Origin of the sequence: Micromonospora sp. NPDC049101 (assembly GCF_040648675.1) — a bacterium.
Taxonomy (GTDB): Bacteria; Actinomycetota; Actinomycetes; order Mycobacteriales; family Micromonosporaceae; genus Micromonospora.
In genome coordinates this window covers 112,276-167,363 of the sequence record NZ_JBEZED010000012.1, presented here as the reverse complement: position 1 = coordinate 167,363, position 55,088 = coordinate 112,276, and the positions used below count along the sequence as shown (strand labels likewise).

Annotated in this window: 55 protein-coding genes and 2 pseudogenes (2 of these 57 only partly in view); 30 read left to right on the top strand and 27 right to left on the bottom strand. The window is 73.0% G+C overall.

All coding sequences use genetic code 11. From position 1 onward, the window contains the following. Together AB0B57_RS18780 and AB0B57_RS18775 are read left to right on the top strand one after the other, a co-directional pair. Window positions 1–1,001: the 3' portion of a DUF418 domain-containing protein gene (locus tag AB0B57_RS18780; RefSeq protein ID WP_357070842.1), read on the top strand. 199 nt of this gene lie to the left of the window's left edge; only the last 1,001 of its 1,200 coding nucleotides appear in the window; the start codon falls outside the window, past its left edge; its stop codon occupies window positions 999–1,001. Between the two features lie 233 nt (window positions 1,002–1,234). After that, window positions 1,235–1,792 carry a hypothetical protein gene (locus AB0B57_RS18775; RefSeq protein WP_357070839.1) on the top strand — a complete coding sequence of 186 codons (558 nt, stop codon included), beginning with the start codon at window positions 1,235–1,237 and terminating at the stop codon, window positions 1,790–1,792. Window positions 1,793–1,796: 4 nt separating this feature from the next. Here the strand turns inward: AB0B57_RS18775 and AB0B57_RS18770 are convergent, their stop codons facing one another. From AB0B57_RS18770 to AB0B57_RS18760, 3 genes are all read right to left on the bottom strand, one after another. Beyond that, complete coding sequence (locus AB0B57_RS18770) at window positions 1,797–2,228, bottom strand: hypothetical protein (protein ID WP_357070836.1); 432 nt, start codon at window positions 2,226–2,228, stop codon at window positions 1,797–1,799. Window positions 2,229–2,289: 61 nt separating this feature from the next. Continuing rightward, a complete protein-coding gene (locus AB0B57_RS18765; protein ID WP_357070833.1) occupies window positions 2,290–2,742 on the bottom strand; it encodes a hypothetical protein in 453 nt (150 codons plus the stop codon). 57 nt (window positions 2,743–2,799) lie between these two features. Continuing rightward, the gene (locus tag AB0B57_RS18760) at window positions 2,800–3,360 is read right to left on the bottom strand and encodes a winged helix-turn-helix domain-containing protein (protein WP_357070830.1); all 561 of its coding nucleotides are present in this window, start codon (window positions 3,358–3,360) and stop codon (window positions 2,800–2,802) included. Between AB0B57_RS18760 and AB0B57_RS18755 the strand changes: the two genes are divergently transcribed. The 4 genes from AB0B57_RS18755 to AB0B57_RS18740 all read left to right on the top strand — a co-directional run bounded on the left by AB0B57_RS18755 (window position 3,336) and on the right by AB0B57_RS18740 (window position 8,180). Further along, window positions 3,336–3,578 (top strand): hypothetical protein, encoded by a 243-nt coding sequence (locus AB0B57_RS18755; protein ID WP_357070827.1) that lies wholly within the window; start codon window positions 3,336–3,338, stop codon window positions 3,576–3,578. The genes AB0B57_RS18760 and AB0B57_RS18755 overlap by 25 nt on opposite strands. 88 nt (window positions 3,579–3,666) lie before the next feature. Then, the gene (locus AB0B57_RS18750; protein WP_357071053.1) at window positions 3,667–6,438 is read left to right on the top strand and encodes a BTAD domain-containing putative transcriptional regulator; all 2,772 of its coding nucleotides are present in this window, start codon (window positions 3,667–3,669) and stop codon (window positions 6,436–6,438) included. Window positions 6,439–6,530: 92 nt separating this feature from the next. Continuing rightward, window positions 6,531–7,250 (top strand): hypothetical protein, encoded by a 720-nt coding sequence (locus tag AB0B57_RS18745; RefSeq protein ID WP_357070824.1) that lies wholly within the window; start codon window positions 6,531–6,533, stop codon window positions 7,248–7,250. A 42-nt stretch (window positions 7,251–7,292) separates the two neighbouring features. Then, the gene (locus AB0B57_RS18740) at window positions 7,293–8,180 is read left to right on the top strand and encodes a hypothetical protein (RefSeq protein ID WP_357070821.1); all 888 of its coding nucleotides are present in this window, start codon (window positions 7,293–7,295) and stop codon (window positions 8,178–8,180) included. Window positions 8,181–8,264: 84 nt separating this feature from the next. Here the strand turns inward: AB0B57_RS18740 and AB0B57_RS18735 are convergent, their stop codons facing one another. Further along, entirely contained in the window at window positions 8,265–9,227 is a 963-nt protein-coding gene (locus tag AB0B57_RS18735; protein ID WP_357070817.1) for an AraC family transcriptional regulator, read from the bottom strand. Between the two features lie 255 nt (window positions 9,228–9,482). On the opposite strand from AB0B57_RS18735, the gene AB0B57_RS18730 reads away from it, so the two are divergent. The 4 genes from AB0B57_RS18730 (at window position 9,483) to AB0B57_RS18715 (ending at window position 12,816) form a co-directional block, all read left to right on the top strand. Then, window positions 9,483–10,307, top strand: coding sequence for a hypothetical protein (locus AB0B57_RS18730; RefSeq protein WP_357070814.1), 825 nt, complete (start codon window positions 9,483–9,485; stop codon window positions 10,305–10,307). After that, the gene (locus AB0B57_RS18725) at window positions 10,304–10,714 is read left to right on the top strand and encodes a lasso peptide biosynthesis B2 protein (RefSeq protein ID WP_357070811.1); all 411 of its coding nucleotides are present in this window, start codon (window positions 10,304–10,306) and stop codon (window positions 10,712–10,714) included. Before AB0B57_RS18730 ends, AB0B57_RS18725 begins: the two co-directional genes overlap by 4 nt. Window positions 10,715–11,216: 502 nt before the next feature. Continuing rightward, a complete protein-coding gene (locus tag AB0B57_RS18720) occupies window positions 11,217–12,227 on the top strand; it encodes an AraC family transcriptional regulator (RefSeq protein ID WP_357070808.1) in 1,011 nt (336 codons plus the stop codon). Between the two features lie 97 nt (window positions 12,228–12,324). Beyond that, on the top strand, window positions 12,325–12,816 hold the full coding sequence (locus AB0B57_RS18715; protein ID WP_357070805.1) for a YcxB family protein: 492 nt from the start codon (window positions 12,325–12,327) through the stop codon (window positions 12,814–12,816). Window positions 12,817–12,962: 146 nt separating this feature from the next. On the opposite strand, the pseudogene AB0B57_RS18710 reads toward AB0B57_RS18715, so the two are convergent. Both AB0B57_RS18710 and AB0B57_RS18705 read right to left on the bottom strand, forming a co-directional pair. Continuing rightward, window positions 12,963–13,151 (bottom strand): annotated as a pseudogene (locus tag AB0B57_RS18710) (cell division protein DivIVA); the annotation flags it as partial. Window positions 13,152–13,455: 304 nt separating this feature from the next. Next, window positions 13,456–14,016 (bottom strand): helix-turn-helix domain-containing protein, encoded by a 561-nt coding sequence (locus AB0B57_RS18705; protein ID WP_357070802.1) that lies wholly within the window; start codon window positions 14,014–14,016, stop codon window positions 13,456–13,458. An 84-nt stretch (window positions 14,017–14,100) separates the two neighbouring features. On the opposite strand from AB0B57_RS18705, the gene AB0B57_RS18700 reads away from it, so the two are divergent. Then, the gene (locus AB0B57_RS18700; RefSeq protein WP_357070799.1) at window positions 14,101–14,994 is read left to right on the top strand and encodes an NmrA family NAD(P)-binding protein; all 894 of its coding nucleotides are present in this window, start codon (window positions 14,101–14,103) and stop codon (window positions 14,992–14,994) included. Window positions 14,995–15,002: 8 nt separating this feature from the next. Here the strand turns inward: AB0B57_RS18700 and AB0B57_RS18695 are convergent, their stop codons facing one another. The 5 genes and pseudogenes from AB0B57_RS18695 to AB0B57_RS18675 form a co-directional block, all read right to left on the bottom strand. Next, window positions 15,003–16,190 (bottom strand): FAD-dependent oxidoreductase, encoded by a 1,188-nt coding sequence (locus AB0B57_RS18695; protein ID WP_357070796.1) that lies wholly within the window; start codon window positions 16,188–16,190, stop codon window positions 15,003–15,005. 82 nt (window positions 16,191–16,272) lie between these two features. After that, on the bottom strand, window positions 16,273–17,217 hold the full coding sequence (locus AB0B57_RS18690; RefSeq protein ID WP_357071050.1) for an RNA polymerase sigma-70 factor: 945 nt from the start codon (window positions 17,215–17,217) through the stop codon (window positions 16,273–16,275). 63 nt (window positions 17,218–17,280) lie between these two features. Beyond that, window positions 17,281–18,405, bottom strand: a pseudogene (locus tag AB0B57_RS18685) (MFS transporter); the annotation flags it as partial. Between the two features lie 75 nt (window positions 18,406–18,480). Further along, window positions 18,481–18,960 carry a hypothetical protein gene (locus tag AB0B57_RS18680; RefSeq protein ID WP_357070793.1) on the bottom strand — a complete coding sequence of 160 codons (480 nt, stop codon included), beginning with the start codon at window positions 18,958–18,960 and terminating at the stop codon, window positions 18,481–18,483. A 10-nt stretch (window positions 18,961–18,970) separates the two neighbouring features. Beyond that, window positions 18,971–19,423 carry a GNAT family N-acetyltransferase gene (locus AB0B57_RS18675; protein ID WP_357070790.1) on the bottom strand — a complete coding sequence of 151 codons (453 nt, stop codon included), beginning with the start codon at window positions 19,421–19,423 and terminating at the stop codon, window positions 18,971–18,973. 140 nt (window positions 19,424–19,563) lie between these two features. On the opposite strand from AB0B57_RS18675, the gene AB0B57_RS18670 reads away from it, so the two are divergent. The 5 genes from AB0B57_RS18670 to AB0B57_RS18650 all read left to right on the top strand — a co-directional run bounded on the left by AB0B57_RS18670 (window position 19,564) and on the right by AB0B57_RS18650 (window position 23,552). Continuing rightward, complete coding sequence (locus AB0B57_RS18670) at window positions 19,564–20,118, top strand: Uma2 family endonuclease (RefSeq protein WP_357070787.1); 555 nt, start codon at window positions 19,564–19,566, stop codon at window positions 20,116–20,118. Between the two features lie 41 nt (window positions 20,119–20,159). Then, entirely contained in the window at window positions 20,160–20,954 is a 795-nt protein-coding gene (locus tag AB0B57_RS18665) for a class I SAM-dependent methyltransferase (RefSeq protein WP_357070784.1), read from the top strand. Between the two features lie 289 nt (window positions 20,955–21,243). Continuing rightward, window positions 21,244–21,513: a hypothetical protein gene (locus AB0B57_RS18660; RefSeq protein WP_357070782.1), complete on the top strand. Its 270-nt coding sequence runs from the start codon at window positions 21,244–21,246 to the stop codon at window positions 21,511–21,513. Further along, window positions 21,513–22,553, top strand: coding sequence for a hypothetical protein (locus AB0B57_RS18655; RefSeq protein WP_357070778.1), 1,041 nt, complete (start codon window positions 21,513–21,515; stop codon window positions 22,551–22,553). The genes AB0B57_RS18660 and AB0B57_RS18655 overlap by 1 nt, the downstream gene beginning before the upstream one ends. A 69-nt stretch (window positions 22,554–22,622) precedes the next feature. Beyond that, entirely contained in the window at window positions 22,623–23,552 is a 930-nt protein-coding gene (locus AB0B57_RS18650) for an LLM class F420-dependent oxidoreductase (protein WP_357070775.1), read from the top strand. A gap of 23 nt (window positions 23,553–23,575) precedes the next feature. Here the strand turns inward: AB0B57_RS18650 and AB0B57_RS18645 are convergent, their stop codons facing one another. Next, window positions 23,576–24,013 carry a hypothetical protein gene (locus AB0B57_RS18645; protein ID WP_357070772.1) on the bottom strand — a complete coding sequence of 146 codons (438 nt, stop codon included), beginning with the start codon at window positions 24,011–24,013 and terminating at the stop codon, window positions 23,576–23,578. Between the two features lie 20 nt (window positions 24,014–24,033). Here AB0B57_RS18645 and AB0B57_RS18640 point away from each other — a divergent pair, with 20 nt between their 5' ends. Next, entirely contained in the window at window positions 24,034–24,885 is an 852-nt protein-coding gene (locus tag AB0B57_RS18640) for a hypothetical protein (protein ID WP_357070769.1), read from the top strand. Beyond that, window positions 24,882–26,165 carry an FAD-binding protein gene (locus AB0B57_RS18635; protein WP_357070766.1) on the top strand — a complete coding sequence of 428 codons (1,284 nt, stop codon included), beginning with the start codon at window positions 24,882–24,884 and terminating at the stop codon, window positions 26,163–26,165. Before AB0B57_RS18640 ends, AB0B57_RS18635 begins: the two co-directional genes overlap by 4 nt. Window positions 26,166–26,233: 68 nt before the next feature. Here the strand turns inward: AB0B57_RS18635 and AB0B57_RS18630 are convergent, their stop codons facing one another. Beyond that, the gene (locus AB0B57_RS18630; protein ID WP_357070763.1) at window positions 26,234–27,376 is read right to left on the bottom strand and encodes a site-2 protease family protein; all 1,143 of its coding nucleotides are present in this window, start codon (window positions 27,374–27,376) and stop codon (window positions 26,234–26,236) included. Window positions 27,377–27,425: 49 nt separating this feature from the next. Beyond that, on the bottom strand, window positions 27,426–28,280 hold the full coding sequence (locus AB0B57_RS18625) for an alpha/beta hydrolase (protein WP_357070760.1): 855 nt from the start codon (window positions 28,278–28,280) through the stop codon (window positions 27,426–27,428). A gap of 280 nt (window positions 28,281–28,560) precedes the next feature. Between AB0B57_RS18625 and AB0B57_RS18620 the strand changes: the two genes are divergently transcribed. Genes AB0B57_RS18620 through AB0B57_RS18605 form a run of 4 tightly spaced genes read left to right on the top strand, consistent with a single transcriptional unit; the run spans window position 28,561 to window position 32,056 of the window. Beyond that, on the top strand, window positions 28,561–29,460 hold the full coding sequence (locus tag AB0B57_RS18620) for an ABC transporter ATP-binding protein (RefSeq protein WP_357070757.1): 900 nt from the start codon (window positions 28,561–28,563) through the stop codon (window positions 29,458–29,460). A gap of 1 nt (window position 29,461) precedes the next feature. Then, window positions 29,462–30,268, top strand: coding sequence for an ABC transporter permease (locus tag AB0B57_RS18615; RefSeq protein ID WP_357070754.1), 807 nt, complete (start codon window positions 29,462–29,464; stop codon window positions 30,266–30,268). Window positions 30,269–30,296: 28 nt separating this feature from the next. Beyond that, window positions 30,297–31,427: a histidine kinase gene (locus tag AB0B57_RS18610; protein WP_357070751.1), complete on the top strand. Its 1,131-nt coding sequence runs from the start codon at window positions 30,297–30,299 to the stop codon at window positions 31,425–31,427. Beyond that, window positions 31,424–32,056 carry a response regulator transcription factor gene (locus tag AB0B57_RS18605; protein WP_357070748.1) on the top strand — a complete coding sequence of 211 codons (633 nt, stop codon included), beginning with the start codon at window positions 31,424–31,426 and terminating at the stop codon, window positions 32,054–32,056. The genes AB0B57_RS18610 and AB0B57_RS18605 overlap by 4 nt, the downstream gene beginning before the upstream one ends. 10 nt (window positions 32,057–32,066) lie before the next feature. Here AB0B57_RS18605 and AB0B57_RS18600 read toward each other — a convergent pair whose 3' ends face one another. Next, complete coding sequence (locus AB0B57_RS18600) at window positions 32,067–32,972, bottom strand: L,D-transpeptidase (protein ID WP_357070745.1); 906 nt, start codon at window positions 32,970–32,972, stop codon at window positions 32,067–32,069. A gap of 199 nt (window positions 32,973–33,171) precedes the next feature. Here AB0B57_RS18600 and AB0B57_RS18595 point away from each other — a divergent pair, with 199 nt between their 5' ends. From AB0B57_RS18595 to AB0B57_RS18580, 4 genes are read left to right on the top strand one after another with little or no spacing between them, the layout of a single operon-like run. Then, window positions 33,172–34,854 carry a ferric reductase-like transmembrane domain-containing protein gene (locus AB0B57_RS18595; RefSeq protein ID WP_357070742.1) on the top strand — a complete coding sequence of 561 codons (1,683 nt, stop codon included), beginning with the start codon at window positions 33,172–33,174 and terminating at the stop codon, window positions 34,852–34,854. Then, on the top strand, window positions 34,854–36,317 hold the full coding sequence (locus tag AB0B57_RS18590) for an NADH-ubiquinone oxidoreductase-F iron-sulfur binding region domain-containing protein (protein ID WP_357070739.1): 1,464 nt from the start codon (window positions 34,854–34,856) through the stop codon (window positions 36,315–36,317). Before AB0B57_RS18595 ends, AB0B57_RS18590 begins: the two co-directional genes overlap by 1 nt. 37 nt (window positions 36,318–36,354) lie before the next feature. Then, window positions 36,355–36,981, top strand: coding sequence for a redoxin domain-containing protein (locus tag AB0B57_RS18585; RefSeq protein WP_357070736.1), 627 nt, complete (start codon window positions 36,355–36,357; stop codon window positions 36,979–36,981). Next, window positions 36,978–37,859 (top strand): cytochrome c biogenesis protein CcdA, encoded by an 882-nt coding sequence (locus AB0B57_RS18580; RefSeq protein WP_357070733.1) that lies wholly within the window; start codon window positions 36,978–36,980, stop codon window positions 37,857–37,859. The genes AB0B57_RS18585 and AB0B57_RS18580 overlap by 4 nt, the downstream gene beginning before the upstream one ends. 85 nt (window positions 37,860–37,944) lie before the next feature. Here the strand turns inward: AB0B57_RS18580 and serS are convergent, their stop codons facing one another. From serS to AB0B57_RS18555, 5 genes are all read right to left on the bottom strand, one after another. Continuing rightward, window positions 37,945–39,228 (bottom strand): serine--tRNA ligase, encoded by a 1,284-nt coding sequence (serS, locus tag AB0B57_RS18575; protein WP_357070730.1) that lies wholly within the window; start codon window positions 39,226–39,228, stop codon window positions 37,945–37,947. Window positions 39,229–39,379: 151 nt separating this feature from the next. Next, on the bottom strand, window positions 39,380–40,462 hold the full coding sequence (locus AB0B57_RS18570) for a MerR family transcriptional regulator (RefSeq protein ID WP_357070727.1): 1,083 nt from the start codon (window positions 40,460–40,462) through the stop codon (window positions 39,380–39,382). A 25-nt stretch (window positions 40,463–40,487) separates the two neighbouring features. Further along, complete coding sequence (locus AB0B57_RS18565) at window positions 40,488–41,669, bottom strand: saccharopine dehydrogenase NADP-binding domain-containing protein (protein WP_357070724.1); 1,182 nt, start codon at window positions 41,667–41,669, stop codon at window positions 40,488–40,490. 49 nt (window positions 41,670–41,718) lie between these two features. Further along, window positions 41,719–42,846 (bottom strand): alcohol dehydrogenase catalytic domain-containing protein, encoded by a 1,128-nt coding sequence (locus AB0B57_RS18560; RefSeq protein WP_357070721.1) that lies wholly within the window; start codon window positions 42,844–42,846, stop codon window positions 41,719–41,721. After that, window positions 42,843–43,292: a hypothetical protein gene (locus tag AB0B57_RS18555; protein WP_357071047.1), complete on the bottom strand. Its 450-nt coding sequence runs from the start codon at window positions 43,290–43,292 to the stop codon at window positions 42,843–42,845. Before AB0B57_RS18555 ends, AB0B57_RS18560 begins: the two co-directional genes overlap by 4 nt. Before the next feature lie 142 nt (window positions 43,293–43,434). Between AB0B57_RS18555 and AB0B57_RS18550 the strand changes: the two genes are divergently transcribed. Then, window positions 43,435–46,347 carry a LuxR C-terminal-related transcriptional regulator gene (locus tag AB0B57_RS18550; protein ID WP_357070718.1) on the top strand — a complete coding sequence of 971 codons (2,913 nt, stop codon included), beginning with the start codon at window positions 43,435–43,437 and terminating at the stop codon, window positions 46,345–46,347. An 11-nt stretch (window positions 46,348–46,358) separates the two neighbouring features. On the opposite strand, the gene AB0B57_RS18545 is transcribed toward AB0B57_RS18550, so the two are convergent. The 3 genes from AB0B57_RS18545 to AB0B57_RS18535 all read right to left on the bottom strand — a co-directional run bounded on the left by AB0B57_RS18545 (window position 46,359) and on the right by AB0B57_RS18535 (window position 48,210). Then, a complete protein-coding gene (locus tag AB0B57_RS18545; protein ID WP_357070715.1) occupies window positions 46,359–46,907 on the bottom strand; it encodes a DsbA family protein in 549 nt (182 codons plus the stop codon). After that, complete coding sequence (locus AB0B57_RS18540) at window positions 46,904–47,401, bottom strand: redoxin domain-containing protein (protein ID WP_357070712.1); 498 nt, start codon at window positions 47,399–47,401, stop codon at window positions 46,904–46,906. The genes AB0B57_RS18545 and AB0B57_RS18540 overlap by 4 nt, the downstream gene beginning before the upstream one ends. Before the next feature lie 122 nt (window positions 47,402–47,523). Beyond that, window positions 47,524–48,210, bottom strand: a complete 687-nt coding sequence (locus tag AB0B57_RS18535; protein ID WP_357070709.1) for a BON domain-containing protein — start codon at window positions 48,208–48,210, stop codon at window positions 47,524–47,526. Window positions 48,211–48,555: 345 nt separating this feature from the next. Here AB0B57_RS18535 and AB0B57_RS18530 point away from each other — a divergent pair, with 345 nt between their 5' ends. Beyond that, complete coding sequence (locus AB0B57_RS18530) at window positions 48,556–51,294, top strand: cellulose binding domain-containing protein (protein ID WP_357070706.1); 2,739 nt, start codon at window positions 48,556–48,558, stop codon at window positions 51,292–51,294. Window positions 51,295–51,460: 166 nt separating this feature from the next. Here AB0B57_RS18530 and AB0B57_RS18525 read toward each other — a convergent pair whose 3' ends face one another. Both AB0B57_RS18525 and AB0B57_RS18520 read right to left on the bottom strand, forming a co-directional pair. Next, complete coding sequence (locus tag AB0B57_RS18525; RefSeq protein ID WP_357070703.1) at window positions 51,461–51,859, bottom strand: hypothetical protein; 399 nt, start codon at window positions 51,857–51,859, stop codon at window positions 51,461–51,463. 140 nt (window positions 51,860–51,999) lie between these two features. Next, window positions 52,000–52,143, bottom strand: coding sequence for a hypothetical protein (locus AB0B57_RS18520; protein ID WP_357070700.1), 144 nt, complete (start codon window positions 52,141–52,143; stop codon window positions 52,000–52,002). 387 nt (window positions 52,144–52,530) lie between these two features. Between AB0B57_RS18520 and AB0B57_RS18515 the strand changes: the two genes are divergently transcribed. Next, complete coding sequence (locus AB0B57_RS18515; RefSeq protein WP_030330302.1) at window positions 52,531–52,893, top strand: STAS domain-containing protein; 363 nt, start codon at window positions 52,531–52,533, stop codon at window positions 52,891–52,893. Between the two features lie 37 nt (window positions 52,894–52,930). On the opposite strand, the gene AB0B57_RS18510 is transcribed toward AB0B57_RS18515, so the two are convergent. Continuing rightward, the gene (locus AB0B57_RS18510) at window positions 52,931–53,758 is read right to left on the bottom strand and encodes a 5'/3'-nucleotidase SurE (RefSeq protein ID WP_357070696.1); all 828 of its coding nucleotides are present in this window, start codon (window positions 53,756–53,758) and stop codon (window positions 52,931–52,933) included. Beyond that, entirely contained in the window at window positions 53,755–54,732 is a 978-nt protein-coding gene (locus AB0B57_RS18505) for a PfkB family carbohydrate kinase (protein ID WP_357070693.1), read from the bottom strand. The genes AB0B57_RS18510 and AB0B57_RS18505 overlap by 4 nt, the downstream gene beginning before the upstream one ends. Window positions 54,733–54,922: 190 nt before the next feature. Between AB0B57_RS18505 and AB0B57_RS18500 the strand changes: the two genes are divergently transcribed. Further along, window positions 54,923–55,088, top strand: partial view of an SRPBCC family protein gene (locus tag AB0B57_RS18500; RefSeq protein WP_357070690.1) — the 5' end (the start) only. It continues 302 nt past the right edge of the window; 166 of the gene's 468 nt are visible here — the first part of the coding sequence; its start codon is at window positions 54,923–54,925; the stop codon falls past the right edge of the window.

Genomic DNA, 55,088 nt, shown 5'->3' with positions numbered 1-55,088 from the left:
ATCTCGTCCATGCCCGCGGCTACCCGGTCTTCGCCGTGATGTTCGGCTACGGCCTCGTCCAGCTCGCCCGCCGCCAGGACGCCTCCGGTGCCACACCCCAGCAGGTCCGTTCCGTGCTGCTGCGCCGTAACCTCTGGCTCGTCGTGTTCGGGTTCGCGCACGCCGCACTTCTCTACTACGGCGACTTCCTCGGCGCGTACGGGATCGTCGGGATCGCGATGACCCTGCTGCTCCTGCGCCGCGGCGACCGGGTCCACCGGATCGCGCTGGTGCTCTGGGCGCTGGCGGCGGTCGAGGTGCTGGCCCTCGGCGTCATCGTGGTCATCACCATCCTCGGCGGCACCGGCGGGTCGGCACCGCTGCCGTCGACACACGTCGACTCCCTCGCCGCCACCGACTACGTTGCGGCGATGCTGGACCGCCTCGGCGAATGGCCGACGCACACGCTGACCGTCCTGCCCTTCGTCATGATCGCCTGGCTGGGCATGTGGGCCGCTCGCCGCCGCGTCCTCGAAGAGCCGGCCCGCCACCGCACCCTGCTCACCTGGACCGCCATCCTCGGCCTCGGCATGGCCATCGTCGGAGGTCTCCCGGCCGCTCTGCTCAGCGCCGGATGGCTGCACGTCGACGAGTCGACAGCCGGTCTGACGCTGCTGCTCCACGGCGCCAGCGGCATGTTCGCCGGCCCCGGTTACGTGGCCGTCTTCGGCCTGATCGCCCTGCGGGCCACCCGATCCGGCCCGGTCGTCGGCGCACTCTCCGCCCTTGGTCAGCGCTCCCTGTCCGGGTACCTCATGCAGTCCGTGGCCTGGCTCGTCCTCCTGGCACCCTTCATGCTCGCCCTCGGCGACCGTTTCGGCAGCCCCACGGTGACCGGCCTGGTCATCGCGGTGGCCGTCTGGCTCGCCACCGTCCTGATCGCCCGTCAACTGGACCGGCGCGGACGGCCCGGCCCCGCCGAGTTCGTCCTCCGCCGCCTGGCCTACCCGCCACGCGCGTAAGGGAGGCCGGGTCGGCCGGCGGGCGTCCGTCGGATGCCAGGTCGAGCTGGGGTACGGCGTTGACGGCGACGGTCAACGCCGTACCCCTGCGGCCCGTGTCGGCGATTCGCCCGGCCGACCTCGACAGTGCGCCCGGCGCGCACCGGCCGGTCTACCCACCGTGCACCTTTCGGGGCTGAGTCAGGACGGGTAACTTGCCACACCAGCGCCAGAAATCACGTGGGGAGCACGCCGTGACCGACCCTTACCAAGCCCAGCAGCCGCAGCCGCCCTACCCGCAGGGCGGTCCGGTGTTTCCGCCGCAGCAGCCGCAGCCGATCGGGCAGCAGGAACCCGGGACAGGTGCACCCGACCCCCTGCCGTCACCCCCGCCAGCCACCCCACGCGCGAAGCCGCTGCTGATCGCCGGCCTCGCACTCGTCGCCGTCCTGATGGTCGCCGCCAGCGGATATACCGTGTACGACGGGTTCATCAAGGAGGATTCCGGGGTTGCCGCGTGCAAGGCGATGGCCGCCGGCAAGAACCCCGACGGCACCGCCACGAACCCCGGCGACGACAAGCTCACCGAAGCCGAGTATCGCAAGACCCGCGAGCTGTTCGAAGACTCCCGGCACGAGGACATCCGCAAGCACGGCACCGCGCTGATCGACATCGCCTGGCAGATGACCCAGCTGCCGGAGGGGCAGAAGGAAAGGGCGCTCGGGCTCATCGCGCCGCTGGGAGCCGCGGTGGCGGGTTTCCAGACGGCATGCGCCGACCAGGGTGTGACAGTCAACCTCAACGACGACTAGCTGCCTACCGGTTGCCCGGGGGCGGGAGGTCCACGTAGTCGCCGAACGGCTCGACGGACCCATCCCAGCCGTTCCAACCGTCCTGGGTGATCTGCCCGTCGGCGTAGGTGTAGGACCAGCGGGCGCCGTCCTCGCCCTCGATCTGGACGGTGCCCGAGCGGACGAACGGTGCGATGGCGACGTAGAAGGCCGTCGCCCGGTCCGACCACTTGGGGTCACCCTCGTCGTCGTACCCGAACTCGATCCAGTCTCCGTCGCGGACGATCGAGGCTCTGGCCGCCTCCGCCAGGTCGACAAGCGTGCCATTCGCCGGAAACGCCTCCGGCCGGTACCAACCACTCTGTCCAGTCAAGGCGGCCTGGACAGCGGCGACCGCGGCGGCGTCGTCCGACGCTGGAAGGTTCAGCCGGCCCGAGGGCAGCACCGTGTATCCCACGGAGGGCACCCTACAACTGTCGATGCCGACCACGGGTGTGCACCACCTGGCCGGGTCGATCTCAGCCGATGTTCAGCAACAACACCTGGTCATCGGCGAGCTCGGCGATGCTGTCGCGCAACACCCTCAGCGTGTCCAGGCCGGCCGCGCCGCTCTCCTCGAAGTCCAACCCCATCTCCTCGAAGTGGGCGACCAGATCCGCCTCGCGGTGCGCGCCGGGATCGAGCTGATCCACTAACCGCGGGGCCGGGGTGATGAGCGTGGTGAAGCCGTACGCGCTGTTGATGGCCTCGGACTCGGCATTGAACTCCGACGGCTCCAGGTCGATGCCGCGCTCGTCCAGATAGGTCAGGACGTACAGCATGCAGTACCCGGACCAGTCGTACGTCTGCCGCGCCTCGCGCCCGTGCTCCGCCAGGTACGAGTGGAGCGACGACGGCGACGTGCGGGCCAGGCTGGCCAGCTCGGTGATGCTGTCCCTGGGCACCAGGGTCAAGGACGCGATCGCGGACACCACACTCTCCCTCGTACGACGTGGCCGCCACAGCTTTCGGTCGGCTCGCCGGGCAGGCTACGGGGAGGGAGTGACAACCCGTTGGGTATCGACTGACGGCAGCACGTACGGCCGGCCCGGCGGGACAAGGTCACCACGCGCCTGGGCCGGTACGCCGATGGCGGACATCGCCTGTACGTAACGTCGGTACGCCTGGGCGGCCTCGCCGTGCCGGCCCGCGGCCGTCAACGTCCGGACGAACTCGCCGTGCACGCCCTCGTCGTGGGGCTCCAGCTCCAGGGCGCGGCCGAGGTGGCGATCCGCCACCTCGGCCAGTCGGAGGCCGTGTGCCGCCTCGGCGAGGAACTCCTCGACGTCCAGCTCCACGTGCTCCACGTCGAGCGCCAGGCTGGGGTGCGCGGCGATGATGAAGTGGTCCGTCGACGTACGGCGTTCCGGATCGAGGACGCCGCGCAGGGTGGACAGCGCCACGGACAGCCGGTGGCTGACCCGGTCCGGGTCCTGGGCGGGCCAGAGCATCTCGCCGAGCTGCTCCCGGGGCACCGCGCGACCGCGTCGGGCGGCGAGGATCCGGAGCAGGTCCCGTGCCTTGCGTGACTGCCAGGCGTTGGCCAGCACCGGGGCGCCTTCACTCCTACAGCTACCTCGCCAACTGCGGCGGCGACGCCCGGCACCGGATCTACTACAAGGCGGCAGGTGACTACTACAAGCAGCACGACTACGCGGTGGCGTACGCCCACTGGCAGGCGGTCAAGAAGGGCTCGGTGCACCGCTACCGCAAGGTGCACTACGACGGCAACTCGGGGGACACCCGCAACGGCAAGTACGTTGGCTGACGGCGGGCTCTGTCGTCGGTCGTGTCCAGTGCCCGACGAACAGAGCGAGGTCTCCGGGCTGCGCAACTAGCCTGATCTGGTGATCTCGATGGTCGGCACGGGGGTGCGGGTCAGGCTGCTCGGGCCGGTGGAGGTGGTCGTCGCCGGCAGTCCGCAGGCGGTCAACGGAGTGCGCCGCAAGGCGGTGCTGGCGACGCTGGCGCTGCACGCGGGCCGGGTGGTGAGCGTCGACCGGCTCATCGACGTGGTCTGGGGCGAGCACCCACCGGCCACCGTGGCCAACACGTTGCAGCGCCACGTCTCCTACCTGCGCGGAGTGCTCGGCGAGCCCGGGTCGATCGTGGCACGTCAGCCCGGTTACGTGCTCAACACCGGGCCGGAGTCCACGGATGTCCAGGCCGCCGAGCACCTCCTCGACCTGGCCCGCCGATCGTCGGACCGCAACGAGCGGGTGGCGCACCTGACGGCCGCGGTGGCGCTGTGGCGCGGACCGCCGTTGGCCGACGTGGCCGGGTCCGCGTGGCTCGAAGAGCAGGCCGACCACCTGGCCAGCCTGCGGTTGGAGGCCGAACGGGCGCTCGCCGAGGCCCGGCTGTCGGTCGGCGAGCACGCTCGGCTGGTCCCCGGGTTGGAACGGCTCGTCCGGCAACACCCCCTCGACGAGCACCTGCACGCGCAGCTGATGCTCGCCCTGTACCGCGACGGCCGGCAGGGCGAGGCGGTCGCCACGTACCGGCGGCTGCGCGACACCCTGCGGGAGAGCCTCGGCATCGACCCGAGTCCGCGGCTACGGGATCTGGAGTGCGCCATCCTGCGCCAGGACACGGCGATCGCCGCACCCGCGCCGGTGACGGCGGCACCGACGCCGGTGGCGGCGCAACTGCCTCCCGCCGTACCGACGTTCGGGGGGCGCGACGCGGAGCTGGCCGCCCTCGACGCGCTGATCGACCGGGGCGGCGCCGTGGTGGTGTCCGGAACCGCGGGCGTCGGCAAGACCGCGCTCGCCGTGCACTGGGCGCACCGCGCGGCCGAGCGCTTCCCGGACGGGCAGCTCTACGTCAACCTGCGCGGCTTCGACCCGGGGGCCGCGCCGACCGAGCCGGCGCGAGCACTGCACGGCTTCCTGGAGGCGCTCGGCGTGCCGGCGACACGGATGCCGAGCGACGAGACCCTGATGGTGAGCCTGTACCGCACGACGGTGGCCGGCAAACGCCTGCTGGTCGTGCTGGACAACGCGCGCGACGCGGAACAGGTCCGGCCGCTGCTGCCCGGCTCACCCGACTGCCTCACCGTCGTCACCAGCCGCGACCAGCTCATCCCGCTCGTCGTCACCGAGAGCGCCCAACCGGTGTTCCTCGACCTGCTGAGCCCCGCCGAGGCCCGCGACATGCTGGTCCGCCGGCTGGGGGAGCACCAGGTCGCCGCCGAACCCGCCGCGGCCGACACCATCGCCGACCGGTGCGCGCGGTTGCCCATCGCCCTGGCCATCGTCGCGGCCAGAGCCGCCACCAACCGGCACTTCTCGTTGGCCACTGTCGCCGCCGAGCTGGGCGATCTGGACGCCTTCCACGGGGGCGACGCGGCCACCGACGTGCGGGCGGTCTTCTCCTGGTCGTGTCGGACACTGAGCCCACCGGCGCTGCGGCTGTTCCGGCTGCTGAGCCTGCATCCCGGCCCGGACGTCGCCGTTCCGGCCGTGGCCAGCCTGGCCGGTCTCACCCCGCCGGCGAGCGCTGCGCTGCTGACCGAGCTGATCCGGGCGAACCTGCTCACCGAGCACACCTACGGGCGTTACGCGTTCCACGACCTGCTGCGCGCGTACGCCGCCGGCCTCGCCGACGAGGCCGAGTCACCCGCCGACCGACGCGCCGCCGTGCACCGGCTGCTCGACCACTGCCTGCACACCGCACACGCCGCCGACCTCGCACTGCACCCGCACTTCAGCGAGATCAGCCTCGCGCCACCACGGGCGGACGTGACACCGGAGAGCCCCCGGAGCAGGGCGGCCGCCACGGCGTGGTTCACCGCCGAGCTTCCCGTCCTGCTCGCCGCCGTACCGCTGGCGGCGCGGTCCGGGTTCGAGGGACACGCGTGGCAGCTCGCCTGGACCCTGGCCGGCTTCCTGCACCGGCAGGGGCACTGGCAGGACTGGCTCGGCACGCAACGCATCGCGTTGGCCGCCGCGTCCCGCATCGGCGATCAGACCGGGCAGGGCCACGCGCACCGCAGCCTCGGTCTCGCCTGCTCCCGGCTGCGCGAGTACGACGAGGCCGACGACCACCTGCGGCGCGCGCTCGACCTGTTCACCGACGTCGGCGACGACGACGGGCGGGCCCACACCTGTCTCAACAGTGGTCAGCTGGCCGAGCGGCGGGGGCAGCACCACCAGGCGCTCGACCATTCGAGGCGGGCACTGACCCTGTTCCGGCGGACCGGCAACCGGGCCGGGCAGGGGTACACCCTCAACGCGGTCGGTTGGCAGGAGGCGCTGCTCGGCGACTACCACCGTGCCCTCGCGTCGTGCGGCGAGGCGCTGCGGATGTTGCAGGAGGTGGACGACGTCCAGGGGCAGGCCGACACCTGGGACAGTCTCGGTCACGCCCATCACCAGCTCGGTGACGACCGGCGCGCGATCGCCTGCTACGAGCACGCACTCGACCTCTTCACCCAGGTCAACGACCGGTACGCCGAGGCGAGCACGTACGTCAACCTCGGTGGCAGCCACCGGGCCCTCGCCGATCTCGGCGCCACCCGTGCCGCATGGCACCGGGCACTTGCCATCCTCGACGAGCTCGGCGATGCCGACGCCGACTCGATCCGTGCCGACCTGGCACAGCTCGACGCCAGTCGACTGCCCTGACGTACCCCGCTTTCAGCGCCGTTTCCGGGCCGCTTCAGCGCGGACCGCCACTCTTCGGACACCAGTTTCTTTCCCGACGAGTGGAGCGTTCGATGAAGCATTTGGCACACCAACTCACGGTGCTCGGGGTGGTCAGCGCGACGGTGCTGGCCCTGCCCACCACAGCCGTGGCCCGGCCCGACAAACCGCCGACGAAGGGCACCGACTGTGTGGTCCAGCACCTCGACGACCGCGGCGGGGTCGTCCGCACCGAGACCGAGCCCGAGGGCCGGGTGCACGGGCAGTTCCGCTGCGAAGGCGGGCGGTGGACGTTCGCCTGGGACCCGTTCGGCGCGGACGACCTGATCACGGCCAGCGAGATCCAGATCGACCCGTCCGGCGCCGTCTCGGTCCGGCGGTTCACCGGGCCGGCGCTCGGCAACGACCTCACGGTGGGCGAGATCGCCACCATCGCCCAGGCCGTCAGCGGCAGCCGGGAGGTGCTTGTCGACCGGGCGATCGTGGCGGTCGACGACGGCAAGGAGCGGACCCCTGAGCAGATCGAGGCACTGCTGGCCGGCAAGGACGACACCGGCGTACGGGTGCTGGACATCATCGAGAAGCCGACCGCCGCCATGTCGACGAAGGACGTCATCGACGAGGCCGGCGGCACACCCGAGACGACAGTCGTCTACTTCAGCATCTGGGGCGCGATCAAGTCGGTGATCGCCTGGATCGTGGACACGATCGACGACATCGGCGAGTGGATCGACGACCACTGCGGCTCGGGGTCCCCGAACACCGTCGGCGACATCGTCACGTGTCGCTGGTAGCCCGTCCGACTCCGCCCACACGATCACCGAGATGAGGACAGGATGACAGCTCTACGGGACATCACCAGGCGCGTCACCATCATCACCGCAGCCCTGATCGTCGGGCTGACCGCCTCGTACGCGCCGTCGCAGGCAGCCGAGGACGAGGCCCGCACGACAGTCACCGACCACCCCGGTGCGCCGGGGACGGTACGGCAACGGTTCGCGGAGCTGACCGGCCGGCCCGTCGGCGACCTGGACCGGGTGCTGGCCGTCGACACCGGAGGCCGCGCTCTCACCGACGACCAGCTCACGGCGCTCATGGCCGGTGAGCGGGTGGACGGTGTCACTGTCGTGGGCACGATGCCGGGCGGCCGGGACATCCTCGGCACGACAATGGCCGACCTCGCCGACGGCGCATACGACGGCAGGGGTGACGGCACGACGGCGACCTCGCTGCTGTTCGCCTCGTCCACGCCCGACGGCCGGGAGTGGTGCCTGACCATGTGCGTCGCCTCGGGCAAGAGCATCTGGGAGTGCCTCCTGTCGAGTCGGAGCACCGATGAGATCCTCACCCTCGACCTGGCCGGGAACACCACGGTGGGCGGGACGAAGGCGGCCTTCGAGAAGGTCAACGGGGTGGCCGCCGACGGGCCGTACCGGGTGGACACGGTGGTCGGCGACGCCGAGCCCTCGGCGGAGGAGATCGAGATGCTCCTCGACGGCAGGGACGTCGACACGTTGCGCCGGGTGGCGACGGTGGACGCACCGGACCCGGGGTGGGCGTTGGCCGACATCGCCGAGAAGTCCGGCGTCCCGTACGTGAAGAAGATGAAGCTGCACATCTTCACCCTCGGGCTTCCCGTCCTCGGGAAGATCGTCGTGGTGTGCGTCTCCCACAACAACGGCAAGACCTGGAGGTGCGAGGCCCACCGGTGGGGCGGGTTCTAGCGGGTCGGCCACCCTCGATCGCCGTCCGGGCCCGGACGGCGATCCCGCCTCCACCTGGTCCGGCCGGCAGTCGTCCCGGCCGGATCAGGTGTGCAGGGTGTCGCTGGGCGACTGGCCGTACGCCGCGCGATAGTCGGCGGCGAACCGGCCGGTGTGCGGGTAACCCCAGCGGTGTGCGATGGCGGCCACGGTGGCCCCCCGGGTCGGATCGGCCCTGAGCAGGTCCTGGTGGGCCCGGTCCAGCCGCGTCCGCCGCAGGTACGCCATCGGCGTGGTGCCCAACTGGCGACGAAACGCCGCCTGTAGGGCGCGTGACGTCACCCGGGCGGCGTCGGCGATCTGGGTGGCGGTGATCGCTTCGTCGGCGTGGGTCTCGATGAACGACACGGCGCGGCGTACCGGGCCGGCGGGTAACGGGACGGCCTCGGGGCGGTGGGACATCATCATCGCGGAGTTCGGAAAGGTGGCGAGTGCGGCCGAGGCGGCCAGGTCGATGGCGGCGCCGATCACCAACGGGCTCTGTAACGGCTCCGGGGGCCCGGTGAGGAGGTGGTAGAGATAGACCGTGGCGCTGTGCCAGTACTGACCCAGCTCGGCGGAGATCGGCGTGATCGACTCGAATCGAAAGTCGGCCGGATCGATGCCCGTCGGCTCGGCGGCGGCCTCGGTCACGACACGTGGGTCCAGGTTGACGCAGTAGAGGTCGAACTCCCGGCAGATATTGGTGAACGGGCGGCCGGTCGGGTTCAGGAGCACCGCAAGGGGGCCGGTCCGCACCTTGTCCCGGCCATCCAGTGTGTTGACCTGCCCGTGCAGCACCGAGAGGAACATCAGGTCGCTCAGTGGCTCGAAGAAGCGGCCCTCGATGTCCGCGCCGCACCGCACCCGACTCACCAGGAGTGGCCCCGCCTGCACCGACTCCTGCTGGTACGTGAACTGCCCGACGACGTTGTGCGACCGAAGCTCGATCCCCGCGCACGCCTGGCTGATCACGTCGTGCGCCGCCGAGACCTCGCGAGTCTCGTACCTGCGCCAGATGAACGACACGCAGCCCCTGCCGACGCGGGCGCGGCGGGTCGAGTGGAGAACGGCCCGCGTCGACGAGGAGGGGGACGCCTGTCCACCATCCGCGCGAGCCGAGCCAGATAACGCCGACCGAGGCCGGCGAAAGAGCTTCTGGGGTGCGCGACATGGTAGTCCCGAGAGAGCGGATTCTCCCTGCCCGCGAGTCCTCTTCGGAGTCGCCGCAACCCCACCCGGTGTTCGTCCGCGCGCCCGGGTCACACCAGGAGACACACACCCATGAGAACCGTGTACGGGCTGCGCATCGAGGGCCTCGACGAGGTCACCGAGTTGGACGCCGGCGCGCGTGCACCAGTGGGAAGCCGGCCGGTGCGGGTCCGGCAGCGGCACGCCGCCCCGCCGCCGCCCGCGCCGTTGGACGCCGACCGGATGGTCCGGGTGCTCACCGACGGCCGTACCCTCGAACTGGGCCGGGCCAGCGGCAACGCCACCTTCTACGGGCCGCCGCTCGCCGCGGACCTGCTCGCCCACCCGTATCTCGCCCCGGTCGCCGTGGTGGTCAACCGTTGGGCCGGGCGGGAGACCTTCCACGCCGGGGCGTTCGTGCACACCGGACGGGCGTGGGTGGTGCTCGGTGGCCGTACCGCCGGCAAGAGCACGCTGCTCGCGGCGCTCGCCGCCCGGGAGTTGCCGGTGCTGGCCGACGACATCGTGGTCTGTGCCGGCGGCGACGTGCTCGCCGGCCCACGCTGCGTCGACCTGCGCGAGCCCATCCCCGGCTTCGGGTTGCCCACCCGAGGTGTCCGCGGCGACACCCGGCTGCGGGTCACCCTGCCCGCTGTGACGCCCCGGCTACCCCTCGGTGGTTGGATCTTTCTGCACTGGGGTGACCGGCCCGCGGTGACCCCGGTCGGCCCGGCCGAGGTGCTGGCCCGCCTCGCCGCCCGGCGCTCGCTGCCCGAGTTGCCCTCCGACCCGGGGGCGCTCCTGGCGCTGGCCGCGCGGCCCGGCTACGACCTGACCCGCCCCCGCGACTGGGCGGCCCTCGGCGCCACCCACCGGCTCCTCGACACCGCGCTCACCGCCGCCGGGCCGCTGCCGTGACCGCCAGCCCCGGCCGCACCGTCGATGCGCTGGTCCGGCTGATCCGTCGGTACGGGCCAGGTGGCGTGGCCCTGGTGGCCTGGACGATGCTGGCCTGCCGGCGAGTACGTCGCCAACTCGCCCGCGGCGGTCTGGGTGCGGTACGCCTCACCGCGCCCCCGTCCGGTGGCACCGACACGCTGGTCCAGCGAGCGCTGCGCCGCAGCGGCGGCAACTGCCTGGAGACCGCGCTGGTGCGACAGCGCTGGTTCGCCGAGCGGGGGGTGCCGCGGACGGTGGTGATCGGAGTCAGCGCCCCGGCGGCCGGTTTCCACGCCCACGCCTGGCTCGACGGCGATCCGGACCCGCACCGGCACGGGCTGGCCGAGATCCTGCGGCACCCGGTCCCGCCAGCCTGGTTGCGCTGACCACAGCGGACCAGCCCGGGTGGGAACGACCGGCGGGACGGACGGGGGACCGGCCGACCGGGGTCGCTTCGTCGCGGACGCCGATCGGCCGGCGGACTGGGCCGGCCCGGGGCGAGTGGCGCGGACCGGCAGAGGTCGGCGCTGGTGTGCGCGCCGGACCCTGCCTGCTGAAAAGTCGGCAACCCGACAACTTCACCCGAAGGGGACAGGTAACCACATCGACACATTCATGCCACTCACCCCCGAGACCATCTCGGTCCAGCTTGGGGATGCGCAGCATCGAACCCGATTGTTGCCCGGCAGCCAACCGCCGCGCGACCTGCCATTCGCGAATCGGCCAGGGACATACGGGAACCGGATCGACTCGGCGGCTCGGCGTGCCGCAAGCGCGGTGGATGCCGCCACGAGGGCCCCGGAAGTCTCCGACAGGCCGTTGCGAACCACCACGTGGGGCGTTCAACCAGATCGGGCCGGATTGACGGTCCGACGGAGGTGACGGCCCATGCCGTGGACGGAAAATGGTGACGGGCAGGAGCCTGTCACCCGAGAGGTCGTCGAGACCGACGACCCAGAAGAAGCGCACCACGTGATCGCACTCAAGTACGGGGAACACCGCGTGCGGATCTCCGGTCCACGCGCTCGATTCCACTACCGGCAGGCGACGCTGCGCGTCGAAGACCTGGAGGTCGGTGAGAGTCGATACACCATGCGCAACCGCGCCGAGTCGTTGCCCTATCGCGACTTCACCGCCGTGACGGTGGTCAGCGGCCGGTACGCCGTCCGCACCACCGACGAGGAGTTGCGGCTCGGCCCCGGCACGACCGGTCGATACCCGGAGGCGGGTGCGGTCCACCTCGTCGACGATCTGGCGGCCGTCTTCGTCCGGCTGCCGATGCAACGGGTCGCGGCGGCCGCCTCCGTCCGCACCGGCCTGCCCATCGCGAACTTCCAGTTCACCACGATGGCGCCCCTGTCACCGGCGATGGCCCTGCTCTGGCAGTCGGTGACGGCGTTCGCCCGTCGACAGCTCGCCGTCAACGCGGTGGCCGCCAGCCCGCTGGCCCGCGCCGGCCTGGTGGACCTGTTGGCGACCACCGCCGTCGCGGTGTTCCCGAACACCACCATGACCATCAACTACCTGCCCGGACAGGCGGGTGTCGGCCGCGCCATCGTGCGGCGGGCCGCCGAGTTCATCGAGGCCCATGCCGCGGCACCGTTGACCGTGGGCCGGATAGCCGAAGCCTGCGAGGTCAGCCAACGCGCGTTACAGGTCGCGTTCCAGCGCTACCAGGGCCAGAGCCCGATGGCGTTCCTGCGAACCGTCCGATTACGCCAGGCACACTGGGACCTGCAACACGCCAAACCTGGGCAGACCGTGGCGGAGACGGCGCGACGCTGGGGCTGGACCCACCCCGGGCGCTTCGCCCAGGCGTACCGCGAGGCCTACGGCTGCCACCCCTACGACACCCTGCGTGCCACCGGAGCATCGGCGTCGCTGGAGCAGAGCCAGTGACGAACGCCGACCGACCGGGACGCCGAGCGCGGTCGCGGCGGCCGGCGGGCGCGGGTCAGGCGCTGTCCAGGGATGGGCAGGGCACTATCGTTTCGGCGTGCACATCCATTTCGACGTCCCCGCCGACCCCGCCTACCCGGGCCGGGTCGCCGCCGCGCTCAGCCGTGTGCGCCTACGCAGGTACGGCTACATCGGCGCGGTGCTGGTGGCGGTGGGGGCGATCGGTCTCGCCGTCGCGCGCGGGTCCGACCGGGCCGAGCAGATCTCGCCGCTGTGCATGGCGATGGTCGTGGCCGGTCTGCTGTCGATGCTGTATTCGCCCTGGGTGCGGTGGCGCGCCCGGCGCCGCTCCAGTGGCTACGCGGTCGAGGGCGCCTACGACATCACCGACGACAACATCATGATGCGCAGTGGCACGCAGTCCAGCGGCATCGCCTGGGACGGGGTCGCCCAGGTGAAGGACACCCCCGATTTCTGGATCGTGTTCGTCGGCCGGATGCCGGCGACAGTCATCCCCCGCCGCCTGATGTCCGCCGAGGACGCCGAGACGCTGCGCGCGTACCTGGTCAAACGGGGCCTGCTGCAGTGACCCGCCGGCGCGCCCTCGGCCCGGAGCGGGTCTGCGGGTGCGTCAGGGGGTGAAGGCGCGGCGCGAGTCGGCTTCCGTCAGGCGGTACGGCTCGGATCCTCGCCCGCCGCGGGTGGTGTCGCTAGCGGTTCCCAGTGCGGGCCGGCAATCCCGGCCGCCTGTTCGTGGGCCCGGTCGAGAAGCGCCTCCGCCTCCCGCCGGGCGCCGGACACGATGCCCTCGGCTTCGCGCCGCGCCTCCGCCCGGTGCTCGTCGGCCTGCTGCTCGGCGCGTCTGAGGATCTGTTCGACCCGGGTGCCCAGGCCGCTGAGGGTGGGCCGCCGTTGTTGGTCCAGCAACCATTGGTCCGTGCCGGCCGCGGTGCCGGTGGCCGTCCCGTCGGCTGTCCCCGCTGCTGCCTTGTCGCGGTCGACCAGACCGTCCTCGACGAGATGGGACTCCGTGGTGCCGACGAGGGAGAGCACGACGCCGAGCGCGGCGATCGTGGCGCCGGACCACGCGGCGGCCGGCCCGAGGGATGGGCCGACCGCGGCGCCGACACCGAGCCCGAAGAGGACGGCCGCGGTCTTGGCTGGCTTACGCACGAGTCCTCCTCGGGTGGCACGGTCGGGGGCTCCGTTTCCCAGGATGACGAACGAGTCAAGCAGGCCGGTCCTCGTCAGATCGCCCGGGTGGCTGAATTCCCGCCAGGGCGAGGGTCAGGAGCCGCTCCGCCTTGGTCGCGTCGGCCGGCTGTGCGGCGAGCGAGATCGCGTTGACGAGGGTCACCAGGTCCGCCATCGCGACGTCCGGGCGTACCGAACCCTGGTCCGCGGCCCGACGCAGCAGCTTCTCGCCTGCCGCGGTGAGCATCGCGCCACAGGTCCCGTTCTCCTCGGGTGGCGCGTTCAGCAGCGTCACCGCCAGGCCGCGGGTTGTCGTGGCGTACGCGGTGACCTCCCGCAACCAGGTGGTGAACGCGGCGAGTGCGTCCGGTTCGGCCAGCAGGTCGTCGGCGCGGGCGGACAGGTTGCCGACGCAGGTGTGGAACACGGCCTGGAGCAGGGACCAGCGGGACGGGAAGTGTCGGTGCAGGGTCGCCGAACCCACCCCGGCGGTGCGGGCGATGTCCTCCAGCGACGCGTAGGCGCCGTCGCGGGCGATCGCCTCGGTGGCCGCCGTGACGATGAGGTCGTAGTTGCGTTGTGCGTCAGCTCGCATGGCCCGCCATTGCCAAAGTGGGGTGGTCCCCCATATCGTAACCGACGAGAAGTGGGGGGAGGCCCCACTTCGTGGGAGGCAATCATGACTGTCCTTGTCATCGGCGCGACCGGCAAACAGGGCGGGGCGACGGCCCGAGCGCTGCTGGATCGTGGCGTCGCGGTCCGCGCGCTGGTCCGCGACCCCGGTGCCGACAGTGCCCAGGCCCTGCTCAAGCGGGGTGCCGAACTGGTCGAGGGCGACCTGGACGACGCGGCGTCGCTGCTCGCCGCGGCCGAGGGGATGGACGGCGTCTTCTCGATCCCGTACCCCGACGTCGCGAACATGCAGGGCGACGCCGAGCTGACCCGCGGCCGCAACGTCGTCGAGGCCGCCCGCCGGGCCGGTGTGTCGCACGTCGTGCACAGCAGCGTCTCCGGTGCCGGCGACTTCCACCGCAACCAGCCCGGCTGGGCCGAAGGGCGCTGGGAGCGGCACTACTGGGAGAGCAAGGCGGCCATCGACGAGATGGTGCGTACCGGCGGCTTCGCGCACTGGACCGTGCTCCTGCCGTCGACCTTCATGGAGAACCTCGTCGGCTGGTCCTACCTCTTCGGCGACTGGTCGGGCGGCACGATCATCACCGGGTTCGTCGCGGACGCGCGGCTTCCGTGGATCGCCGTCGACGACATCGGCGCAGCCGCGGCGACCGCGTTCACGAACCCGGAGAAGTTCGACGGCCTGGACGTCGAACTCGCCGGCGACCTGCTCACCATGACCGAGGTCGCGGCGATCCTCAGCGAGGTCACCGGCCGGACGATCGCCGCGCCCGTGCTCACCCCGCAACAGGCGGTGGAGCGCGGCCTGCTCCCGGCCATGGTCAACGCGGTCGAGCGGATCAACGAGAACGGCAGCCCCGCCCGCCCGGAGACCGCCCGGGCGCTCGGCCTGCCCACCACCGATTTCCGCACCTGGGCCCGGCGCACGTTCTCCGGATAGTCAACCGGTCACGACGTCGTCGCGAGGGTCTCCGTCCGGGTCGCGACGATGCGGTGGCGGCGCACCGGGTACAGGATCGGGCGGGAGACGCTCCACGCCGCGCCCGCGCAGACGATCTCCTTGTAGCGGGCCGCCAGCGTGCCCCTCAGCAGGGCGGGCCTGGCCCGGTCGTCGGCTGTCACGTACTGGATGATGCCGTCGCGGCGGCCGAGGCTGATGCACTGGTTGAAGTAGCGCAGCGGGGCCTTCGGGATCTTCGTCCGACCGGTCAGGCGCACGGCGATGGCGTCGGCGGCCTGCCAGGCCATCGGGGTGCCCGAGGCGCAGGACATCCGCAGTGGTTTCCCGCCCGGTCCTTCGGCGATCGCCGCGTCGCCGACGGCGTACACGTCGGGGTGGGAGACCGACCGCATCGTGGCGTCGACGACGATCTGCCCGGTGTCCGCGACCGTCAGGGTCGTGGCCGCGGCGATGGGGTGGACGGCGAAGCCGGCCGTCCACACGGTCACCTCGGCGGGGAGCACCCGGCCGCCGCCGGTGACCGCGCCGGTGGCGTCGACCCGGGCGATGTCGGTGTGCTCGTGCACGGTGATCCCGAGCCGGTCGCAGACCCCGCGCAGGTGCTGCCGCGCCTTGTCGGTGAGCCAGTCGCCGAGCGCACCGCGGGCGGCGAGCGCGACGTCGAGGTCCGGGCGGGCCTCCGCGATCTCGGTGACCGCCTCCAGGCCGGTGAGGCCACCGCCGACGACGAGCACCGGCGCGCCGGCCGGGAGTTGGGCCAGGCGGTCACGCAACCGCGTCGCCGACGTCCGGCCGGCGATGTCGTACGCGTGCTCGGCGACGCCGGGGACGCCGTGGTCCGCGCTGGTGCTGCCGAGGGCGTAGACGAGCGTGTCGTACGCGATCTCGTCGGCGCCGTGCTCGGCGACGAGGGCGACGGTCCTGCGGTCGGTGTCGACGGCGGTGACCCGGGCCACGCGGGTCTCGACCGCGGTGCCCGCGTAGACGTCGGTCAGCGGCCGGTGCTTGAGGTGCTGCCCGGTGGCGAGTTGGTGCATACGGACCCGCTCGACGAAGTCGGCGTCGGCGTTGACGACGGTGATCCGCGTGTCGTCGGGGTGCAGTCGCCGGGCGAGACGCCCGGCGGCGATGGCTCCGGCGTATCCGGCCCCGAGGACGACGATCCGGTGCTTCATGGTGTCACTCCTGTCTCGGTGAGGGTCGCTTCCTGAACCGGACAGCGACCCGATTCCTGACAGGAGTCGGCTGAGAGCTGGGTCACCAGACGTGCAGCAGGGGCTCCCCGTGCGGGGACGCGGACCACTGGCGGGTGGCGCGAACCAGCTTGTCCGGGTTGACCTGGGCGTGCAGGGCCGCGACGCCGTCGGACGTCACCTTCAGCGCCAGCACACCGACGACCTGTTCGTCGAGCACCACCACCAGTGCCGGGGCGCCGTTGGCGACGTCGACGTAGAGGGCGGGGCTGCCGCCCACGAGGTCGCGCTTGGCGGTGCTGGGCGCGAACAGGCCGCGCAGGAACCTGGCCACCGCCAGCGCGCCGACGGCCGGACTGGTCCGGGCCGGGATCTTGCCGCCGCCGTCGCCGATGCTCGTCGCGTCGTCGGTGAGGAGCGTGACCAGCCGCTCGGTCTCGCCGTTGGCGGCCGCCGCCAGGAACTCCTCCACGATCCGGCGCGCGGTGGCAGCGTCGACCTCGGTGCGGGCCCGGTCGCCGGTGACGTGCTGCTTGGCCCGCCGGTAGATCTGCTGGCAGTTCGACTCGCTGACGCCGAGCATGTCGGCGATCTCCGCGTGGGTGTAGCCGAAGGCCTCACGGAGCACGTACACCGCGCGCTCCTTGGCCGACAACCGCTCCAGGAGGGTGAGGACCGCCATCGAGACCGACTCGCGCTGCTCGGCGGTGTCGAGTGGACCGAGCATCCGATCCCCGGCCAGGACCGGTTCGGGCAGCCAGGTGCCCACGTAGGTCTCGCGCCGGGCCCGCGCCGAGGTGAGCTGGTTGAGGCACACGTTGGTGAGCGCCTTCGTCAGCCAGGCCTCGGGCGTCTCGACCCGCTGCCGATCGGCGGCCTGCCAGCGCAGGAACGTGTCCTGGACCGCGTCTTCCGCGTCACTCGTCGAGCCCAGCAGGCGATAGGCGATCGCTCCCAGGCGGGCCCTGGCGCGTTCGAAGAGCTCGACCTCGTCCGGACTGAGCGGCATGGCTCGATAGTTAACCACGCCCGCGAGCCGGTCGACCGTGCCCGTGGGAAGCCGGAGCGTGGCGGCCACCGCCGTCAGGCAGAGCACGACGGCGGCGACGAGTGGTGGGCGTCCGCCGAGGTGCACGGCCGCCGAGCCGAGCGGGATGGCCAGCACGAGCGGGCCGAACATCGCGGTGTTCGCCGTCGCGGAGACCCGGCCCAACTGTGCCGACGGCGTGTGCGTCTGCACGGCGGTCACCGCCGCGACCAGGGACCAGGGCAGGCCGACGCCGGCGAGCACCGCGCCGGCGACCGTGACCGGCCACCACGGCAGGCAACGGGCCAGGCAACCGACGGCGAACAGCACGGTTCCGCCGACACCGACAGCGGTGGGGCCCCGACCGGCCAGCAGCCTGCCGACGAGCAGGCCGCCGAGAATGGAACCGGCGCCCTGCGCGCTGGTCAGCACACCCAGGAACGTCGTCGGTAGGCGGAGTTCGGTGACCACGATCTGGTAGACCGCCGCGGTGGTGAAGCCGGACATCGCGATGGCCACGGCGGCGAGCGCGACCGGCACGCCTGTGGCCCGCTGTTCGAACAGGACCGACAATCCGGTACGCGGACCGCGGTGCCGCTGCGGTGGCTGGTCGGGTGGCGTGCGGTGCAGGCGCACCGCCGCGTACAGGATGGCGACCAGGACCGGCGTGGCCGCGCTGAGGACGACGGCCGCGTGTCCGCCGCGCCACGCGTAGAGGGCGGCACCGGCCAGCGGGGCGACGAGTTTCGTGCCCTCCTGTGCGCTGGAGCGCCACCCGTTGACGTCGCCGAGTTCGGTGGGTGACAGCGCGGACGGCAACAGCGCCGTCTCACCCGCGTCGATGAGCACGTAGCTCAGACCGTAGACGGAGGAGACGGCGAAGATGAGCCACGTCTGCCCCGGCCCCCGCACCGCGAACAGTGTCAGCAGGGCGGCGGCCAGCAGGAGGTTGACCGCGATGACAAGTGGCCGTCGGGGGGCGGAGTCGAGCAGGCCGCCCAGCCACGGGCCGGCGAGCACCGGGGCGTACACGCACAGCCCGGCGAGGGCCGCGAGGCCGGTGGAGCCGGTGAGGTCCAGGATCCAGATGCCGGCCACCAGGGACATGGCGCTGCTGCCGAAGCCGGACAGCAGGGAGATCGCCACGAACAGACCGGCATTGCGCCGCATGGGCCCTCCAGGTTGAGTCGAGGTGACTCACATCCTGTTTGTTGAGGCTTACCGGCGCAATGCTGACGGCCTACGTCAACGTGGCATTGACAACGCGTCCTCGATGGTCGACGCGGCGGCTCGGGCTGGCGTCGGCAGTCGATCGCCCGCCTCGCCGAGGTCGGCGACGAGATGCAGGGCCAACGCGTACAGCGAGCCCGGGGCGGCGTCCAGGGCGGCGTCCACCGTGCCGCGCACCAGCGCCGCCCGACGGAACCGCGCGTCCCACCGCCGGTCGGCGGCAATCCATCGTCCGAGGTCGGCCACGGCGGCCCGCACCCCCGTGATCTGCGTCGAGTAGCGGACGTCGAGCTGCCGCTGCCGCGACCGCCGCGCCGCCACCAGGCGCTGCCGGCGTTGCTCGGCGGCCTGCCGACTGCCGAGGCCCAGCGACTGTGCCACCTGCGCCCACGTCGCGCCGCCGTGCCGCGCCCGGTCGATCAGGTCCAGCTCCTGCTCGTCCAGGCGAACACGGGCAACCTGGACGTCCGCCAACTGCGCCAGCTCCGACGTCACACTGTCAATGTTACGTTGACAGCGGTGTTGGTGCGCGTACCAGGAACACGTCCACCGGATCCTCGGCCTCGAGCGTGAACCCGTGTCGCTCGTACAGCCGCCGGGCCGGACTGCCCCGCAACACGTTCAGCCGGACCGGGGTGCCGTCGCGGTCGCACCGGTCCAGCAGCTCGCGCAGCACCGCCGTGCCGATGCCGCTGCCCTGTAGGTGCGGTGCCAGGTAGAAGTGCTCCAACCAGCGGGCGTCGTCCGCCGGGCGCAGCGCCACGCAGCCGGCGAACGCGCCGCCCACCTCGACAACCCAGGTGTACGCCGGCACGAAGCCGTCGCGCAGGCGTTGCCGCACGCGCTGATCGTCGTAGCGCCCGAGTCGCTCCAGATCGGCCCGCAGCACCACGGCGCGCAGCTCGGCCACGGCGTCGACGTCCGCCATCGAGGCCGGCCGCAGTTCCCACTCCACCATGATCACCACGCTAGCGCTGCCCGGTGTCGACCTCGCCGCCCACGAGAAGTCCGACACCCCGCCCGTCCTGCTCGACCCGGCACGCCGACGTCGCTGAGCGGAGCGGGGCGAGGTGCCGCTCGTCAATTAGGATGAGGCTCATGAGCGCTGAGGCCGTCGGCATGCACATGCCCGCCATCGTGACGCTCGACGACGTGGCGGCGATGAACGCCGCCGACCCGAACGGCCACCGTTACGAGACCAGCCCCGAGGGGGTCCTGTCGGTCATGCCGCCCCCCGACTCGGACCACGCCATGATCGCCAGTCGCCTCTTCGCCTGGCTGATCATGGCGGGTTGGCCCGCCGAGCAGGTGCTCCAGGCGGCCGGTCTGCGCATCTCCGGCCCGGATGGCAACGGCGGTCGCATCCCCGACCTCAGTGTGTGGCGCGAGCCGCCGACCCGCAGCGTCTGGGCGGCGGTCGACGACGTCGTGCTCGTCGTGGAGATCGTCTCACCGGGCTCGGAAGCGATCGACTCGGTGACGAAGGTCCGCGAGTACGCGTCGGCGGGGATCCCGCGGTACTGGGTGGTGGACCGGGACGGCGCGCAGACGGTCACCCTGCATCGGCTGGGCGGGGACGGCAGCTACGAGGAGCGGGCCCGGATGCCGTTGGCGTGGCTGCTGCAGACGACTCCCGCCGATCATCTCGACTGAAATTCACCGCCGAGTGACAGCGCCCGTCGTATCGTGCCGGCATGACGCACCCGGTGTGGGCGGACAGTGACGCGTACGAGGCGTACGTCGGCCGGTGGAGCCGCCTGGTCGCGGCGGAGTTCCTGCGCGAGCTGGGCGTGGCGCCCGGTCGGCAGTGGCTGGATGTCGGCTGCGGCACCGGCGTGCTGACCTCGACGATCCTCGCCGACGCCGCGCCCGCTCGGGTCACCGGCGTCGACCGGTCGGTGGGTTTCGTCGCGACCGCGCGTACCCGGGTCGCCGACGCGCGGGCGACCTTCCAAGCGGGCGACGCCCGCGCGCTGCCGGTGGGTGACCGCACCGCGGACGTGGTGGTGAGCGGGTTGACGCTCAACTTCGTGCCGGAGCCGGCGCGGGCGGTGGCGGAGTTCACCCGGGTGGTCCGGCCGGCGGGGACGGTGGCCGCCTACATCTGGGACTACGCCGATGGCATGGCGATGATGCGGCACTTCTGGGACGCCGCCGCGCAGCTCGACCCGGCCGCGGCGACGCTCGACGAGCAGAGCCGTGGCACCGTGTGGCGGCCCGAGGCGTTGCGGGCGCTCTGGGAGGACGCCGGCCTGGGCGAGGTGTCGGTCCGACCGATCGACGTGCCGACGGTCTTCACCGACTTCGCCGACTACTGGACGCCGTTCCTCGGTGGGCAGGGCACGGCGCCGGGGTACCTCACGACGTTGGCCGAGCCGGCCCGGGACGCGCTGCGGGAGGCGCTGGCGGCCCGTCTACCGGTCGAGCCGGACGGCTCGATCCACCTCGGCGCGCGCGCCTGGGCCGTGCGGGGTGTCGCGGCGCAATAGCAACGGCGACTCATGTTTCCGCAGGTCAGCGGGGGTCTCTGTCGTGCACCGGACAAGACGGCAGGGCCTCCGGCGGAGCACTGTGGGGGCAGGTGCCGACTCCGCTGGGGGCGCCCGCAGCGGTTTCCTCCTCACCGGGACAAGGACGTCATCACCGCCGACGCCGCCGCATGGCCGCGTCGTCTGGGCCGGTGTCCCGTCTTCCCTCTCGCACTTCTGTGCGTCACGTCGGTCCGGAGTCGCTCATCGTGCGCCCGGACCCGGCGACCTAATTCAGAGAGGCATTTCCATGGCCGCTCCCACCGCAACCGCAACCCTGACCGCGCCGGTCTACTCGCCGGGCGACCAGATGCTCTTGACAGTCACCTACGCCGACGCCGACACCAAGCCGTTGACCGTCACCATCGTGATCACCGACGCGCAGGGCAACAGCAGCGCACCCGTCAAGGTCACCGCGGTCATCGACCCGCTCACCCTGACCGTGACCGACAACTCCGGGCGTATCTGGACCCGGGTCTCCGACAACGGTGCCGTCGCCGTGTACCGGGCGGTGGCGTGATGCCCCGCGTGACCGTCCAGGTGCGCGACACGGCCGGTAACACCGCGACAGCCACCGCCGACTACATCGTGGGTAGCCAGCCGGTGCTCGGCGGCTACTACCTCTCCGGTGGTGCCGACCCGACCGCCGACATGGCCGGCGGCAACTTCCGCTCCCTGACCCAGTACCGCAGCTTCGCCGACGGCTACACCTTCCCCGGCTACAACCGGCCCTGGCTGATCACCATGGGCAGGGCGGGGATACAGATCAACATGGTGCTGGAACTCAAGCACTACGGCGCCGCGGACACCGGACCGCAGACCTTCACCGTGGACGGCACCACCTACACCGTGCCGGCGCCGTCGATGACCATCCAACAGCGCCCCGGCACGACCTGGCCGAAGGCGTACGGGTACGGACAGGTGGTCAGCGGTCAGTGTGACGGGTTGTTCGCCCGCGCGCTGGCGCAGTATCGGACGCTCGGCTTCGGCGTGAACATCCAACTGGCGTCCGAACTGGACACCGACCACGAGTTCGGCACCACCGACGCCGGTGCGGTGTACACCTGGGCGCAGTCCGACGCCCGCGCGGTGCAGGCGATCAACTACATCCTCACCTGGTTCAAGGCGCGGACGCTGCCCGGCGGCACGACGTTCTCGCTCGGCATCGGCGGCTTCGACCGGGCCTGCTTCCAGCGCGTCCACCCGGAGTCGCTGATGACCCGGCTGGACTTCCTCCAGTGGAACGTCTACGGCACCAACGCCAGCCACACCGCGCTGGCCCGGTTCCGCCGCACCAAGGACTGGGCGGTGGCCGACCTCGGTCCGGTGGCGCTGTCCCGCCGGGTGCTCATCGCCGAGTGGGGGGTGCGGGTGGCCGAGATCCCCAACCAGGCCGCCTGGATCGCCACCGTGCCGGCGGCCATCGCCCAGCTCAACGCCGAGGGTGGACCGCCGATCGCCCGCACCAACTACTTCAACTCCGGGTGGGGCACGCTGACGCCGAAGGCGACCGGGCTGGCCGCGCTGCGGTCCGCCTACGCCACCCCGCCGTACGCCTGAGTCCGCGGCTCGGCGACCCGGTCGGTGCGACTGCCGACCGGGTCGACCGGGGGACCCTATGCTCGGATGATGGAATTGCGGATCTTCACCGAACCCCAGCAGGGCGCCAGCTACGACCAGTTGCTCGCCGTCGCCCGCTGCGCCGAGGACGCCGGCTACGGTGCGTTCTTCCGGTCCGACCACTACCTCAAGATGGGTGACGTGACCGGCGAGCCCGGTCCCACCGACGCGTGGACCACGCTGGCCGGCCTGGCCCGAGACACCAGCTGCATTCGGCTCGGCACGTTGATGACCGCGGCCACCTTCCGGCTGCCCGGCCCGCTGGCGATCACCGTGGCACAGGTCGACCAGATGAGCGGCGGTCGCGTCGAGTTGGGCATCGGCACCGGCTGGTACGCCGAGGAGCACAGCGCGTACGGCATCCCGTTCCCGCCCCTGGCCGAGCGGTTCGACAGGCTGGAGGAGCAGCTCGCGGTCATCACCGGGCTCTGGTCCACGCCGGCGGGGCAGCGCTTCGAGTACGACGGCCGGTACTACCCGGTCCGGGACTCGCCCGCACTGCCGAAGCCCGTGCAGCAGCCGCGCCCGCCGATCCTGCTCGGCGGGACGGGCCCGAAGCGCACCCCCAGGCTTGCCGCCCGCTACGCCGACGAGTTCAACCTGCCGTTCGCCTCGGTGCCGGACACGGCGGCCCAGTTCGACCGGGTCCGCGCCGCGTGTGGGGAGATCGGCCGGGACCCGGCCGAGATGGTGTGGTCCAACGCCCTGGTGCTCTGCTGCGGACGCGACGACGCCGAGGTGGCCCGTCGGGCCGCCGCGATCGGCCGCCAACCGGACGAGTTGCGGGTCAACGGCCTGGCCGGGACGCCCGGCGAGGTCCTGGACACCATCGGCCGGTACGCGGAGATCGGCAGCCAGCGGCTCTACCTCCAGGTGCTGGACCTCGGCGACCTGGAGCACCTCGAACTGGTCGCCCACGAGGTCATGGCGAAGCTCTGAGCCAACGGGGGCGCTGCCGGTCGTCAGGCGCGGCGGTGGGCGCCCACGCCCGACCCGGGCAGGTTCGCCTCGCCCAGCACGGTGTCCAGCCGCCCGTCCCGGTCACTGTCCACGTAGGTGATGTCGGCGATCCCGTCGCCGTCCACGTCGATCTGCACGACGTCGGCGACGCCGTCGCCGTCGAGGTCGGTGACCACCTCCACCGAGCCGTCCAGGTGCCGGGTCACGATCGACTGTGGTCCGGCACCCGGCGCGCGCGGCGCGGGGCCGGGTGCCGGCACCGGAGTCGGGGCCGGCGCGGGTGCCGGGGTGGGTCGGGGACCGGGCGTGGGCGACGGATGGCTGGGCAACCCGCCGGTTGGCGGCGCGCTGGCCGGCTCGACGCCGCTGCCGGTCGGGTCCAGTTCCTCCTCGGAGGGGAACACGTCGCCCCGTGGGGCCGGATCGCGGTAGCTGCTCATGGGCGTAGGGTTCCCCGGCGATGACGAGAACAACCGTGCCCGATCGACCGGTGTCCTCGGTGGGCGGTTTGGCGGAGGATGCGGGAACCGACGCCACGGTCATGAACGGGGGTCCGAGCGTGGAACTACGCCGGAATCGGGGGGCCCGTGCGCTCGCTCTGGTGTGCGTACTCGGTGGGGTGCTCCTCTTGGTCTATCCCAGCGACGGCGCCCCGCTACGGACGATCATCGCGGGGGGTGCCGTCGCGCTCGGCGTCGTGGCGCTGGTCAGCGCGCTGCGGCCGTTCCGGTTCGGGATCGGCGCCGAGGGGCTCACCATCCGGCGGCCCGGCCTGCGCCGGGACATCCGGTGGGCCGAGGTCGACGCGTTGGTCCTGGACGAGCCGCCCCGCCGCGACGGCTACCGGAGGCCGCCGCGCCTGCTGCTGGTGCCCGTGTCGGGTGTGCCGCTGGAGCCGGTGACCGCCCGCCACCCACTCGACGGTCGCCCCGCCATCGAGGTGCTCGTCCTCGACCAGGTCCGTGAGCAGCCCGACCAGGTGGCCGCCGCGCTCACGCGGTATGCCGGTGACCGTTTCGTCGACCTGCTGGCGCTGCGCCGAGCGGCCTTCGCCGACCCGGACCTGCCGGTGGGCCTGCGGGGCTACCAGATGGACCGGGTCGACCGGTTGATCCGCCGTGGTCAGGACGCCCTGCTGGCCGGGGACGCGCCGAGCCGGCAGGCGGCCCGGGGTGAGATCGAACGCGCCAGCGCGGCCGGGCTGCCGATCGCCCAACGTGGCTACCACACGTTCCAGACGGATACGGTTCTGGACGCCCTCGTCGCCGCGTTGGCCGACCACAAGTCCACCGATCGGGAGACCGCAACATGATCGCGCACGGACCGCACGCCACACCGGCCACCGCGGCCGACGTTCCGCGCCGCAACTGGGCCGGCAACGTGCGGTACGCCGCTCGGGCGTTCCACCGGCCGACGTCCACCGACGACCTGCGCCGCCTGGTTGCCGGCAGCACCCGGATCCGGGCGGTGGGCAGCGGGCACTCCTTCAACCGCTTCGGCGACACCGACGGCGACCTGGTCACCCTCGCCGGGCTGCCCCCGGTCGTCGAGGTGGACCGCGAGCGCGGGCAGGCCACCGTGAGCGGCGCGATGCGCTACGGCGACGTCGCCCGACACCTGCACACCCAGGGGTACGCGCTGGCCAACCTCGCCTCGCTGCCGCACATCTCGGTGGCCGGCGCGGTGGCCACCGCCACCCACGGCTCCGGTCCGACCCACGGCAACCTGGCCACCGCGGTCGCCGCCCTGGAGTTGGTCACCGCCGACGGCGACCTGCTGCGGGTCGACCGCGAGACCGACCCGGACACGTTCGCCGGCATGGTGGTCGGTCTCGGCGCGCTCGGCCTGGTCACCCGGGTCACCCTGGACCTGGTGCCGGCCTACGAGCTGCGCCAGTACGTGTCGCTCGACCTCGATCGGGAGGCGTTGGACGAGGCGCTCGACTCGGCGTACAGCGTGAGTGTCTTCACCGACTGGCGGGCACCCCGACTACGTGAGGTGTGGCGCAAGCAGCTGGCCGACCAGCCGCCGGCCCCGGCGGACTGGCTCGGCACCACCGCCGCCACCGAGCCACGGCACCCGGTGCTCGGCATGTCACCGGAGAACTGCACCCCGCAGCTCGGCGAACCGGGCCCGTGGCACGAGCGGCTGCCACACTTCAAGCTCGGCTTCACCCCGAGCAGCGGCGACGAGTTGCAGTCCGAATACCACGTGCCGCGTACGGCGGCAGCCGACGTGCTCGCCGCACTGGACGAGGTGGCGCACCTGATCGCGCCGGTGCTGCTGGTGTGCGAGCTGCGGACGGTGGCGGCGGACGAGCTGTGGCTCAGCCCGAACCACCAACGGGACAGCTTCGTCGTGCACTTCACCTGGATCGACGACACCGCCGCCGTACTGCCGGTGGTGGCCGCGGTGGAGGAACGCCTGGCGCCCTTCGCGCCCCGCCCCCACTGGGGCAAGGTCTTCGTCACCGACCCGACGGAGCTGGCCGCCCGCTACCCCCGCCACGCCGACTTCGTCGCCCTACTGCCCCGCCAAGACCCAACCGGAAAGTTCCGCACCAACCTCCTGGACAACTACTTCCCCCGCTGACCCCCCGGCGCTGTTGATCATGGAGTTATTGCCGCCGTTTCCGGCGTGTCGTGACGATAACCCCATGATCAACGCGAGTGGGTGGGGGTTGGGGTGCGTAGGGTGCTGCGTTGGACGGCTCGGCTGATGTCGCTGGGTGAGACTATTCCGACCAATTGACCGTCCGTTACCACCAGGGCTCGGCCGTCGGCGCACTCGCTGAGCCGGGGGAGCAGGTCGTTGAGTTCTTCGCCGGGCTGGGCTAGGACCAGCTGGTCGGCCCGGCAGGCCACCTCGGCCAGCGTGGTCGACGCCCGCCGCTCGGCCGGCACCCCGCGCACCCGGTCGACGGTGACCAGGCCGGTCGGCCGGCCCTCCTCGGTGAGTGGCAGCGCCGAGTGCCGGTACGCGAACAGGTAGTGGTCGACGAAGTCGGCGACAGTCATCTCCGCCGAGGCGGTCTGCGGCTGCGGTGTCATGACGTCACCCACCCGAACACCGCGCAGCGCGCTGCCGGTGCGGGCCTGCCGCTCCTCCATCCCGGCGGCACCGATCAGGAACCAGCCGATCAGGGCCAGCCAGAGCCCACCGAAACCCACCCCGGACAGGAACTGCCACAACCCCAGACCGATCAACAGGACGCCCAGCACCCAGCCCGCGCGCGCGGCGACCACCGAGGCTCTGGTCCGGTCACCGGTGGCCTTCCACACCGCGGCGCGCAGCAACCTGCCGCCGTCCAGCGGTGCGGCCGGCAGCACGTTGAAGATGGCCAGCAGCACGTTGATGCCGGCCAGCCAGGCCACCGCCCCGAAGAGCAGCCCATCCTGCCCGGCCAGCGCGAGCAGCGCGGCGATCGCGCCGAAGAACGCCCCGAGCAGCAGGCTCACCAGCGGGCCGACACCGGCGATCCGCAGCTCCGCGCCCGGGTCGCGCGGCTCGCCCCGCAACTCGGCCACCCCGCCGAAGAGCCACAGCGTGATGCCGTCGACCTCCAGCCCGTTGCGCTTGGCCACCACCGCGTGCGACACCTCGTGGGCGAGTAGGCCGACGAAGAAGACCACCGCCGCCACCAGCCCGGCGAGGGTGTACGCCACGGACGAGCGATCCGGGTACGAACGGGGGAACTGGTTGGCGGCCAGCCCCCACGCGATCAACGCGAAGATGACCAGAACGCTCCAGTTGACGCCGACCGGCACCCCCGCGATCCGACCGAGTCGGAAACTGGCCCTCATCCCACCGAGATACCCCGCCAGCCCGTCGACATGCCGGAAACCCTGCCGGTCAGCGGCGGGGTGCTTCGCTGGCGACTGTTGCCTCCCGGGGCAGGGCCGCCGCGCGCAGCGCCCAGTCCAGCGCGTAGTCGGCGACCTCCGCCCAGCCGTCCTGCCCGACGGTGAAGTGTGACCGGCCGGGAAACTCCTGGTACGCGGTGAGCGCCCGGGACTTCTGGTAGAGCCCCGCGTTGGCGCGCACCACCGACGCCGGCACCACGTGGTCCGCCCCGCCGGCCAGCAGCAGCAGAGGCGCGCGGTCGTCGCGTGCGGTGTCGACCCGGGCGGGTGAGCGCGGGTCGACGTTGGCGAACGCGCCCTCGAAGAACACCCGGCCGGCACCGGGGACGGCGTAGCGCTGATAGGCCCGGTCGGAGTCGGCACGGCTCATCGTGTTGCCGAACGTGTAGGCGAAGTCGTCCGGGGTGAACGGGACGGCCCTGCTCCGGTTGGCGGGGCTGCGCAGGATCGGGAAGCCGGAGCGCAGCTGACTCAGCGGCACCTTGAGCACCCCCTTCACCGCCGCGGGATGCACCCCCACCACCGCCGCGCCGAGACCCCGGTCGGCGAGGACCTGGGCGAACAGGCCACCAAACGAGTGGCCCATGATGATCGGTGGTCGGGGCAGCGCCCGGATGATCCTGTCGTAGTGCGCGACGATCGTGGCCATGCTCTGCTCGGCGATGGGGGCGGGGTCGTCCCGCAACTCCTCCACGGACCGGTCCATCCCGGGCCAGGCCGGGGCGATGACGTGCATGCCGCGCGCGGTGTACCGCTCGGCCCACCCCTGCCAGCTGCGCGGGGTCATCCAGAGCCCGTGGATCAGCACGATCGTGTCGACCTGGCCCTGCGGCGTGGCACCCATCGCATCCTCCCGGTGTCGCGGCGTCCGGCCCGGCGGTTACCCGCTGCCGCGCGGGGAATTCCTCCGCCGGTGCTCGCCTCGTCGTGCCTTGCGCGGGGCGGACATGGCAGAGAGCGTGATGACACAGGGGCATATTGATGACTCAGGGGCATCACGCTCGCCGTGGTGCTCGCTCGCGCGGCGGTCACTCCGCGTGCCGCCCAGGCCCTGACAAATGTCACGGCCGGGACGTGACGACCGCTCCGGGCACCGGGGTACGCGCCGCCGGAGCATGGTTGACATGACCAGTACGCATCCGGCCGTCGAGTTGAGCGGCCTCACCAAGACCTTCGGCGCGGTCACCGCGGTCGACGGGCTGAGCCTGCGGGTGCAGCCCGGCGAGGTGGTGGCGTTCCTCGGCCCCAACGGGGCGGGCAAGACCACCACCATCGACATGCTGCTCGGTTTGGCCCGCCCGGACGAGGGCACCGTCCGCATCCTCGGCGGCACCCCGGACAACGCGGTGGCCCGGGGTCGGGTCGCCGCCGTGCTCCAGACCGGCGGGCTGCTCAAGGACCTCACCGTCGGCGAGACGGTCGAGATGAGCGCGCACTTCTACCGGCACACCCGCCCGACGGCCGAGGTGCTGGAGCGGGCCGGTATCGCCGACATCGCCGGGCGGGTCGTCGGGCGGTGCTCCGGCGGGCAGCAGCAGCGGCTGCGCTTCGCGCTGGCGCTGTTGCCCGACCCGGATCTGATGGTGCTCGACGAGCCGACCACCGGCATGGACGTCGAGGGCCGACGGGACTTCTGGCAGGCCCTGCGCCGTGACGCGCGGGCCGGCCGGACCGTCATCTTCGCCACCCACTACCTGGACGAGGCCGACGCGTACGCCGACCGGATCGTGCTGGTCCGGCAGGGGCGCATCGTCGCCGACGGCACCACCGCGGAGATCAAGAACCTGGCCGCCGGCCGCACGGTCCGGGCCACCCTCCCCGGCGCCGACCAGGCCGCGCTGGCCGCGCTGCCCGGCGTCGACGCCGTGGAGGTACGCGGCGACAGCGTGCTGGTGCGCACCGGTGACTCGGACGCGATCGCCCGGCACCTGCTCACCCGCACCGACGCCCGGGACGTGGAGATCACCTCCCGCAACCTCGAGGACGCCTTCCTCGCCCTGACCACCGCGCACACCGGAGCCTGAGATGACGACCATCGCCCCCACCCCCACCCCCGCCCGTGCCGCCGAGTCGGACCGTCGGCTGCCCGCCCTGGGCGGGTTCGCTCCGGGAGTCCTGCTCATCGAGCTGCGCCGGGTGCTGCGTAACCGCCGCACCCTCGCCTTCACGCTGATCATGCCGGGCGTCTTCTTCCTCATCTTCGGCCTGCCGCAGGGCGGGCAGTCGCTGGACAACGGTCGCCCGGTCACCGCGTACGTCATGATCAGCCTGGCGGTGTACGCGGCCATGGTGGCGACCACCAGCGCGGGCGGCGCGGTAGCCACCGAGCGGGCACTGGGCTGGAGTCGGCAGCTGCGGCTCACCCCGTTGCGCCCGACCGCGTACGTGGCCACCAAGCTGGTCACCGCGATGACCCTCGGCCTGCTCGCCGTCGTCGTCGAGTTCCTGGTGGGCGCGGCGGCCGGTGTGCGCATCCCCGCGTACGTCTGGCTGCTGTCCGGGCTCGCCGCCTGGCTCGGCTCGCTGGTGTTCGCCGCGTTCGGCCTGTTCATCGGCTACCTGGTGCCGGCCGAGAACGTCATGCAGTTCATCGGCCCGATCCTGGCCGTGCTGGCCATGTTCGGTGGCCTGTTCGTCCCGGTCGAGGTGCTGCCGGAGGTGCTCCAGCAGGTCGCGAAGTTCACCCCGGTGTACGGCATGGGTGTGCTGGCCCGCGCCCCGCTGACCGGCGAGGGGGTGAGTGTGGCGGCGGTGGCCAACCTCGTCGTCTGGGCACTGCTCTTCGGTGTCGGTGCGGCCCGGCTGTTCCGCCGGGACACCGCGCGGGTCTGACCCCCGCGCGACGGCTAGCGTGAACCCGATGGACTCCCTGACGGGTCAGCCCCGACCGGTGAGCCGCCGATGGCGGTTCACCGGTTGGCTGCTGGCCGCGGTGTGGCTGTTCTTCCTCAACGTGCCTCTCTCCACCGCACTGCACCAGCCGCAGCCGTGGCGGCGGGTGGTCGGCGTCGCCACCCTGACCGCCTTCGGTCTCGGCTACGTGCTGCTGTTCCAGTGGGCCCGTCAGCTGCGTGAGCACCTCCGACCGATCCCCCCACGCCGGGCGGGGCTCGCGCTGACAGGCCTGGTGGTGCTGGGTCTGGCCAGCATCCCGGGCACCGCCGGGGACTGGACGGCCACGCTGGTGTTCGTGGCCGCGTCCGCGGTGTTCCTGCTGTCCGCGGCGCAGGCAGTGGTCATCGTGGCGCTCTGCGCGCTGATTCCACTGGTGGGGGCCTGGCTGGTGCCGACCTGGACGGGGGAGAGCACGGTCACCGTCGCGGTCCTGCTCGCCTCGTTCGCCATGTTCGGGGTGTCCCGGCTGGCGCAGCGCAACAGCGAACTTCGGGCCGCCCAGCAGGAGATCGGCCGGCTCGCGGTCGCCGAGGAGCGGGCCCGCGCCGCCCGCGACCTGCACGACATTCTCGGGCACTCGTTGACCGTGGTGGCGATCAAGGCCGAGTTGGCGGGCCGGCTCATCGAGGTGGACCATGCGCGCGCCGCCGTCGAGATCGCCGAGGTGGAGGCGCTGGCCCGCGCGGCGCTGGCCGACGTACGGCAGACGGTCGGGGCGTACCGCGAGGTCACCCTCGCCGCGGAGGTGGCCGGCGCCCGCTCCGCGCTGGCCGCGGCGGGCATCGCGGCGGACCTGCCGGCCGAGGTGCCGGCGCTGCCGGACGAGTGGGACCGGTTGTTCGGGTGGGCGGTGCGGGAAGGGGTGACGAACGTGGTCCGGCACAGCGGGGCACGGTGCTGCACGATCCGGGTGCACCCGGACCGGGTCGAGGTGAGCGACGACGGGCGGGGTCCGTCCACTCCCGACGCCGGCGGGTACGGGCTGATCGGCCTGCGTGAGCGGGCGCGGGAGTTGGACGCCGCGCTCAGCGTCGGCCGCCGGCCGGACGGGAGTGGCTTCCTGCTCCGGGTGCACGCCCCGGCGGGGGCCCGGTGAGCGGCGACCCCCCGCCGATCCGGCTGCTGCTCGCCGACGATCAGGCACTGGTCCGGGGCGCGCTGGCCGCGTTGCTCTCGCTGGAGGAGGACCTGAGCGTGGTGGCCGAGGTCGGCCGGGGCGACGAGGTGGTCCCCGCTGCGCGCCGCAGCAACTCCGACGTCGCCCTGCTGGACGTGGAGATGCCCGGCCTGGACGGGATCGCCGCCGCCGCCGCGTTACGGACCGCGGTGCCGACCTGCCGGGTGTTGGTGGTGACCACCTTCGGCCGGCCCGGCTACCTGCGTCGGGCGATGGAGGCCGGCGCGAGCGGCTTCGTGGTCAAGGACACCCCGGCTCGGCAACTCGCCGACGCGGTCCGCCGGGTGTACGCCGGTCTGCGGGTGGTCGACCCCGCACTGGCCGCCGAGACCCTGGCCGCCGGGGTGAGCCCGCTGACCGACCGGGAGACCGAGGTGTTGCGGACCGCCCGCGGCGGTGGCACGGTCGCCGACCTGGCCAGGGTGCTGCACCTGTCCGAGGGGACGGTGCGCAACCACCTCTCGGCGGCGATCGGCAAGACCGGTGCGCGCAACCGGGCCGAGGCGATCCGGGTCGCCGAGCAGAACGGCTGGCTGCTCGGCGAGTGACGGCCGCACCTCAGGCGGTCGGGGGCGGGGTGGGCAGCTTGTCGACGACCACCACGCTGCTGCCGGGCCGGACCTCGGCGAGCAACTCCCGCTGGCCGCTGCGGGTCAGCCGGATGCAGCCGTTCGTGGTGTTCGCACCCAGCTCGTCGTCGTTGTACCAGGTGTGCACCCCGATGTGGGCGCCGCGCAGCCCGGCCGGCACCGACTCGGGGTCGTCGGGCACCGAGCCGAGGGCGTAGATGTCCACGCCTCCGTAGACCTCCTCGGGCGGCGGGGTCCGACCCAGGACGAACGTCCGCCCCAGCGGCGTCTCCTGTCCCGACTGGCCGAGGCTGACCTCCCAGGAACGCACCGCCGCGCCGGCCCGGTACCAGGTGAGCCGGTGGACCTTGCGTTCCACCACGATCTGGTCGCGCAGCGCCACGGTGTCGAACCCGCCGGCCGGCAGCCAGGCGAGGCGCCGATTGGCGGAGGGCAGCAGGACGGCCGTCCAGCCGGCGCGCCGCTCGGCGATCGGCATGGTCAGCTCGACGCCGCTGATCGTGGGTTCGAGGAAGGCGCGCGGCCGGCCGCCCGGTGCGTCGTACGCGGCGATCCGCCTGGTCGGGTGCACGCCCTCGGTCAGCGGCGTGGTGTCCAGGGTGGCCGGATCGGCGGGGAAGCCTCCGGGCGCGGGGTCGTAGTCGACCACCGGCAGCCCGGCCGGGGCGGGCGCGGCCGGGAGGACCAGCTCCTCCGGGCTCTGCTCGGCACTGCTCGGGGTCGGGTCGGCGGCCGCGATCCGTCTGTCGGGGGCCGTGCCGGGGGTCAGCGCCTGACCCACCAGCAGCGCGGTCACCAGCAGGGCGGGTACGCCGATGGCGGCGGCCACCCAGACGCCACGACGGCGGTACTTGGACTTTCGGTCAAACGGCACCAAACCACTCTAAGGTGGCGGCCGGCTCGCGGCTCCCGGTTCGCGGATACCCGCCGACCGAAAGGTCCCGACCCCGCACCGAGGGGGACGCCAACGCACGTCGACGCACCTCGGTTCGATTCCGGCCCAGAAATTTTTCGGCGCGGGTGATCCGCGCGCCCCGCCGGCCCGTACTGGATGGGGGAGCAGGGGTCGGCCGGTGGTACGCCGCCGCGAGACGATCGAGGAGCACATGGCCCGGGCACAGCAGAACCAGAAGGCGGCCACCGTCCGGACCAGCGCCAGCAGTCGGGGGGTACGCACACCGTCACGGTCGGCGACCACCCTGCTGATCGCGTCGGTGCTCGCCGCACTGTGGGCGGCGGTCATGCTGACGGGCGCTGGACAGAAGGCGTACGCGTACGGCTTCTTCTTCACCGAGTTCTTCGCCGGGGTGATCTCCCTGGTGACGTTGAGCCTCACCGTGATGCTCGGCCTGCTCGCCACCGACCGTCTGGTGCTGCGCATCTCGCACCGGGTGCTGATGCAGTCGGCGCACCGGGCCACCGGCGTGCTGGGCGTGGCCGGGCTCGGCTTCCACGTCCTCACCAAGATCGCCACCGGGCGGGCGGCCGCGACCGACGCGCTGGTGCCGTTCGTCGGCGGCCGAGGGCTCTACGTCGGGCTCGGCACCGTGGCCGCCCTGCTGATGGTCAGCGTGATCTGGACCGGCATCATCCGGGCCCGCTTCGCCGGTGTCGGTCCCAAGTGGCTGTGGCGCACCCTGCACTCCACCGCGTACCTGGCCTGGCCGTTCGCCGTGCTGCACGGCCTCAACGCCGGTCGGGCCGCGAGCCCCTGGGTGGTGTTCAGCTACCTCGGCTGCATCCTGCTCGTGGTGCTGGCCCTGCTGGTCCGGCTCTCGGTCACCATCGGCCGGCGCAGCCGCGAACAGCACCAGGCCGCGGTGCGCAACGCGGCGCTGGCCGGGCGGGCCAAGGAGACGAACACCGGCCGGTCGCTGCTGGCCGGGCTGAGCCGACGCAAGAACGCCGACGCGGACAAGCGTCCCGCCTGGGCGGAGACCACCACCGCCACCTGGGCCGCGCCGGCCGCGCGGCGTGACCCGGACCGGTTCACCGTTCCGGTGGTGCCCGAGCCCGGTTCCCTCGTCGAGTCGACCCGACCCAGTCGTCGCCGGCGTGCGGAAGAAGAGCCGGCGGCCCGCCGCGACACCGAGCGACAGTCGCGCGGCCGGCGCGACGAGGCGGAGTCCAGGGCCCGCCGGTCGCGCCGCAGCGCCGAGGAGACCGTCGCCCGCGGGCGCGACGACGAGGAGATTGTCACCCGTCGACGCGACGAGGAGGAGTTGGAGCCGGTGACCCGGCGGCGCGACTCCCGTACCCGGGACGAGGCCGTTCCGACCGGTCGGCGACGCGCCGACGAGCCGGCCGCCGAGCGGTCCCGCCGCCGGTCCCGCAGCGAGGACGACGGCAGCCGCTACTCGGCGCCGCCGCAGCCGACGGTCGAGCCGGAGGAGCCGTGGGACAGCCCGCTGCGCTGGCAGGCCGTCGAGCCGATCTCCGCCGGCCCCGTCTCCGTCGAGCCGATCTCCGCCGGCCCGATCTCGGCCAGCCCGATCTCCGCGACGCCGCGCAGCGGCAGCGGCCGGCACAGTGTCGAGGACGACGTGCCGGAGGAGCCGGACTACTGGCGTCCGCCGGCCCGGTACGTGCCGGACGAGGTCGCGCCGCCCGTCGACGACACCCCGACCCTTGTCGACCTGGCGTCCCGGCGCGCTCGGCGGGCAGCCGGCGAGGGCCGGTCCGCAAAGCGTCGCAAGGCCAGCGCGGACGCGGTGGACGGGGCGTACTGGGCTGGGCTGCGGGGTGAGGCGAAGTGATGCGCACGGCAGTGCCACCGGTCGCGTGCGTGGGTGAGCCCCGGCTCACCGCCGGATTCGCCGAGTTCGGTCGGCTCGACCTGGCCGCGCACGAGGAGGTGCACGGCCCAATCGGCCCGATGGAGCCGGCGCAACTGCTCCGGCTCGCCGAGGGCATGCAGCTCAAGGGCAAGGGCGGGGCGGGTTTCCCGTTCGCCCGCAAACTGCGCGCGGTGTTGGAGTCCTGCGAACGGCAGGACCTCGCCGCCGTGGTGGTCGTCAACGCCACCGAGGGGGAGCCGGCCAGCTGGAAGGACAAGGTGCTGCTCACCCGCGCCCCGCACCTGATCCTGGACGGCGCGGCGCTGGCCGCGTACGCGTTGGACGCCGACGAGATCGTGATCGGTGTGGCCGACGACGGGGTCGGCCGGGACTCCCTGATGGAGGCCCTCGAAGAGCGCCGGATGCCGGTGCTGACCACCATCGTCACCGTGCCGCACCGGTTCATCTCCGGCGAGGGCGGCGCACTCGTCAACGGGATCAACGGCCTGCCGCACATCCCGCCCGGCACCAAGAAACGCTCCAGCGACTCCGGGGTCAGCGGCCTGCCCACCCTGCTGTCGAACGCCGAGACGTACGCGCAGCTCGCCGTCGGCGCCCGCCTCGGCCCGTACGAGTACGCCGCGCTCGGCACCGACGACGAGCCGGGCACCGTGCTGCTCACCGTGACCGGCGCGGCGGGCCGGCCGGCCGTGGTGGAGTGCACCGCCGGCATGCCGCTGCGCGACGTCCTCGACCTGTGCGAGGTGCCGGAGACCCAGGGCATCCTGATGGGCGGCTACCACGGCAAGTGGATCACCCCGGAGGCGGCGGACAGTGCCGAGGTGTCCCGCAAGGGCCTGGCCGCGGTCGGCGGCACCCTCGGCGCGGGCATCATCGTCCCGCTCGGCGTCGACACCTGCCCGCTCGGTGAGGCCGCCCAGGTGGTGCGCTACCTCGCCGGGGAGTCCGCCGGCCAGTGCGGGCCGTGCAAGATGGGCCTGCCGGACCTGGCCCGCGCGGTGGACCTGGCCGTGGCCGGGAGCCAGCCGGCCGACGTGGTGCGAGCCGCCGCCGGCGAGGTGAGGGGCCGGGGCGCGTGCAGCCACCCGGACGGCACCGCCCGGTTCGCGCTCTCCGCGATCGAGGTCTTCGCCGACGACCTGCGACTGCACACCACCGGAGACGGCTGCGGCCGGCGGGTCAAGGGTGTGATGGGGCTGCCCGGCGCACCCGACGCGAACCCGCAGAAGCTCACCCTGGACTGGTCGCGCTGCGACGGGCACGGCCTGTGCGCGCACGTCGTACCGGACTTCATCCGGCTCGACGCGAACGGATACCCCGCCTTCCCGCCCACCCCCGTGCCGACCTGGCTGCGGGAGGGCGCGCTGAAGGCGGTCAAGGTGTGCCCCGAGCTGGCTCTGCGCCTCGCCAAGGCCGAGTAGGGAAGGGCACCTTCTCGCCGAACGAACGGAGACGCGCATGCGCAGCTGGCACGTACCGAGGCGGTTGGCCGGGGTTGGTGCGGCCCGCCGTGCCGGCGCCGCCGTGGCGTTGGCCGCCGCGCTGCTCGGCCTGGTCTCCTGCACCGGTACGGCCACCCCGGCACCGGCGCTCGCCGGCACCGCGCCGGCCACCACCGGTGCCCCGCCAACCACCACCGCCGCCGCGACCGGCTCGCCGAGTACGGCCCCGGCAGCGGTCCCGGACGTGCTGCGCTTCACCGGCACCACCCTCACCGGCGCGGCGTTCGACGCGGCGCAGCTCGCCGGCAAGCCGGTGGTGCTGTGGTTCTGGGCGCCGTGGTGCGCCACCTGCGCCAGCCAGGCCTGGACGGTGGCCGAGGTCGCGCCCCGCTACCGGGACACCGTGCCGATCATCGGCGTCGCCGGGCTGGGTGAGCAACGGGCCATGAAGGAGTTCGTCACCGAGTTCGACCTCGCCGCAACGCCACAGATCGACGACCGCAAGGGCGTGCTCTGGAAGCGGTTCAAGGTGACCCAGCAGAGCATCTTCGTGCTCATCGATCGCAGCGGCACGGTGGTCCACCAGGGCTTCCTCGACGGCGAGGCACTCACCGCCCGGGTCGCCGCACTGGCCGGGGCGTGACCGGCCCCCTGCTGCTCGCGCTGACCGCCGGCATGCTCGGCGCGGTCAACCCGTGCGGCTTCGCGTTGCTGCCCGCGTACCTCTCGCTGTTGGTCGCCGGGGCGTCGGACGCCCGCGGCGCGGTCGGCCGCGCGCTCACCGCGGCGGCCGGGCTGACCCTGGGGTACGTGCTGGTGTTCGGCGCGTTCGGCCTGGCGCTCGCGCCGCTGGCCGGCTGGCTGCGGCCCCGGCTACCGTGGCTGACCGTGGCGCTCGGCGTGCTGCTGGCGGTGGCCGGCTGCTGGCTGCTCGCCGGCCGACGACTCCCGGCACCCGGCTGGACCACCCGGGCACCCCGGCTGACCCGCTCCTGGCCGTCGATGGCGCTGTTCGGCGCGGCGTACGCGCTGGCGTCGCTCGGCTGCGCCATCGCCCCGTTCCTGGCCATCGTGGTGACCAGCCTCCAGGCCGGCTCGACCGGGCAGGGGTTGGCGCTGTTCGGCGCGTACGCCCTCGGGATGGGCCTGGTGGTCGCGGTCGCCGCGCTGGGTGTGGCGCTGCTGCGCGACGGTCTGGTGGCCCGGCTGCGCGTCGCGGGCGCGCTGGTGCCCCGCCTCAGCGGTCTGGTGCTGCTGCTCGCCGGCGGTTACGTAGCCTGGTACGGCTGGTACGAACTGAGGCTGGCCGCCGGAAGCCGACAAGCCCTACAAGACCCGGTCATCCAAGCGGCCGCCCAGCTCCAACAAACCCTAGCCAACACCCTGAACACCCTAGGCCCAGCGCTACTGCTGGCCGCACTAGCCACCCTGCTCCTGACCGCGCTCCTCCTCCACCACCACCGCCCCCACCTCGTTGATCATGAGGTTATTGCCACGACACGCCGAGGCGAGGGGCAATAACTCCATGATCAACGAGGCGGGACAGGGCGGAGCGGGGCAGGGCGGAGGGGGAGGGCAGCGGGGGCGGGGCGGGGCGGGGCGGGGGTTAGCGGGGGGTTAGGCGGTCTGTTCCTAGGCGGTCTTGGAGGACCTTGGGGATCAGGACGCTGCCGTCGGGCTGCTGGTTCTGCTCCAGGATGGCGGGGAACAGGCGGCTGGTGGCCAACGCGGAGCCGTTGAGGGTGTGCACGAAGCGGGTCTGCTTGCCGCCCGGCTCGCGGTAGCGGATGGCCGCCCGACGCGCCTGGTAGTCGCCGGACCAGGAGACCGACGACACCTCCTTGTACTTGCCGGTGCTCGGCATCCACACCTCGATGTCGAGGGTCTTGCGCATGGCCGCGCTGGCGTCACCGGCGGAGAGCAGCGAGCGCTGGTAGTGCAGGCCCAGCCCCTCGACCAGGCTCTCCGCGTGGGCGAGCATCTCCTCCAGTGCCGCGTCGGCCTGCTCCGGCAGGGTGAACTGGAAGATCTCCACCTTGTTGAACTGGTGCCCGCGCACCGTGCCGCGCTCGTCGGAGTGCGAGCCGGCCGACTCCCGCCGGTAGCACGGCGTGTACGCGAAGGCCTTCAGCGGCAGCTTCGGGGTCTCCAGGATCTCATCCTGGTACGCGCCGAGGATCGCCGTCTCCGAGGTGGGCAACAGGAACTGCCCGCGCGGGGCGGACTCGGCGTCCAGGTGGTAGACGTCGTCGTAGAACTTCGGGAACTGCCCGGCGGCGAAGCCGGCCGAGTCGAGCAGCAGGTGCGGCGGGAGCAGGAACTCGTACCCGGCCTTGACGTGCTGGTCGATGAAGTAGTTGAGCAGCGCCCACTCCAGCCGGGCGCCGGCACCGGTGTACATCCAGAAGCCGGAGCCGCCGAGCTTGACCCCGCGTTCGTAGTCGACGAGGCCCAGCGCGCGGCTCAACTCGACGTGGTCGCGGACCTTGTCGATCACCGGCGGCTCGCCGAAGGTCTTCACGACCCGGTTGGCTTCCTTGCCGCCGGCCACCACGTCGTCGGCCGGCAGGTTGGGCAGCTCACTCATCGCCGTACGCAGCCGCGACTGCACCTCGTCCAGCTGGGACTCCAGCTCGGCGAGCTGCTTACGCTCGGCCTCCGGCGCGGCGGCCTGCGGCTCCTCGCCGGCCCGCTTCGCCTGCGCGTACGCCCGAGCCTCGGCCTTGCGACGCTGCCGCTCGGCGTCGATCTCCGTGATCAGGGTGCGGCGTTCCTGGTCGAGCCGCTGGATCTCGTCCAGCGCCCGGGTGACCTCGGCGGGATCCAGACGCTTCGCCAGCGCGGTCGCCACCGCCTCGCGATCCTTCCGGATTAACTCCATGTCGAGCATGCTGCTCCGTACGCCTCCGTCCGGGGTCACAGGTGAACCACCCGATGCTACCGTCGCGGGCTTTTCCTCCCGGAACGGGGAGTGCGGCACTCCCGGAACGGCCGGAACGGGGAGTGCGGCACTCCCGAAACGGGGAGTGCCGGCCGCGCAGTCAGAGCCGGATCGGCATCAGCACGGAGTAGGTGTCCGCGTCGTCCGGTCGGCGTACGGCCAGCGGGGCGATCGGGCCGTCCAGCTCCAACACCAGCTGCGGCGCCCCGGCCGCGGTCAGCGCGTCGAGCAGGTAGCCGCCGTCCACGCCGACCCGCAGCGTGTCGGAGGCCAGGTCGGCGGCGGGGAGCAGCCGCAGACCGCCCTCGTCGTCGACGCCGAGCACGGTGACCGCCCTGGTGGTGCCGTCGTGGTCACGGGCGACGGTGGGAGCCGCCGGGTCGGCCAGCGCGGCGCGCAGCGTCGCCACGTCCACCGGGATCCGGCGGGCGGCCGGCCGGTCGCCGACGGCCTTGCGCAGCAGCCGGCGGTAGTCCGGGAAGTCGTACGGCAGGGCGGTGCCGGTCACCGTGGCCTCGGCCACCCGCACCCGCAGGTCCGCGCCGGCCACGCTCAGCCACACCGGTCCGGCGTCGGCGGCGTCGAGCAGCGGGCGGAGCCGGTCGACGAGGGCCACCGGCACGAACACCCGCACCGGCGGTCCGTCGACGTCGGCCCCGGCCCGAGCCAGCGCGAGCCGGTACCGGTCGGTGGCGACGAGTCGGACCCCGTCGGGCTCCACGTCGAGCAGCACGCCGGAGAGCATCGGCAGCTCCGGGTCGACGCCGACGGCGAAGCGCACCGCGTCGAGCGCGGCGGCCAGGTCGGCGGGGGAGAGCAGCAGCGTGGTGGTGGCCGGCTGGGCCGGGTCGACCAGGGCCCGCAGCCGGGCGGCCTCCCGACGGGCGTCGGTGAGCCCGTCGGCGAGCCGGCGCAGGTGCGCGTCGAGCATCCGGTGCACCACGGCCGGCTCGGCGCGGACCGCGGCGGCGATCTCCGGGACCGGCACCCCGATCCGGCGCAGCCCGGCCACCAACCGGGCCGGGGTGATCTGCTCGTCGGTGTACCAGCGGTAGCCGGTCACCGGGTCGACCAGGGCCGGCTGAAGCACCCCCGCCGAGTCGTAGAAGCGCAACGCGCTGACGGTCAGGCCACTGGCCCGGGCCAGCTCACCGATGCTGTGCAGGTCGCTCACGCTGGGCATCCTGCCCCCTCGACCCGGTCGAGGGTCAAGCCGAGCGGTCCAGCACCCGGAAGGTGAGCCCGGCACGGACGAGCCGGTCGAGCAGCGCGTCACCCATCGCGGCGACCGGGGTGAGCTGCCCGGCGGTCGGCGGCAGCTCGTCGAGTGCCAGGCAGAGCGCCGACTCGGCGAGCATCTTCGCCGTCTCGTCGTAACCCGGGTCGCCGCCGGCCACCTCGGTGACCACCCGCCGCCCGCCGCCGGTGCCGACGAACCGGACCGTGAACCAGGACGCCGCCCGCTGCTCGGCGGTCGGCCCCTGCCCGGACGCGAGCCGACCGAGCAGCCAGCGTCGACTGGGCGGCAGCCGCACCAGCCCGATCAGCGCGCCGAGCCCGACCGCGCCGGCCAGCACGGTGGGCAGCCGCTTCACCGCGGCGAAGTGCCGGTACCGGAAGTCCGGGCCGTACTCCGGGCGGGCCGCCGCCGACCGGCGGACCACCTGCGGGTCGATTGTCGGCAGCGGCACGGTCCAGCCGCCCACCTCGGCGGAGCGGGCCAGCCGGCCCGGCACGGCGCGGGCCCGGCGGTCGGTGGGGCGCGGCTCGACCGCCCGGCGCTCCCGGGCGGCCCGGCTGGCCTGCCCGGTCCGGGAGAACGCGGTGAGCGCCGAATGGTAGGTGCCGGCGGAGAGGCGGCCACCGGCGCGGACGTGACCGTCCACGGTGATCGGGACGTCGGCGGGCAACTGCTTGATGGTGAACCAGACGCCCAGGTCGTGCGGGATGGAGTCGAACCCGCAGGCGTGCACCAGTCGCGCGCCGGTGTCTGTCGCCCGGGCGTGGTGGCGCACGTACATCAGGTCGACGAACTCCGGCTCGCCGGTGATGTCCAGATAGTCGGTGCCGGCCGCCGCGCAGGCCGCGACCAGCGGCTCACCGTGGTGGACGTACGGGCCGACCGTGCTGGCCACCACCCGGGCGCTCTCCGCCACGGCCCGCAGCGACTCGGCGTCCGTCACGTCGGCGGTGAGCAGCGGCAGGTCGGCACGTGTCGGGTCGATCGCGGTGAGCCGGTCCCGGACGGCGGCCAGGCGGGCCGGGTTGCGGCCGGCCAGCGCCCAACGCAGCCCGGCCGGCGCGTGTCGGGCCAGGTATTCGGCGGTCAGGCCACCGGTGAACCCGGTCGCCCCGAACAGCACCACGTCGTACGTCCGCTCGCCAACCATCCCCGGAGTCTGCCACCTGCTCGCGTCGACGCACGGTGCCGAGCAGACGTCACGGCGTGAACACGGCCCGTACGCAGCCGTCGGCCCGGTCCCGGAACAGCGCGTACCCCTCGGGGCCGTGCGCCAGCGGCAACCGGTGGGTGGCCAGGTGTTCGGTGCGCAGCTCGTCGCGGGCCATCCGGTCCAGCAGCATCGGCACGCTGCGCAGGTCCGGCCGACGGGCCCCGCGCAACGTCAGCCGTCGGTCGGTCACCGTGCCCAGCGGGAACGCGTCGACGAACCCGTCCGTCCCGCCGAGCAGCACCACCACACCGCCCTTGCGGCAGGCGTGCACGGCCTCGCGTCTCGCGTCCGGCCGGTCGGCAGCGAACCGCTCGGGTGGCGGCGCGCCGACAGTCACCACGCACACGTCCGGCCCGCGCCCACCGCTGCGGTCGCGCAGCTCCGCCGCGACGTCGGTGCGACGGTAGTCCAGCGGCTCCGCCCCGGAGTGCCGCTCGGCCATCCGCAACCGCTCCTCGTGCCGGTCGACGACGAGCACCCGGGCGGCACCGTGCAGCACCGCCGCCCGAGCGGTCAACTGACCCACCGCCCCGGCACCCCAGACCGCCACCACGTCCCCGGGCCGCACCGCGCCCAGCTCGGCGGCCAGCCACCCGGTCGGCGCCGCGTCGGCGGCGAACACCGCCCGGTCGTCGTCGACCGCGTCCGGCACCGGGAAGGCACTCACATCGGCGTACGGCACCCGCACGTACTCGGCGTGACCGCCCGCGAACCCGCCCGCCGCCCGGGGCCGGCCGAAGCAGCCGGCGTCCGAGTGTCCCCGGTCGGGGTCGTCGCTCGCCTGGTCGGCATGGGCGTTGTCGCAGCAGGAGTGCAGGCCCTGACGGCAGTACCAGCAGCCGCCGCAGGCGACGCTCGCGCCGACGACCACCCGATCGCCGCCCCGGTGCCGGCGGACCCCGGGACCGACCTCGACCACCTCGCCCAGGAACTCGGCCCCGAGCACGTCGCCGGAGCGCAGCAGGGGGTGCCGTCCGGCCAGCAGCGGCAGGTCGCCGCCCGCGGTGGCACTGCGACGTACCCGGACGATGACGTCCCGCTCGTTGCGCAGCTCCGGGTCGGGCACCTCGTGTACCGCCAGCTCGTCGGCGGCCACCCAGCACAGCGCCCTCACCCGCGGACCTCGGGGCGGTCCAGCGCCGATCGGTCGGCGCGCAGCACCTCGCCGGCCTCCACCCGCTGCTTGATCTGGCGCAGGGTCCGGCGGACCAGCAGATGGGGGTCGTCGCCGACCAGGTGCGCGGCCAACCCGACCGGCGGGGTGGCGCCGGCCACCGGTCGGGCGGCCAGCTCGGTGCCCCGGTCGCCGGGCGCCGGGCGCACCCGCACCTCGACCGCGCCGTCCAGGCGGCGCAGCGGTTCCGGCCACCGACCGGCGGGCAGCACCTGCTCCGGCGGCCGGTCGACGGTCACCACCTCCCACCGGGCCGCCGCGGCGGGGTCGCGGTCCGCGCCGGTCCGGGGACGCCACCGGGGTACGCGCAACAAGCGCGCCGCTCCGCCGCGCGCCGCGCCGCCGAGGGCGGGTCCTGCCCGCACCAGCCGTCCCATCGCTCCCACCCGTCCCACGTCCTCCCGGTCCACGTCCCCCGATCGTCGGTCGCCCTCGGGTGAAGCGTGCTCGCCCGGAAGGGGTGAACCGGCCCGCGTCGGGTAACCGCTCGCCGACCGGGGGTGGAGCGCGTGGTGGGGGTGGGGCTGAGTGCCAGAACAGCAGGATCGCGTACGCGTCGACACGGCACCGGAGCGACCGCTGCTCGCGTCGCGGCTGAGCCCGGCCGTGCCACCGGAGCCGGTGGTGGCCCGGCCCCGGCTGCTGCGCCGGTTGGACGAGGGCAGTGCCGGACCGGTCACCCTGGTCGCCGCACCCGCCGGCTGGGGCAAGACCACGCTGCTCGCCACCTGGGCGCGGCTCGACGGTCAGACGCCCGACGTCGACCCGGGCGCCGTGGTGCCCGACTCCGGCGACCTCTCGGCACCGACACCCAGCCCGGTCCTGGCCTGGGTGTCGGTGGAGGTCGGCGACGACGCATCGCGGCTCTGGGCGTACCTCGCGTCGGCGTTGCGGACCGCGACCGGGTCGGCGGACGGTGGCCCGGTGCCCGACCGGCCGCCCCGACCCGACCAACTGGAGGTGCTGGCCGCCACCCTCGCCGCCGCGGACCGGCCGGTGCTGCTGATCCTCGACGACCTGCACCGGGTCGCCGACCCGGCGGCGCTGAGCGGCGTGGAGTTCCTGCTGCGGCACGCCGGGCAGCGACTACGCCTGGTGATCGGGGCGCGGGCCGGGCTGCACCTGCCCCTGCACCGGCTGCGCCTCGCCGGCGAGCTGACCGAGATCGGCCCGGACGAGCTGGCGTTCACCGACGACGAGGTGGCCGACCTGCTCACCGCGCACGGCGCGGCCCTGCCGGCGGCCGCCGTGCGCCAGCTCCGCGAGCGCACCGGGGGCTGGCCGGCCGCGTTGCGCATCGCCGCCCTGGCGGTACGCGGGCAGCGCGACCCGGAGCGCTGGGTGGGGCAGTTCGGGGGAGACCAACCGGAGATCGCCGGGTACCTCCGCGAGGAGGTGCTGGCGACGCTCGACCCGGCCGAGGAGGACCTGCTGCGTCGGACCGCCCTCGTCGAGACCGTCTGCGCCGACCTGGCCGGGGCGCTGACCGGCCGCGCCGACGCCGGGCAGGCGCTCGCCGACCTGGCCGGGACCGGTGGTCTGCTGCACCGGGAGGACACCCGCCCGCCCTGGTACCGCTGCGACCCCCTGCTCGCCGACCTGCTCCGCGCCGACCTGGCCCGGTTGCCCGACCACGAGGTGCGCGACCTGCACGTGCGGGCGGCCGACTGGTACGCCAACGACGGCCGGCCGGCCGACGCGCTGCGGCACGCGCTGACCGCCGGCCGGTGGGACCTGGCCGGCGACCTGTTCGTCGCGCACTGGCCGGAGCTGACCCGGTACGACAGTGGCCCGGTGCACACCCCGGCACCGGTGGCCCCGCCGGCGAAGGTGCTCCGGGCCGACCCGGAGGTGGCGCTGGCCTACGCTGCCGAGCGCGCCTACGCCGGTGACCTGCCGGCCGCCACCGATCAGCTGCGCGCCGCCGCCGGACACGCCGCGGGACTGCCGGTGCCTCGCCGGCAACGGTTCCTGCGGCTGGTCACCGCGCTGGAACTGACGGTGGCCCGGCTCGCCGGCGACCCGGTGCAGGTGCGCGCCGCCGCTGCCCGGCTGCTGCGGACCCGCCCGGAGGGCGCCACGCCGACCCGGCTGCCGGACTCCGCGTCGACCACCGCGCCGACATCCGGTGGCGGCGACGCCGCCGACGACGCCGACCTGCGGGCGTTCACCGGCACCGGGCTGGGGCTCGTCGGGTTGGCCGAGGGCGCGCTGCCGACCGCCCGGTTCGTCCGTGCCCGGGCGGCCGCCCGGGAGGCCCGCCGGCCGCGCACCGAGCTGGTCGGCGCCAGCCGGGCCGCGCTGCTGCTCGCCCTGCGCGGGGGGCTGCGGGCGGCGGAGCAGGCGGCCCGGGACGCGCTGGGCATGCCGCCGTGTCGGGGCTGGTCCTGCCAGCTCGACTGCGCCTACGCGTACCTGGCGTTGGCCCAGGTGGCGCTGCTGCGCGACCAGCCCGACGAGGCCACCGCGAACCTCAACCTCGCCGGCCCGGCACTCGGCGTCACCGACGGGTGGGCCGACGACACCGGCGACGGCTGGCTCTCCGCCGCCGACGGCGAACCGGTGGCCACCGCGGCGGCGGCGCTGTGCCGGGCACAACTGCACCGCGACGCCGGGGACCTGGCCGCCGGCCAACGACTTCTCGTCCGGGCCCGGGAAGCACTGGCCGACCGGCCGTCCGCCGCCGAGCTGACCGGCCTGCTGCGGGCCGCCGAGGCCGGACTGCGCGCCGAGCGGGGCGACCTGGCCGCCGCCCGCGACCTGCTCGCCGGCACCGCCGACGAGGGGACCGGCAGCGCCGACGGAGGCTCGCTGGTCGGCAGCGCCGACGGGGGCAGCCCGGTCGGCACCGCCGATCCGGCGCTCGCGGTGGCGCGGGCCAGGGTGGAGCTGTTGGCCGGCGACCACGCCGCCGCCGCGCGCAGCGTGCCCGCCTGGCAGGCGCCGACGGCCACGGCCTGGCCCCTGCCGGTACGCCTGGACGCGGGCCTGCTGGACGCCGTCCTGGCCGAGCGGGCCGGGGACGGGCGTCGGGCGGGTCGACTCCTGGAGCAGGTGCTGGACCTGGCTGGCCCGCCGGGCTGCCGGCGGGTGTTCACTCGCGCCGAACCGCCGGTCCGGGACCTGCTGGCCGCACACCTGGACGCGGGCACCGCGCACTTCGCGTTGGTCAGTGACCTGGTGCGCGGGGCTGGGCAGAGCGGGCGCGGGCCCGCCCGCCCGACCACCGAGCCGAGGGGCGCCCTCGACGAGCCGCTCACCGAGCGGGAACTGACGATCCTGCGCTACCTACAGAGCATCCTGTCCAACGTGGAGATCGCCAGCGAGCTGTCCCTCTCGGTCAACACCGTGAAGACCCACGTGCGCAACATCTACCGCAAACTCGACGCGACCCGCCGGCGCGAGGCGGTCCGGCGGGCGCGCGAGTTGCGGCTCATCTGAGCGGAACGCGGTCAGGCGTCACTCGCCGCGTCCACGGCCGTCAACAGGTCGGGCAACTCGTACCCGCCGTCGTGGCGGACGCCGTTGACGAACAGGGTGGGCGTGCCGTTCACCCCGCTGCGAATGCCACCCACGAAGTCCCGGCGCACCCGGTCGGCGTGCGCCCGGTTCTCCACCTCGGCGTTCAACTCGTCCGGCGGCAGCCCGACCTGCTCGACACCGAGCGAGAGGTGCACCGGGTCGAGTTGGTCCTGGTGCTCGTAGAGCCAGTCGTGCATCTCCCAGAACCGGCCGCGAACCGCGGCGGCCTCGGCCGTCTCGGCGGCACGTTCGGCGTACGGGTGGACGTTGGCGATCGGGAAGTACCGGTAGACCAGCCGGACGGTGTCGGACCGCTGCCGCAGCATCTCGTGCAGGTTCGGGTACGCCGCGCCGCAGAACTGGCACTGGAAGTCGCCGTACTCGACGACTGTCACCGCCGCGTCGGCCGGCCCCCGGACGTGGTCCTCGGTGGTGACCGGGTCCCGCAGTCGGGCGGTCACCTGCAGTGGCGTGGTCATCCGGCCATCACCTTCCGATCGGCGGCGAGTTGGTCCAGCGCGTCGAAGATGCCGTCCGCGCCCGGGTTGACGTCCGGCGGCGAGAGGTAGCTCCAGGCCACCGTCCCCGTCGGGTCGAGCACCACGAGCGCGCGGTCCGCCTCACCCCGCGAGCTGTACGCGCCGTAGCGGCGGGCCACCTCGCCCTTCGGCTCGAAGTCGGCAAGCAGTGGGAACTCGATGCCCCGGCTCTGGGCGAATGCCCGGTGTGACCAGATGCTGTCCACCGAGACGCCGAGCACCACCGCCCGGTACTGGGCGAAGACGGGTGCCGCCGACTGGTAGAGCGACATCTGGTCACCGCAGACCGGGCTCCAGTCGGCGGGGTAGAAGGCGAGTACGACAGGTCGGCCCCGGAACTGCTCGGGCCCGGTCAGGGCCCCGTCCGGGGTGGCCGCCAGGGTGAAACCGGGCGCGGGGCGCCCCGGTTGGATCAGCCCGTTCGGATCACTCATGCCACCAGCCTGCTCCCGGGGTGGGTGAGGCCGGCTCACCCACCCCGGGTGGTTTCGCGCTCGCTCAGCGCCCGCCGGGCGTCCGCCGTGCTTGCCCGCGCCCGCCGGGCGTTCGCTCTCGCTCAGCGCAGTACCGGTGCGACCGCGATGTGGTTCTGCACCTCGCGGATGCCCGGCGCGGACCAGGCCACCTGCTCGACCTCGGCGCGCTCCGGCATGGAGTGCACCAGCCCGGCGAGCACCGCGGTGTCGCCGTGCACCCGGACGCTGATCCGCTCGGCCTCGGTCGCCCCGGCCCGGGCCAGGGCGTCGACGATCAGTTCGGCCAGGTTTCGGCCGTCCGGTGCGGCGGTCGGCCGGACGGTGACGCCGTTGCTCACCCCGCGTACGCCGGTGAGCCGCCCGACGGCGCGCTCGGCCGCCCGGCGCTGGTACTCCCACTCGACATCGCCGTGCAGCGTCACCCAACCGGACGAGACGGTGACCTGAAGCTTCTCGATGGGCACGAACGCGTCCCACTCCAGCGCGTGGCTGGCTGCGGCGGCCAGGTCGGGATCGGTGCGCTCGGCGCCGTTGGCCAGTTGCACGGCCAGGTCGTTGGCGACCGCCCGGACCCGGACGACCCGGTGGGCGGCCCGTTCGGCGGCCCACTTCTTGGCGTAGCTGTCCACCCGACCGGTCAGCGTGACCACACCCTCGGCCACGGTCACCCCGATCTCGTGTGGCTGCACCCTCGGTTCCCAGGTCAGCTCGTCGAGGACGGCGGACTGGATGTCCTGGTCGGTGCGGTCGATCTCCGCGATCGCCATCTGGGCCTCCTCCCTGCGTGGGTGGCGGACCGGTGGCGGCTGCGGCCGGAGGTCCGCCGGGGTCCGAGCCTGCCGCCGCCACGGGTGAAGCGTCCTCACCCGCACCGGGTGAGGACCGCAGCTCCGGGCGTTACGGGCGAGCGCCGGGGGAGATGATGGGAGCGCTTCCAAAGCGAGCCCATTTCGGTTACGGTAGTCACATTCCTCGATTGCGGGAGCCGTCGCGTCGGGTGGTGGGAGCCAGGGCAGCTCCGTCCGTCCCGTCGTTGTGCCCGTCCCCCGGGCCACGGCGTCGCCACGCGACCAACCCCGTCCCCCGGGGTTGCCTCCCGAGAGGATCCACAGATGCCCAGAAGTCTCGCCAGCACGGTCGTGACCGTGCTGGCAGCCGCCACAGCCGTCGTGGCGGTCCCGCTCACCCCCGCCGGGTCGGCCTCCGCCCCGACCGCGGCGGAGGCGTACACCTGGCGCAACGTCCCGGTGGGCGGCGGCGGCTTCGTGCCCGGCATCGTCTTCAACCCCACCGAGAAAAACCTGATCTACGCGCGCACCGACATCGGTGGGGCGTACCGCTGGGAGCAGGCCAGCCAGTCGTGGACGCCGCTGCTCGACTGGGTCGGCGCCGACCGCTGGGGTTACAACGGCGTGGTCAGCATCGCCACCGACCCGGTGCAGACCAACCGGGTGTACGCGGCGGTCGGCATGTACACCAACGGCTGGGACCCGAACAACGGCGCCATCCTGCGCTCGACCGACAAGGGTGCCACCTGGCAGAGCACCGAGTTGCCGTTCAAGAACGGCGGCAACATGCCGGGCCGAGGGATGGGTGAGCGGCTGGCCGTCGACCCCAACCGGAACAGCATCCTGTACTACGGCGCCGAGGGCGGCAACGGGCTCTGGCGCAGCACCGACCACGGGGCGACCTGGGCCAAGGTCACCGCCTTTCCGAACGTCGGCAACTACCGGGCCGACCCCAGCGACCCGAACGGCTACAACGGGCAGAACCAGGGCCTGACCTGGGTCAGCTTCGACAAGAGCACCGGCACCGCCGGATCCACGACGCAGACCATCTACGTGGGCGTGGCGGACAAGGAAAATCCGGTCTACCGCAGCACCGACGGGGGCGTGAGCTGGTCGCGCATTCCCGGCCAGCCCACCGGCTACCTGGCGCACAAGGGTGTCGTCGACCCGGTCGGCGGTCACCTCTACATCGCCACCAGCGACACCGGTGGCCCGTACGACGGCGGCAAGGGCGACGTCTGGAAGTTCACCCGGTCGACCGGAGCCTGGGCCCGGATCAGCCCGGTGCCCTCCACCAGCGGCGACGACTACTTCGGCTACAGCGGCCTGACCATCGACCGGCAGCACCCCAACACGCTGATGGTGGCCACCCAGGTCTCCTGGTGGCCGGACGCGATCTTCTTCCGCAGCACCGACGGTGGGGCGACCTGGACCCGGATCTGGGACTTCACCAACTATCCCGAGCGGTCCCGCCGCTACACCATGGACATCAGCTCGGTGCCCTGGCTGACCTTCGGCGTCAACCCGGCGCCCCCGGAGGCCTCGCCGAAGCTCGGCTGGATGAACGAGTCGGTGGAGATCGACCCGCACGACTCCAACCGGATGATGTACGGCACCGGCGCCACCATCTACGGCACCACCGACCTCACCAAGTGGGACACCGGCGGCCAGTTCACCATCCGACCGATGGTCCGCGGGCTGGAGGAGACGGCGGTGCTCGACCTGGTCAGCCCGCCCAGCGGCGCACCGCTGATCAGCGCGCTCGGTGACGTCGGTGGCTTCCGGCACACCGACCTGACCGCCATTCCGCCCATGCTGTTCACCCAACCGGTGTTCACGACCACCACCAGCCTGGACTATGCCGAGAGCAAACCGGCCGTACTGGTGCGGGCCGGGAGCTTCACCGACTCCGACCGGCCCGGCGACAGCCATGTCGCGTTCTCCACCGACGGTGGGGCCACCTGGTTCCAGGGCACCGAACCGTCCGGGGTCAACACCGGTGGCACGGTCGCCGCGGCGGCCGACGGCAGCCGGTTCGTCTGGGCGCCCGGCGACGCCGGTCAACGGGTGGTCTACTCGGTGGGCTTCGGCAACTCGTGGGCGCCCTCGGCCGGCATCCCCGCCAACGCGAGCATCGAGTCCGACCGGGTTGACCCCAACCGGTTCTACGGCTTCAGCGGCGGGCGGTTCTACCTCAGCACCAACGGTGGGGCGAGTTTCACCGCCACGGCGGCGACCGGTCTGCCCGCCACCGACGTCCGGTTCAAGGCGCTGCCCGGCCGTTCCGGCGAGTTGTGGCTGGCCGGGCCCGGTGGCCTGTGGCGATCCACCGACTCCGGTGCCAGCTTCACCAAGCTGGACGGCGTCAGCGCCTCCGGCAACGTCGGCTTCGGCAAGGCGGCACCCGGGCGGACCAACCCCGCCGTCTTCCTGTACGGCACGGTGAACGGTCAGCCCGGCGTGCACCGCTCCGACGACGCCGGCGCGACGTGGGTACGCATCAACGACGACCGCCACCAGTACGGCAACCCGGCCGAGGCGTTGACCGGTGACCCCCGCGTCTACGGCCGGGTGTACCTCGGCTCCAACGGGCGCGGCATCCTCGTCGCCGACCGGACCGATGGGCCGCCCCCCACGACGCCGCCGCCGACCACGCCGCCTCCGACCACGCCGCCTCCGACGACGCCGCCTCCGACGACGCCGCCTCCGACGACGCCGCCTCCGACGACGCCGCCTCCGACCACGCCGCCGCCGACGAGTGGGTGTACGGCGACCTATCGCGTCACCGGCTCCTGGTCGGGTGGCTTCCAGGCGGAGTTGGTGGTCCAGAATGCCGGCAGCGTGCCCATCGCCGGTTGGACGCTCGGCTGGACCTTCCCCAACGGGCAGCAGATCACCCAACTCTGGGGCGGGACCCACACCCAGGTCGGGGCCGTCGTCTCGGTCCGCGACAGCGGCTGGAACGGCGCGCTCGGCGCCGGGGCCACCACCACCGGCGGCTTCCTCGGCTCGTGGACCGGCAGCAACACGCCGCCGACCACAGTCACCTGCCTGAGTCGCTGACCTGGTGATCCGGGCCGGAGGGCCCGATCACCACCCGAGCACCGGTCCGTCGGGCTGCCTGAGGGGTCCGGCACCCGGCGGACCGGTCCACCCCACGATCGACAGGTGCGGTGCGAACGACGCAGGGCCGCACCCAAGCGAGTGCGGCCCTGCGTCGTTCGGTCGTTCAGACCGCCGGGGAGTTGGGCCGGTCCACGTCGACGAACTCCACGTCGTCGACCGCGCGGTCATCCCGGCTGCCGGCGGCCCGCGCGGCCGACCCGACGGCCCAGCCAACCGCGGCACCGACAAGCGCCGCACCGATCAGCAGGGTCCAGGGCAGAGCCGGCTGCCGGCCGGCGAGTGCGTCGAAGGCCAGCGAGGCGCGGCGTCGCGCCTCCTCGGCGGCGGAGCCGACCAGGTCACCCGCACCGTCGGCGAGGTCGCCGCTGTTGCGACGGGCCGAGCGGGCGGTGTCGCGCACACTGTCGCCGGCATAGCTGACGGCGGACAGCAGGTGCTCCCAGGCCTGGTCCGCAATCCGCTCCGGCTTGTTGCGGCGGTCCAGCAGGTTGGTTCCGAACATCGTGGTTACCTCCTCGGGTGCCGAAGCCGCCGGCCACTTCGGACTTCGGCGTCTGTTCAGCGCGTCACGGTTCGCCTACCCCGCCAGTGCCCAGGGCCGTCCGGGCGCAAACCCGGCCGGCTCCGGCCCGCTGCCGGGACTCAGCGCACCGCCACCACGGCGACGCCGCGGGCGAAGTCGTCGTCGTCATCGTCATCATCGTCGTCGCCACCACCGAAACCGCAGGCCAGTACGAGGGCCAGCAGCACGCCGACGCCGGCCAGCCCAGCAAGTCGTTTGATCATCGAAGATCCTCTCCGTCACGGGCGGTGTCCCGGCCTGATGCTAGGTGGCGTCGGCAAGCCGACGGCGCGGAACGGGCGGGTATCCGCAGGCGACACGCCGGTGGCAGCGGGCGGGCCGTCGCTTGTGGGCCGGTTGTCGGGCGCGTCGGGCCGGGGCCGCTACCCTGGTTCGGCGGCGTGTCGGTCACGACGGGTCGTCGGAGGTCAAATAACAAAAAGTCTTGAGCAATCAGATACTCAAAAGTGCGGATATGGGTGCCTTTGTGCGGCCGGATCCGCGAATTGCTCATCCCGAGGGGTGGCGACCGAGGCTGTCGGAGGAATACTCTCGGTCGCGGCCCGCGTACTGATGAGGCGCCCGGGGGACGGGCGGGTGGAGGTGCTCGCGTGAGCCTGTCGATCGTGAAGTCGGTTTTGTCCGGTGGAGTCGTGGAGATCGCCCCGCGGGGCGAGATCGACGTCGACACAGCGTACGAGGTGCGTGAGGCGATCGCGGAGGTGCTGGCCAAGGGCCGACCGCTGCGCATCGAGCTCAACATGAGGCTGGTCACCTTCATCGACTCCGTCGGCATCAGCGCCATGGTTGCCGGCTTCCAGACGGCCGAGGTCAGCGACGTCAAGCTGGTGGTCACCGAGCCGAGCCGGTTCGTGCACCGGCAGCTCTGGGTGACCGGCCTGCTCGGCCTGTTCGGTGCGCCGGAGCCCTACTTCGCCGGCGCGGCCACCCCCGAGGTGCTTCCCGGCGCCTGAGGTCCTGCCCGGCGCCTGAGCGCGCCCGCCATGACCGTCAGGGCTGGTCGTCCAGCCCGGTCAGGTCGACATCCGTCGCTTCGGTGACTGCCCGGATGGCCGTCACCGAGGCGTACCCGGCGGCCAGCAGCGCCACGTCCGTGCCGGGCTGCGCGGCCTGCCCCGGCTCCTCCAACGACGTCCGGACGAAGCCGTGGCCGGATTCGGCCACCGTCATCTGCACCTGACCGAAGCTGGCCAGTGTGCCGCGTCGCACCCCACGCAGCCGCCCGTGCGGCAGGTCCGGGGCGTTGACGTTGAGCACGCTCTCCAGCGGCGCGGAGGTCAACCGGGGCAGCAGGTCCAGGGCGACCCGCGCGGCGGTGCTCCAGTGCCGCTCGGCGTCGCGTACCCGGGCAGCGGCGTCCACCGCGGCGCCACCGCTGGCTGCCGTCGCCTCGCCCGCGGAGAGCACGTCCAGGGAGACCGCCATCGCCCGGCAGCCGTTCATCGCGGCGGTGAACGCGGCACCCACCGTCCCGGAGTGCAGCACGGCCCGGCCCGCGTTGGCACCCCGGTTGATGCCGGAGAGCACCACCGACGGCGGCGGGCCGAACGCGCCGTGCAGCGCGATCAGGGTGATGAAGCCGGGGGAGCCACCCACCCCGTACGCCGGCACACCCGACAGGTCCGGCAGCGGGTGGTCGTTCACGACGACCCGCCCGTCCCGCTCCACGGCGCTCATCGCGGCGCTGGTGCCGCTCGCCTCCTCCAGCGGCGCCGCGACCACCACGTCCAGGCCCCGCTGTGCCGCCGCCCAGGCCAGGGCCTGGATGCCCGGCGCGGCGATCCCGTCGTCGTTGGTGATCAGCACGCGCAGGGTCATCGCTCGACCACCCGGTCGGCCAACTCGTCCGGGGTGGTCCGCTCCTGGGGTCGGCTGTCCGCCGGCACCAGCCGGACCCGCTCGACCAGGCCGGTGATCGAGTCCAGTCGTCCGGTGCCGAGGCCGTGCCGGGTCACGTTCATCGCCCCGGCGGCGGCACCGGTGCGGATCGCGGTCCGGATGTCCCCGCCGCGGGCCACGACGGCCGCCACCCCGGCGGTCATCGAGTCGCCCGCGCCGCGCGGGTCGGCGGCCTCCAACCGGGGCATCTCCACCTCGAACATTTCCCCGTCGATGAGCGCCAACGCCGGCTGGTCGGCCCGGCTCACCACCACCGTCTCGGCACCGGCGGCGTGCAGCTCGTACATGGTGCGGGTCAGCTCCAGGCTGTCGTCGCTGCGGGCGCGACCGTCGCGGATCAACTCCTCGTGGCTCACCTTGAGGAAGAACACGCCGCTCTCCAGCACCGCACCGAGGTGATCGCCGGAGAGGTCGACCACCACCCGGCCGCCGTTGGCGCCGAGGTCGGCGGCGAAGCGACGGTACAGGTCGGCCGGGACGAGCCACGGCTCGTTCGGCCCACTGAGGACGCTCACCGCGGCCCGCAGGCCCTCGCCGAGGGCCAGGTTGTACAACTCGTCCAGCTCGTGTCGGCTCAGCGGCTGCCCGGGCACGTCGGCGATCTCCTGCCGCGAGCCGCCCCGGCGATCGTGCACGTACCCGCCGCTGCCGGAGTCCCGGACCACCACCTTGAGGTCCACGCCCTCGCTGACCAGGAGTGGCTCCAACACCTGGCCGATCTCGCCGCCGAGGGCGGCGCAGAGCACCACGTCGACACCGAGCGACAGCACCATCCGGGCCTGCCAGACACCCTGCCCGCCGGGGTGCAGGTGCAGCTCCGGGTGGTCGTTCGGCTGGTCCACGGTGACCGTGAGCTGCGGCGTGGGTGCGAAGACCATCACGTGCCCGCTCACCTGTTGTCACCGCGCATGATGTCGCCCTTCATCCCGGTCGGGTGATTTGCCACCAACCGACCTTAATGCGATGACTGGCGGTGCGGCACCCCATCGGCCGGGGTTCGTCCGGGCATCCGGCCGCCGTCGGGCGTTGCCAGTCAGGCATCGGTACGGGACGATCGTGCGATCAAGCGACGGCGGGAGACGTGTGCTCAGCAGTGATACCTTCAGCTACACCGTCCAGGCCCGGTGCTCGCTGGCCGAGGCGGCGGCGATGCTCAGCGACCTGACTCGACAGGGTGAGCTGCACCCGCTGATCGTCCAGGTCCGTCAAGTGCCGCCCCGACCCGGCGCCCAGGCCAGCTACACGATCA

What these genes read in the sequence shown, in the direction of transcription:
- serS (WP_357070730.1), bottom strand. Translation starts at nt 39,228, where the DNA reads ATGCTCGACATGGAGTTAATCCGGAAGGATCGCGAGGCGGTGGCGACC.
- AB0B57_RS18665 (WP_357070784.1), top strand. Translation starts at nt 20,160, where the DNA reads ATGACGCACCCGGTGTGGGCGGACAGTGACGCGTACGAGGCGTACGTC.
- AB0B57_RS18510 (WP_357070696.1), bottom strand. Translation starts at nt 53,758, where the DNA reads ATGACCCTGCGCGTGCTGATCACCAACGACGACGGGATCGCCGCGCCG.
- AB0B57_RS18590 (WP_357070739.1), top strand. Translation starts at nt 34,854, where the DNA reads ATGCGCACGGCAGTGCCACCGGTCGCGTGCGTGGGTGAGCCCCGGCTC.
- AB0B57_RS18730 (WP_357070814.1), top strand. Translation starts at nt 9,483, where the DNA reads ATGAGAACCGTGTACGGGCTGCGCATCGAGGGCCTCGACGAGGTCACC.
- AB0B57_RS18670 (WP_357070787.1), top strand. Translation starts at nt 19,564, where the DNA reads ATGAGCGCTGAGGCCGTCGGCATGCACATGCCCGCCATCGTGACGCTC.
- AB0B57_RS18650 (WP_357070775.1), top strand. Translation starts at nt 22,623, where the DNA reads ATGGAATTGCGGATCTTCACCGAACCCCAGCAGGGCGCCAGCTACGAC.
- AB0B57_RS18635 (WP_357070766.1), top strand. Translation starts at nt 24,882, where the DNA reads ATGATCGCGCACGGACCGCACGCCACACCGGCCACCGCGGCCGACGTT.
- AB0B57_RS18585 (WP_357070736.1), top strand. Translation starts at nt 36,355, where the DNA reads ATGCGCAGCTGGCACGTACCGAGGCGGTTGGCCGGGGTTGGTGCGGCC.
- AB0B57_RS18750 (WP_357071053.1), top strand. Translation starts at nt 3,667, where the DNA reads ATGGTCGGCACGGGGGTGCGGGTCAGGCTGCTCGGGCCGGTGGAGGTG.
- AB0B57_RS18620 (WP_357070757.1), top strand. Translation starts at nt 28,561, where the DNA reads ATGACCAGTACGCATCCGGCCGTCGAGTTGAGCGGCCTCACCAAGACC.
- AB0B57_RS18695 (WP_357070796.1), bottom strand. Translation starts at nt 16,190, where the DNA reads ATGAAGCACCGGATCGTCGTCCTCGGGGCCGGATACGCCGGAGCCATC.
- AB0B57_RS18615 (WP_357070754.1), top strand. Translation starts at nt 29,462, where the DNA reads ATGACGACCATCGCCCCCACCCCCACCCCCGCCCGTGCCGCCGAGTCG.
- AB0B57_RS18525 (WP_357070703.1), bottom strand. Translation starts at nt 51,859, where the DNA reads ATGTTCGGAACCAACCTGCTGGACCGCCGCAACAAGCCGGAGCGGATT.
- AB0B57_RS18545 (WP_357070715.1), bottom strand. Translation starts at nt 46,907, where the DNA reads ATGACCACGCCACTGCAGGTGACCGCCCGACTGCGGGACCCGGTCACC.
- AB0B57_RS18520 (WP_357070700.1), bottom strand. Translation starts at nt 52,143, where the DNA reads ATGATCAAACGACTTGCTGGGCTGGCCGGCGTCGGCGTGCTGCTGGCC.
- AB0B57_RS18720 (WP_357070808.1), top strand. Translation starts at nt 11,217, where the DNA reads ATGCCGTGGACGGAAAATGGTGACGGGCAGGAGCCTGTCACCCGAGAG.
- AB0B57_RS18535 (WP_357070709.1), bottom strand. Translation starts at nt 48,210, where the DNA reads ATGGCGATCGCGGAGATCGACCGCACCGACCAGGACATCCAGTCCGCC.
- AB0B57_RS18625 (WP_357070760.1), bottom strand. Translation starts at nt 28,280, where the DNA reads ATGGGTGCCACGCCGCAGGGCCAGGTCGACACGATCGTGCTGATCCAC.
- AB0B57_RS18610 (WP_357070751.1), top strand. Translation starts at nt 30,297, where the DNA reads ATGGACTCCCTGACGGGTCAGCCCCGACCGGTGAGCCGCCGATGGCGG.
- AB0B57_RS18700 (WP_357070799.1), top strand. Translation starts at nt 14,101, where the DNA reads ATGACTGTCCTTGTCATCGGCGCGACCGGCAAACAGGGCGGGGCGACG.
- AB0B57_RS18745 (WP_357070824.1), top strand. Translation starts at nt 6,531, where the DNA reads ATGAAGCATTTGGCACACCAACTCACGGTGCTCGGGGTGGTCAGCGCG.
- AB0B57_RS18705 (WP_357070802.1), bottom strand. Translation starts at nt 14,016, where the DNA reads ATGCGAGCTGACGCACAACGCAACTACGACCTCATCGTCACGGCGGCC.
- AB0B57_RS18675 (WP_357070790.1), bottom strand. Translation starts at nt 19,423, where the DNA reads ATGGTGGAGTGGGAACTGCGGCCGGCCTCGATGGCGGACGTCGACGCC.
- AB0B57_RS18630 (WP_357070763.1), bottom strand. Translation starts at nt 27,376, where the DNA reads ATGAGGGCCAGTTTCCGACTCGGTCGGATCGCGGGGGTGCCGGTCGGC.
- AB0B57_RS18645 (WP_357070772.1), bottom strand. Translation starts at nt 24,013, where the DNA reads ATGAGCAGCTACCGCGATCCGGCCCCACGGGGCGACGTGTTCCCCTCC.
- AB0B57_RS18660 (WP_357070782.1), top strand. Translation starts at nt 21,244, where the DNA reads ATGGCCGCTCCCACCGCAACCGCAACCCTGACCGCGCCGGTCTACTCG.
- AB0B57_RS18565 (WP_357070724.1), bottom strand. Translation starts at nt 41,669, where the DNA reads ATGGTTGGCGAGCGGACGTACGACGTGGTGCTGTTCGGGGCGACCGGG.
- AB0B57_RS18740 (WP_357070821.1), top strand. Translation starts at nt 7,293, where the DNA reads ATGACAGCTCTACGGGACATCACCAGGCGCGTCACCATCATCACCGCA.
- AB0B57_RS18530 (WP_357070706.1), top strand. Translation starts at nt 48,556, where the DNA reads ATGCCCAGAAGTCTCGCCAGCACGGTCGTGACCGTGCTGGCAGCCGCC.
- AB0B57_RS18540 (WP_357070712.1), bottom strand. Translation starts at nt 47,401, where the DNA reads ATGAGTGATCCGAACGGGCTGATCCAACCGGGGCGCCCCGCGCCCGGT.
- AB0B57_RS18690 (WP_357071050.1), bottom strand. Translation starts at nt 17,217, where the DNA reads ATGCCGCTCAGTCCGGACGAGGTCGAGCTCTTCGAACGCGCCAGGGCC.
- AB0B57_RS18570 (WP_357070727.1), bottom strand. Translation starts at nt 40,462, where the DNA reads ATGCCCAGCGTGAGCGACCTGCACAGCATCGGTGAGCTGGCCCGGGCC.
- AB0B57_RS18655 (WP_357070778.1), top strand. Translation starts at nt 21,513, where the DNA reads ATGCCCCGCGTGACCGTCCAGGTGCGCGACACGGCCGGTAACACCGCG.
- AB0B57_RS18640 (WP_357070769.1), top strand. Translation starts at nt 24,034, where the DNA reads ATGACGAGAACAACCGTGCCCGATCGACCGGTGTCCTCGGTGGGCGGT.